We start from the raw sequence: 57671 nt of genomic DNA, 5'->3' as shown, positions 1-57671 counted from the left end.
GCTTCCCCGCCCGGACCAGGGAAGATTTCGTCGAGACGTTTCAGTACAGACTCGTCCAGTACGATTTCCAGGCTGCGCAGTGCGCTTTCGAACTGCTCCAGCGTGCGCGGTCCAATGATCGGTGCGGTGACCGCCGGATTGGCCAGTAGCCAAGCCAGGGCAATATTGTCTTGTGGCTCACCCAGTTCTTGGCTCAGCCCGGCAAATGCCTCAAGCTGGCTCTTGTATTGCTCTACGCGCTCCGTATTGCCACCACTGCGGCTGCCTTCAATCTTCTTAAGGGCGTTGCGTCCTAGCAGGCCGCCGTCCAGCGGGCTCCAAGGGATGATCCCAAGGCCAAGACTTTGCGAAGCTGGCAGTACCTCAAGCTCCGGCAGGCGGCAGGTAAGGCTGTATTTATGCTGCTCGGAGACAAGCCCCAGGAATCCGCGGGCCTTAGCTTCCTGTTGGGCCACAGCGATGTCCCAGCCAGCAAAGTTGCTGGAGCCGACATAATCGATTTTACCCTGGCTCACAGCCAGCTCAAAGGCACCCCACAGCTCGTCCCAGGACACGCTGCGATCCACATGGTGCATCTGGTACAGCTCGATGTGATCGGTCTGAAGACGCTTCAGGGAGCCTTCCAGATGACGGCGGATTTTGTATGCGGAGAGGCCAGCTTCATCATTAGGACCGTCCAGCTTGTCGCTCATGGAGCCATAGGCTTTGGTCGCCAGGACAACCTTCTCACGGCGTCCCCCACCTTGCTTGAACCAGCGGCCGATAATGGTCTCTGTCAGGCCGGAGTTTTCGCCCCATCCATAAATGTTAGCGGTATCAAAAAAGTTGACTCCTGCATCCAGCGCGGCGTCCATGATCCGGAATGCTTCTTTTTCATCGGTAGACGGGCCAAAATTCATTGTTCCCAGACAGAGGCGGCTAACCTTCAGGCCTGATTTACCAAGTTTAGCGTATTGCACGGTGTAATCACTCCCTCAATGATTTTGTAATAGGACGAAACCGGTTGCTTTTTCTTTTACTTATTAAGTGTAACCAACTTCTGGGTCAAGAGCAAATGTATGAGGGAACATTTATACATGAGCTATGTTATACCCATTGAGCTGTGAAACTAACAATAATGAAGCTCATTTACAAATTGTTACAGATCGAGTACAGTCATGATATTCATAGAAATTAATACTTCAAAGGGGGAGTTGAAATGTCGAGTACATCGGGAGGATTATTTTTATTAAATGGACTAAGTGTATTCGGTGTGTTGCTATGGCTGGTTACGCTTGGAATGGGTCTGTATGCCTTTGTACTCTTTGTGAAGCTTGCCCGCAGAGGTATAACAGCACTTGATCTGTACATTTATGACAAGACGATTGGCAACAACCGATCAAGGAATGGCGACGGACTATGAAGCTGAAACGGCTCAACAGGTAAAGTGAAATCTAGGAGTAAATCTTTCTATATAAGTACAATGGAAAGAAGTATGGAGAGAACAGCGGCCGAAAGTCCAAACATTCCACCGTAGTGACGACCGAGTCTTACGTTAGGATCTTAAGTTCATCTTTATATATTTGAAAAGAGTAACCCTATAGGATATACCTATAAGATCAATAGAATTTATATCTTTGTTGTTTACTGTCCGTTATGATACAACAATAGAAAGAAGAACTATGTCTGTGTGACTGCAGACCACTTGAGGAGTGACTGGAATGAGCGAGGTTAAGAAGATTGCGGTAATCGCAGGGGATGGAATCGGACCTGAGGTTGTGGCTGAAGCGGAAAAAGTATTGAAGGTAACAGAAGAAGTGTTCGGCTACAAGTTTGAAACGGAGCATGCGCTATTCGGCGGCATCGCCATTGACGAGAGAGGCACACCGCTTCCAGAAGATACACTGCAAATCTGTCGCAGTGCAGATGCTGTATTGCTCGGTGCTGTAGGCGGACCGAAGTGGGATAATAACCCGAAAGAGCTGCGCCCGGAAACAGGGCTGCTGGGTATTCGCAAAGCCCTTGGATTGTTCTCCAATTTGCGTCCGGCTAACGTTTTTGATTGTCTGAAGGATGCGTCCACATTGAAACCGGAAGTGCTGGAAGGCACAGACCTCATGGTTGTGCGCGAGCTGACAGGCGGCATTTACTTCGGGGACAAGCTTCGCCGTCAAGGTGAGCATGGCGAAGAAGCAGTGGATACCTGCGTATACAATGTTACAGAAGTTGAGCGCATCGTACGCCAGGCGTTCGAAATTGCCGGCAAACGCCGCAAGAAGCTGGCCAGTGTAGATAAAGCCAACGTTCTTGAGACTTCGCGCCTGTGGCGTGAGGTTGTAAACAGAGTGGCTCCTGAATACCCGGACATCGAGCTGGAGCATGTACTGGTAGATAACTGCGCGATGCAGCTTCTGCGTCGTCCGTCGAGCTTCGACGTTATCGTTACTGAGAACATGTTCGGAGATATCCTGAGTGATGAAGCAGCTATGCTGACAGGTTCAATCGGAATGTTGGCTTCCGCTTCCATGGGCGAAGGCAGCTACGGCCTCTACGAGCCGGTACACGGCTCCGCGCCTGATATCGCAGGCCAAGGTCTTGCCAATCCAATTGCGACCATTCTGTCTCTGGGCTTGATGTTCCGCCTGACCTTCGGTTATGAAGATGCAGCGGATGCGATTGAAGCGGCAGTAGCGGAAGTGCTGGATGCGGGTCACCGTACAAGCGATATCGCTGTAGATAAGAGCCAAGCGATCAGCACCACGCAGATGGGCGACCTGATTGCAGCGGCTATCCGCAAAGCCTAAAGAATCGTTACAACCCGTCGCTGATCTCATTTTGAATCGGGAAGCATGTACTGAAACGTCACAAAAAGTTGCTTATTTATAATTATTATAAAAAAATAATGAATGTAATATTGACTTTGATTTTGTGCGATGATACCATTTGGTATGTAGCAGTAAGACAGTAACTGTCCATCAAAATTCAAGAAAGACACCGGCTTCCTGATTTTCTTCGGAAATCATGCAGACTTGTTGTTTTTCTTACATAATCAAGGGAGGAATAAGCAATGGCAGAACGTTTGGTAGGTAAACCGGCTCCGGATTTCACTTTGGAGACTGTATCGGGTGATGGTAAGGATTTCGGAAAGGTTAGCTTGTCCGATTATCGTGGTAAATGGCTTGTATTCTTCTTTTATCCACTAGATTTCACATTTGTATGCCCAACTGAGATCACAGCTCTTAGCGATGCTGCAGCTCAATTTGCGGCGCTTGACACTGAAATTTTGGGTGCCAGCACTGACTCGATCCACAGCCACAAAGCATGGATCAACACACCTAAGGATTCCAATGGCCTTGGCCAATTGAACTTCCCGCTTGCAGCTGACCTTACGAAGAAGGTTGCCAAAGATTACGGCATCCTGATCGAAGAAGAAGGTATCGCTCTGCGTGGTCTGTTCATCATCGATCCTGAAGGCGAACTGAAATATCAAGTTGTTAACCACAATGATGTAGGCCGCAGCGTGGAAGAAACGCTTCGTGTGCTTCAAGCACTGCAATCCGGCGGATTGTGCGCAATGAACTGGAAACCAGGCGACAAGAACTTGTAATCCGTTCATTCAGCATTGTGATCTTTGATAGCTGACAAGGACCTCCTTGCGGGATTTTTCCCGACAAGGGGGTTTTTTGCTCCAAATCGTTTGTATTTTTATAAAAGAAGCGTAATACAATACAATAATACGTAATTCACAAATATCGGATCATCCAAGGAGGGTGAACAATCATGAGCTTTTGCTGTGGAGCGAGTATGGTAGGAACAACGGGAACCCTAAAACATTATCGCACGCAAGTCCATAATGTTCCCCTGCTTTTTTGCCCGGTGTGCCACCGGGTTGAGGTACATTACAAGGTTGAGAATGAATATGAAATTCTTGCGGAATATGCGCATGGCGATGGTGTAACGGATGTGGATTTCCAGGATTACGTCATGGAGGACGAAGAAGCGGTCTTCGAGAATGTCGTGAATGTCGAGAGTGAGGACCCTCTGGCGATTGTCCGCAGTCAAATTGACATGGCGCTTGACCTGCTTGCTTTTGCCAAGCAGATTCAGGATGCCAAATGGGAACGTGAATTGAAGAAGCGACTGGCAGTTATGAGCCAGCGCCGTCACCGTCTTCAGCAAAAAGCATAGAACGACAAGTTGCTATTTCATGAAAAAGAGCCTCTGCTGCTGTAGAGGTTCTTTTTTATGTCAAAATCGCTCTGTATGTCGTTATTAATGTAAAATCAGGAACGTGTGTACCCTTTCATTATGCTGCTTCGGGACTAAATTTAACTTTATTGAGAAAAATACTATGTCTTATGTATCATTTTATGATTATTTTTACTATTCGACAGTTTCTCTGATTGCGTTGTCTTCTCTACTTGGATATGATTGGAATATAGTTGAAACGGTTGGATAATAAAGAACGATTACCGAATGTTCTGGCGTCTTCGTCATATACTCAAATACATAGTCATTTGATGTCGTTGAGCGCTTCGTCATTTGCAGTAGAAGGGGGAACTTCGTATCGTGATAAGCCAATTTCAAGAAAGCTTGCATTTAACGGCAAGAACGTTTCAATCAGGAATGTTGGACACGACTTTTGAGGATGTTCTGGAGCACATTGACAGTGGGATCATGCTTTTTGACGAAGAGGGAGTTCTTAGCTTTGTGAACAAGCAAATGTACGGGATGCTGGACCTGCCGCGTAGTTCGTTGGTTGGATGCACGATGTCTCATCTGCTGGCCCATGTTCAGCTAAGCCGCTTCAAGAAGAAGCTAATACTACGTACTTACCGTGAGACGGTCTACAAGGGGAAATCAAGTTATGAATATATTGATGAATTCGGCCGTTATTGGAGAGTTACTCTATCCTCGGGGGAACAACTGAAAGGCTCTTATCTATTTACGGTAAAAGAAATCTCCGATTACAAGCTGATCGAGCAAACCGCCTACCAAAATGACAATCTTGCTATGTTGGGCAAGCTGTCAGCGTCCATCGCCCATGAGATCCGCAATCCTCTGACCGCAATCCGCGGCTTTATCCAATTGCTCCGTCCACACCTGCACCAACTCGGCAAAGAAGAGTATGCCAGAATTATACTGGCCGAAATTGACCGGGCGAACGATATTATACATGAATTTCTGACCTCCTCCAAACCTTCTGTACCTCAAGTCGGAATGATTTCAGTGTCTGCATTGCTTAAAGAAGTTGTGCTTTTGACTGAGAGTGAGGCTCTAATGAAGGGCTGCCAGATCAATCTCCACCAACTTCAAAACGACCTGATCATATCTGTGGATGTGAAGCAAGTGAAGCAGGTGGTTCTGAATATGATAAAAAATGCAATGGAAGCGATTACAGACCGGATGGACAGTGATATGGGTAAAATCGAGATCGGCGCACGGAGGGAAGGAGCAGAGGTCCGCATTTTTATTTCCGACAACGGTAAGGGGATGGACATCCTCACCTTGGACAGGTTGTTTAGCCCGTTCTTCACCACCAAGGAGAATGGGACGGGACTTGGACTGTCGGTTAGTGACCGGATTATTAAAAATCATGGGGGATGCATTTCCGTCAACAGCCGATTGAATGAGGGCACGCAGTTTGTAATTTCGCTGCCTCTGATTCAATAGTAGACCTGTATAGGGTATGTTGCTTCAATTATTAGTTCCATAGCAGGAAAAGACAGGTTGATATTTTGTCAGGTTGAGAGCCCAGATCCCTCACCTTACAGGAGATCAGCCTGTTCTGTGTTACAATAAAATCTTAGACTTCTGGGAACGACAGATGGAGGGACTATAATGAATATTGAATGGAGCAGTGGAAGACTGACCGATTCCGCAAAGGCCAATGCCCTTGTGCTGATGATTTCGGAGTCAGAAGCTCAGCATGGCGGTGTATCCGCAGAATGGGACAGACGGTTGCACGGATTGAACAAGGCGGGATTGTTTGAAGGTAAGGTGAATCAGACTTACGCGTTGCCGCTGGAAGATCATCCGGCTTGTTCTTTGGCCATTTTGACTGGAGTTGGGGCTGGTCCTCTTGATAAATCAGACTTACGGCTGTGGGCGGCTCAGCTTGTCCGTACAGCGATCAGATTGAAGATGCAGCGAGTGATCCTGCAATTGCCGCAGGACTTCGCTCTGCGCGCAGCAGGGTTGTCGGACATGGAGGCTGCACAAGCGCTGAGCGAAGGCTTTATACTAGGGGCTTACCGCCGGAAGCATTATAAGCTGGATCAGTCCCAGTTCGGTATAGATCATCTGTTGATCCATCAGGAGGGTGAGGCAGAAGAGGAGAGAGCGGCTGGTTGGAGAGAAGGGCTTGAACGAGGGCAAGCCTTTGGTGAGGGCACGAATCTGGCACGTGACTTGACGAATACGCCGGGCAATCTGTTGATTCCGTCTGATCTGGCCGTTGCGGCTATTGCTGTAGCAGAACGATACGGTTTTCCGGCAGAGGTACTGGATGAGCAGGAGATCGCAAGAAAGGGTATGGGTGGTTTAATCGCTGTGGGCAAGGGCAGCGTTAATCCACCTCGAATGATCGTAATCCGCTATCAGGGCACGGGGGAGTGGGAGAATGTCATCGGGCTGGTCGGCAAAGGCATCACCTTCGACACAGGAGGGATATCCCTGAAAAGGGCGCCCGGCATGGAGGACATGATCAGTGATATGGGCGGCGCCGCTGCGGTACTGGGCGTTATGGAGGCGCTGGGGCGTCTGCGTCCGCCCATCAATGTAGTGATGGCGATTCCTTCGGCGGAGAATATGCCGGCAGGAAATGCATTCAAGCCGGGTGATATCGTCACCTCCTACAGCGGACGAACCATCGAGGTGCTCAATACAGATGCGGAAGGACGAATTGTACTGGCAGACGCGCTCACCTACATTAGGGAATGGGGAGCGGAGCGCATTGTGGATGTGGCAACCCTGACAGGGGCGGTACTGTCTACGCTGGGCGATATTGCTACTGGTGCTGTAACGAACAATGAAGCCCTGCTAGAAGAGATTATGGCGGCAGGTGACAGTGCCGGTGAAAAGATATGGCAGCTTCCGGCATATCCCGAATTTCGGGATATGCTCAAGAGCGAGGTAGCGGATATCCGCGGCAGTGCGGGAAGATATGGCGGCGCAACGACCGCCGGACTGTTTATCGGCACCTTCGCCGAAGGTCTACCCTGGGTGCATCTTGATATTGCCGGAACGGCGTTCCTGGCAAGAGAACGAGGGGTCAATCCTAAGGGGGCATCAGGCGTTATGGTCCGCACGCTTCTGGAATGGCTGCTTAGCCAGGCATTGCTGCCAAAGGCCGGCGCGACAGATTAGAACAGTAAGCAAGAGTACAACAAGCTCACTTCAGATAGAAAAGGCAGTGCCTCCCGATTTGTCGGGAAAGCACTGCCTTTGTTCTGTTCTTAACGGATCTATCCAAAATCAATTGCCGGATCTTCGTGAACGAATTTGCTCGGCAACGGATTGAATGCCGTCCATCAATTTGTCTCTGGTCTTTTTATTCCGCAACAGATATACAGCTCCTAATGCCGCGGTAGTAAATAACGTTCTTTTGGCACCCATCGTGTGCACCTCCTCGGTCTAGTCTGCAGTCTGTGTATAACAAAAACATACCCGTGACCGAAGATAATTAAACCAAGATATTAATGGAAACCAGCCCTCCGTACGGCTCAGTGTTTGCCTTTGGCGCTTTCTCCCCCACAGGAGAACGGGGAGTCAAGCGAAGCTGCAGCACAGGTCTTGCCTTTGTCACAGCCGGCACAAGCGCCTTGTTTTCCCTTCTGCACATGACGGTAGATCATCCAGCCTGAGTAGCCGAATACAAGCCCAATGATGATAACGTTGATCATGTTTTTTGCCCCGCCTTCTACCGCTGTTCGCGGTTCGATTAATCTGACAAATCTCTCAGCTTACGACCACCCAAACAGCCTTCCGCTCTGAAAAACAAGAAACGATACGGTGTAGGCCAGTACCAGGCAATAGCCCATGGAAAAGAACGTCCACTTCCAGGAATTTGTCTCCTTCTTGATCACACCGACAGTAGCCAGACATGGAATATAGAGCAGAATAAAGATCATGAAGCTGATGGTGCTCAGTGGTGTGAACACTTGTGAAATCTGGTTTTCCAGCCCGGTAGTATCCGGGGCATGATAGATGATGTTCATGGTGGAGACTACAACTTCTTTAGCCAAAAAACCGGGAACCAGTGTGGATCCTGCCTGCCATGTGCCAAAACCGAGCGGCGCCAGCAGTGGAGCGATCAGACCGCCGAATTTGGCAAGATAACTGTCATCCATCGCGACATCGAATCCACCAGGTCCAGCATAGGAGACCAGCCAGATGATAACAGAACCCGCCAGAATGATGGTTCCGGCCTTGCGCAAAAAGCCTTTACCCTTCTCCCATGTGCTGCGCGACAGGGTCTTGATCTGCGGCATCCGATAAGGAGGCAGCTCAATCATGAAGACAGAGGACTCATTTTTAAAGAGGAGCCTGGAGAATATTTTACATAGTATCAACGCAAAGACAATGCCTAGAACATACATCGACAGCACAGCAAAGGCTTGCCGTTCCGGGAAAAAGACTGCTGCAAACAGCGCATACACCGGGAGTCGTGCAGAACAGGACATCAGTGGCATAAGCAGCGTGGTCAGCATCCGGTCCTTTGGCTGTTCAATGCTTCGTGCGGCCATGATGGCCGGTACGTTACAGCCAAATCCGATGATAAAAGGAATAAAGGCTTTACCGTTTAGCCCCATCCGTTCCATGGTACTGTCCATCAGCAGACATACCCGAGCCATGTAGCCGGAATCCTCAAGAAACGAAATGATCAGGAACAGGATAAAGATCTGTGGAACAAATACAATCACACCACCAACTCCGGCAATGATGCCATCAACGATCAGCGCATGTGTAAAATTGGACGCCCCGAGGAATCCTAGCAAGGAATTGGCACCTTCGCTGATAGGCCCCGAGATCAGTCCGTCCACGAGATCAGACAACGGGCCACCGACCCAATCGAAGGTAGTCTTGAACAAGGCATACATGATAAAGATAAATAACGGTAGTCCCCAGAAGCGATGCGTTAGCAGGGCATCCAGTCTTTCGGTGAGGTTATGCGGCTTCTGGTCTGCTCTGTCCAGCACTTCCAGGCATAACGAGCGAATATAGTCCATCCGGACCGAACGGAGCCACTGGGGCAGCGTCAAGGCTAGATTCTTTCGTTGCAGCTCGCTTTGACAGGCATCGCCAAGCTTCACTAACTTGCTGATATCCATACGGGTTTTCAGGAAATCTAAGACAACGGGATTCTGTTCCATCAGTTGTAGAGCTATCCAGCGGTGGTTCGGCAAATCCTTCATAGGTTGCAGTTCCAGCTCTATCGAAGAAATGGCTGCTTCGGCAATTTCACCGTAATGAAGCTTGAAGCGGACAGGCGGGATGTCGGCGGATTGCCCAAGAAGACTCAGAATTTCTTTGCATCCCTTGCCGGTTCTCGCTACCAGCGGAAGCACAGGAATACCAAGCCTGTCCTGCAAGACCTCGGAGTTGACATGAATGCCGCGTGCTGTAGCCACATCAATCATGTTCAGACCCAGCACGGCAGGTTTGCCGTATTCAAGCAGTTGGAGCGTAAGCAACAGGTTACGCTCCAACTGGGAGGCATCGACAATATTAATCAGTGCCTCCGGCGATTCTTCAATCAGATATTGGGCAGCCACGCCTTCATCACGGGAGAGAGGGTGGAGTGAATAAATTCCGGGCAGGTCGATGAGCTTGCCTGCGCCGTTCTTGAGACTGCCGACTTTTTTCTCGACGGTTACACCCGCCCAGTTCCCTACATATTCGTAGGAAGCAGTCAACGTATTGAAAAGAGAGGTCTTGCCGGTATTGGGATTGCCGACCAGTGCGATAGCGCTCATGAGAGGTTAACCTCTATTCTGGAAGCTTCCTTCCGGCGGATGGCAAACAGTTGACCGTTGCATTCCAGGGTGATGGGTCCCAGAAAGGGACCTTTTCCTTTAAGCCGGATACGGACACCCTCCAGAACGCCAAGATCGGCCAGACGCCGACGGAGGATGGGATTGATGCCTTCTATTTTATGAATGGAACCGGTAGAGCCGGTTGGCAGTTGAAGCAGAGAACAGAGGTGCAGAGTCATAAGAACCCTCCATAAGATACTGATAATCAATCTCAGTTGTCTTTTTCTGTAATGTAGCATGATTCATGGGCAAACTCTGTGATTTTCGTCATTGTTGCCTGTAGGAAAATATCTTTACATTTTATTCTTCATTAAAGTATTATTGAACGATAATCCATGATTGCATAGTTGAAGGGAGAACGAATCGTGAAGACTAATCAGAGCAAAATCGTCGATTGCACCATCCGCGACGGAGGTCTAGTGAATAACTGGGATTTCAGTGTGGAATTTGTTCAACAATTGTACGCCGGCTTGAATGAAGCAGGTGTTGATTATATGGAGATCGGGTACAAGAATTCGCCCAAATTGCTGAAGGGTGCCGAAGGCGCTGGCCCTTGGCGTTTCCTAGACGATGACTTCCTGCGCAAAGTAATCCCGCAAAAAGGGCACACGAAGCTCTCTGCGCTCGTTGATATCGGCCGTGTGGATGAGAATGACATTTTGCCCCGCAGCGAGAGCATGATCGACCTGATCCGCGTGGCTTGTTACAGCAAAGATGTAGACAAGGCGCTGCAATTGGTACAGACCTTCCATGATCTTGGTTATGAGACCACTATCAACATTATGGCGCTGTCCAATGTGATGGAGAACGAATTGTTGGAAGCCTTCGAACTGATTAACGAGAGCGTTGTTGATGTAGTGTACATCGTAGATTCCTACGGCAGCCTGGATCACAATGATATGAAGTACCTGGTGGACAAGTTCAAGACACATCTTCCGAACAAACGTCTGGGCGTTCATACACACAACAACCTGCAGCTGGCATTCTCCAATACGCTTGTAGCTGCTGAGAACGGCGTGGAACTGCTGGATGCTTCTTGCTACGGTATGGGACGTGCAGCGGGGAATTGCCCGACAGAACTGCTCGTGACTCACTTGAAAAATACAAATTACAAACTTCGCCCGGTGCTGGACGTTGTGGAACGCCTGATGATTCCACTGCGTGAAAAAGAGGAGTGGGGCTATATCATTCCTTACATGATCACCGGTACGCTTGACGAGCATCCCCGCTCAGCCATGGCTCTCCGTTCATCGGAAGACAAGGACAAATCGGTAGATTTCTATGACAAGCTCACGACACCGGAAGTTACCTTTGGGGAAAAATAAACGGCAGCTTTCGCTATAAGCACTGACCCCGCTTTGGGGAAGGTGCTTTTTTTTGCGAAATGATAAATCCATCTTCGTTAACATGCAAAAATATAGGTAGAAGAATGGGGATACCTGTCGATAACACTTTTTTATTGTCGAAAGAACGCTGTAACTTTATAGACCCAACCAACCGATATTTATAAATAGGGTAAAAAAATCCATTCCATTAGATATGAATATAGATATCATTTTTTGGACGCGAGGGACTTATGAGACAAGAAGAGAAAAAAACAATTCGTGCGGCTATACTGGGGGCGCTGCTGTTCCTTCTGATTCAGATTTTTCATTCATCGTTAAATCTGGATGAGGACTGGTCCTTGCTGGCAGCGTTATACCTTATTGCAGGCTGCTGCAGTGTTGCTTTCGGGTTTGCAATTTTTGCACAGGGCTGGCTATTTTTCTCGAACAGATTGTCCAAAGCGAGACTCTACGCCTCTGCGCTATTTTTAGGAGTGTGCATCTTTGATTTCCTGCATACGCTCAGCTTTGTCGGCATTCCCTGGATATCTTCCTACATAAGCTCTGATGAATCATTGTGGCTGCTGACCTCATCGCGTCTGGCCAGTGCCCTTGGCATCCTGTTTATTTTTAGCAGAAAAGCTCCTGCCGTCTCTTATTCTCATAAAAGCAGAGTGTTTCGGGTGTCTCTTGTGCTTATTGTGCTGTCCCTGAGTGTATTTTTTTTCGGAAGAACTATATTCCCTCAACTGCTGACGGATGCCGGTGAGAGCACGTTGAAACAAATTGTAGATATTGCCGTGCTTGTTCTCTATTTGATCGGCGTGGTCGCTATACTCTTTCCAGACAAGCAGGAGAAATCCGCATCCTTGTTGATCATCATCCGGGCGCTGATTTTCTTCGCTCTTGGGCAAACGTTCTATATGTATCCTCTTCATCTCGGCGATGTGGATTATCTGTTCGGGATGATCTGTGGAGTCGTGGCCTATTATTTCCTGCTTACCGGGGTTTATCGGCTGACGATTGAAGAGCCCTTCCATGAGAAACAGCAGATTGAAGCCCGGATCAATTATCTGGCCTTTCATGATGACCTGACGGGACTGCCGAACAGGCGCCGTCTGATGCAGCGCGTAGAAGAAATGATCAAGAACACGAACAAGGACGAGGCCAGGAGTCTCTCCGCAGTCGCCATCTTGAATATTAATCATTTTAAAAATATCAATGACTCTTTGGGTCATTTTGCCGGGGATCTGCTTCTCCAGATGGTTTCCCAGCGTATCAGTTCCGAGGTCAAGTCCCATGAAGAGCTCTTTAGCATGGGAGCAGATGAGTTTGCTTTTCTGATGAAGGAGAAGTCCAGCCTGGAGGACAGTCTGGTTCGGGCCAGGGAGCTGCTGGGGCTGTTTGAGACGCCGGTTAATCTTGAATCGAGTGAATATCATATTTCCCTGAGTCTGGGCCTAAGCATTTACCCGGGGGATGGAGAGACGGCTGAACAATTGATCCAGAATGCGGATACGGCCGTGCATAATGCTAAGGAGCAGGGCGTAGATATAAGGCGCTACATACCGGCTATGCAAATGAAGGCCAAGGAGCGGTTGAAGCTGGAGAATGATCTGCGGAGAGCCTTGGAGCGGGACGAATTTTATCTGGTTTACCAACCACAGGTAGAGCTTGAAACGGAAGAAATTGTGGGCATGGAGGCGCTGCTGCGCTGGAATCACCCTAAGCGCGGGCTGGTCTCCCCGGCCGATTTCATACCGATTGCGGAAGAGAGTGGGCTCATTGTACCGATAGGGGAATGGGTGCTGCGGACAGCTTGCCTGCAAAATAAAAAATGGCAGGAGGCTGGCTACCGGCCCATCTGCGTATCCATTAACTTGTCGATGCGCCAGTTCCTGCAGCCCAACCTGGCCGGCAAGATCGGCAGCATTTTATCAGAAATCGGGCTGGACCCAAGTTATGTGGATCTTGAGATTACGGAGAGCATGACTCTGGACAAGGAGACAGCATTCGAACAGCTAAAACGGCTCAAGGAGCTTGGTGTGTTCATCAGTATTGACGATTTCGGCACAGGCTACAGCTCTTTGCATTACCTCAAGAATATGCCGATTGACCGGCTGAAGATCGACCGCTCCTTCGTGGCCGAAGTGATGGAGGATAGCAACAATGCGGCTATCGTCTCGACCATTACGTCCATGGCCCACCACCTGAAGCTCAAAGTCACCGCCGAAGGCGTCGAGAATCAGGAGCAGCTGCAATTCCTGCGCCAGCAGCGCTGCCATGAGGGGCAGGGCTTTCTGTTCAGCAAGCCGATCCGGGCGGCGGAGTTCGAGGTCTCTTTTCTCCAGTCCTCGATGCTGGGTATGCCGCACTGATTCCATAAATTTCAACTTAGGCATATCCAAGTATTGCATTTCAGGCTAAAGAATGATAAGATATCTCTTGTATTAAATTTTCTGTTGCGGGTGTAGTTCAATGGTAGAACTTCAGCCTTCCAAGCTGATAGCGTGGGTTCGATTCCCATCACCCGCTCCAATATTAAATTACCCAAACCCTTGCGCTGCAAGGGTTTTTTTGTTGCGCATATGGCGATATTGTCAGCTTACCTTTAGTGTTTTTGCTTAATATTCTCAATTCCACATATTATAAATAGAACGCATTAAATATTACAATGTAATTTCTCTGAAATAGACTCAGGCGAATATTTAAAATAAAGGTGGAGATTCAATGAGCATTGAAGAACAACTGGAGCTTCTGAGATATCAGATCAAACTAATGAGAACGGTGGTTGCCTCTGATGAATATCCTTATTTCATGTTCTTGCTCGATCATGATTTCACGGAGAAGCAAACCCGATCATTAAATGATGTATTGTACATTTTAAACCGGCGGCTTTCAGAGCAAACTGCGGAAAGAGATGAGCAACTGGATATCTTTCATCGGGAGAAGATAGAGGATATAAAAAGACGCAATGAACTATTTTCAGTTCCTGACGATTACTTGCTAAAGGGTTCTGCGCCAACATTTGAGGAATTTGCATCACTTGTGAAATTAATAGCGCCGATCGATGTTAACCCACTGTACCTTATAAAGTCACTCCAGAAGCAAGAGATGTATGTTACTCTTTGTGAACATTTGTTAAATACGAAATAAGGACAAGGGCTTGCAGCTTCAGAGGGCAGGCTCTTTTTGTACACATATATTTGAATGGAGAGTCAGCGATTATGTCATTTTTCTGTGACACAGTGCTGTCTGATAAGTCTTTATTTTCAAAGGAGTATTGCTTATTTTCTTTCCCATTGGAAAAACTTTAAATTAGGGCATACTTCATTGTGGTTTCACAACAAGGTTTCTCTAGACCCACTCGCTATTTGTCTGTTAAGTTTTACTTAATCCTGGAAAAAAGGTTGTGAAGCTCTTGAATGGTTCGAAGACGGCTTTCCTATCTGTGCTTAGCAACACATTCATTGTTTCGTTAAAACTTGTTATCGGAATAGTTACAGGGTCTGTAGCCATTATTTCGGAAGCGATCCATTCCGCGCTGGATTTGGTTGCTTCGTTGATTGCTTTTATTTCGGTGCGGATTTCGGCGCGTTCTGCGGATAAAGGCCACCCTTATGGCCACGGTAAAGTAGAGAATATCTCAGGCACAGTTGAAACGTTACTTATTTTTGTAGCTGGGATCTGGATTATTTATGAGTGTGTGCATAAAATAATGAACCCGACGGAAATCGCACTTCCCTTCTTGGGAATCCTTGTTATGGTTGTCGGGGGTGGCGTCAACTTTGTGGTTTCTCTGAAGGTTAAGAAGAAAGCCGAAGAGCTTCATTCTGTGGCGATGAAATCAAATGCGCTGCATCTGCTTACCGATGTTTTCACATCTTTGGGCGTTGCATTCAGTTTATTATTGGTTACCCTCACGGGATGGACGATACTGGATCCGGTAATCGGGATTGTTTTGGCCCTGTACATTATGAGAGAAGCCTTCAAGCTGCTCAAGGAATCATTTCCTCCTTTGATTGATGCGCGATTAGCTGAGGAAGAGGAGAATGAAATTATGCGTCTCATTGAATCCTTCCAAGAGAGATATATTGAGTTTCATGATTTTCGCACCCGCAGATCGGGTCCGGAAGAGTATGTGGATTTCCACCTGGTAATCCCTTCCACGATGGATGTTAAAACTGCGCATCAGCTATGCGACGAAATTGAACAAACCATTAAAGCAACATTCGTACGTGCCCAGGTGATGATTCACATTGAACCAGAGCATGAAAGGTTGGCCGGCCAACCACTTTAATTTAGAGACAGCTTCCAGTTTAAACGCTGAGACAATACCGTCTTAAGCTCTACCGCCTGTTCATAATGACTGGTCCATCTGACGAATAACGTGCTCTATAAGACGAACGTAAGAACTGAACATAAGAACTGAACATAAGAACCAAACGTAAGAACTGAACGTAAGAGCCAAACGTAAGGCTCAGTCGTCACTACTTCGGAATGTTTGGATTTCCGGCTGCTGTTGTCTCCAGATTTCTTTCTATTTGTACACCTATTTGCAGTTGAAGTTTGGAGACAGCCCATCTTCCGCTGCGGGCTTTCCTTCGGAAAGTTTTTTGGCGTTCGCTACCGCTCCTACAGTTCCCAATTTCCCCTTTTGTTCCTTCTCGCTTTTTGTTACTTTTTTTGTTCGGCTTATATAGTAGTTAAGAAAATAGAGCTTATATAAGAAGTATCGAATTAATTAATGGCATTTTTGTACCTTAAATCGTCTGCAGCCAAGAATTAGTGGAGATTAAGTGCAATATTGTACCTTAAATCTTCCAGAATCCCCGTCTAGCGTACATTTTTGAAAAAATAAGATACAATAATGCCCTTACTTACCTCATTTGCCTATATTGGAGAAAAATAAGGTACAAAAATGCCGTTAGTTGGAGAGTTTGCTGCTCTTTTTAACTTAAGATGACTGGTGAAGGGAAATATATCGCCTCTAGCACTTGAAATTTGTCGACAGTCTATGTTCCGGTGCTGGCTCCTATGGAAAGCTTTCAGGTTAGAGCTTTGCGACTACAGCTCCAAACGTCCCCTTGCTCCGAATGGATTGAACGGGGAAATAGTAGTGTTTAGTATTTACACATTGTTCCAAAAACGCTAAAATAGAGTCTTGAATGATGTGCCCCTGCCAATTAAAGGAATGAATCTAGGAGATATACGATGAAAAACAAATATTTAACCTTACTGATAGCCCTACTTACCCTAATTTTGGTCTTCGGACAACCTGGTTACATTGATGCGCAGAATGGTAACGTAATTGATAGTGAAACCAGAGATAGACTGACAGAACAATATGGGCTCGAACAGCCAGAAATTTCACATAGTAGTGGAATTGATATTGGCATAAGTGATCCTGTCCCATTCTTCATTACCATATCTAAAATTGCTGTGAATCCATATGCTTATATGGTCCAAAAGCTGATACATCATTGGGTTTACTGAGGGGATAAGCTCCCGAAGTACATATGATTCTGAAGTACATATGATCATTCACTTCGTTATCGCAAAAAAAAGCCCGGCCTCTTTTAATGGGAGGTCGGGCTTTAACGTTATTGTCCTTATACTGTTTTCAAAAACTCAACAATGGTCAGCAGACCTTTATCGAAGTTCTCCAGGTTGAAATGCTCATCTGGTGCATGCAGGTTCTCGTCGTCAAGGCCAAAGCCCATCAATACCACCGGCGCTTCCAGTACGCGGGCGAAGCTCTCCATGATTGGAATGGAGCCGCCGTCTTTGGTGAATAGCGCCCGGGTTCCGTACACTTTACCGTAGGCATCAGCTGCGGTTTGCAGAATCGGATGTGAAGGATCACTATTGAAGGCGCGTGCCTTCTCCATTTGCTTCACATGAACCTTCGCACCAGCTTGAATGTTAGCCTTCAGGTGAGCCTCGATGACATCAAGTGCGTGCTGAGGATCTTGGTCACCTACGAGACGGCAAGTGATTTTGGCATGTGCCTCTTTAGGGATGACCGTCTTGCTGCCTTCGCCTTGGAAGCCGCCGTATACACCGTTCAGTTCAAGCGTAGGACGAGCACCAATCCGCTCTACGAAGCTATATCCTTCTTCGCCGTACAGCGAATCCAGTCCAAGTCCTTCTCTGATCTTGTTCTCGTCTACGCCCTGCTTGGCGAACTCTTCGCGAAGTAGCGGGGACAATTCCGGAACACCTTCGTAGAAGCCTTCAACCGCAACGCGGCCCTTATCGTCATGGAGGCTAGTCAGCAGCGATACGAGGGCATGCAGAGCATTCGGAACGCCACCACCGTACGAGCCGGAGTGCAGATCGGTCAGGGCAGTCGTTACAGTGACCTCCAGCGAGCAGAGACCGCGTAGTCCTGTGCAGATAGCCGGGCGGCCGCGCTCAAGCAGAGAGGTATCCGAGACAAGCACGGCATCTGCTGCGAGCTTTTCTTTGTTAGCTTCGAGGAATGGTGGGAGATGTGCACTGCCGATCTCTTCTTCGCCCTCGATGCAGAGTTTGATGTTGACCGGAAGGGTGCCTTCTTCCTTCAGGATGGCCTCGATTGCCTTGATGTGCAGGAAGACTTGACCTTTATCATCTGTTGCTCCACGGGCAAACAGCTTGCCATCGCGGATCTCCGGTTCAAAAGGCGGGGTCGTCCACAAGTTCAGCGGATCTACCGGCTGTACATCATAATGGCCGTAGACCAGGACGGTCGGTTTGCCCGGCGCATGAAGGTAATCGGCATATATGACAGGGTGTCCGGCAGTGGGATGAAGCTCAATGTTCTCCAGCCCGGCCCGTTTCAATGTATCGAGCAGCCAGTGTGCCGCCGCCAGAACATCATCCTTGTGCGCAGACAAGGCAGAGATGCTGGGAATGGTAAGCCACTGCTTTAACTCATCGAGATGTGCCTCCCGGTGAGTTTGAAAATAAGATTCGTATGACATAGTGATATGTACCTCCTTAAAATGTATGCCCGCACGACGGGCTTAAGGTCTAGCCAGAGGGTCAGTCAACCAAAAGTCTAGTCTTTACTACCGTTCTTAGAATGCGTGCTACAGGAAACATTATACTGGAGAACGCCAAAGTGAGCAAAAAGGATTGCAAAATGGAGCCCGCCAGCCCTTTTTTCCTTAATGCAGCGCCCCTTGACGGTTCTCTCCCAATTATTGATTACTAAGCAGTAACCATGATAGACTGGGTTAACCTAATTGGCGAAGCGCTGTACAAGCTGCATGGAGGTAAGAGGAACGATTATATGAACAGAGGATGGGAATATTTTGCATAAAGAGGTTAAAACACCTGCATTTATCTATACTTACGCTAGCTCAGTGGATGAAGAGTCCTTATGTGCGATGGAGCTGCGCTGCTTGTTTGGGCAGAACGTGGGTCCATCTATTTTTGCCAGCGATATTGAAGTGGACGTCAGCCGCAGCCCTTTTGTTAAGGAACGGATTGATGTTATGTATGCGGGCGACAGCTTGCCTGAGATCTATGAACAAACGGAACAGGTGCAGGTAGGGGAGAAGACGTTTAAAGTTATTTTCGTCAAGACCAACGATCTGACAGCTGAGAATAAAATCGAATATGATGAGCGCAGAGGAATTGAGCGGGAAATCGGTTTGCGCATTGAAGGCGAAGCGGATGTGAACTCTCCGCAGTTGGTATACGGCATTGTCACTTTGGGCGGACGCTGGTACTTCGGGCCGTACCATAAGAATAACGCGGATTGGTTCCGTCATATGAAAAAACCCCGCAGCTACTCCATTGCGCTCAGCACACGCGTGGCCCGGGCAGCGATTAACATGGGGATTCCAGACCCGCAGGGCATTAAGGCGATTGATCCTTGCTGCGGAATTGGTACGGTTATGGTTGAGGCTTTATCTATGGGTATCGATATTGTCGGCCGGGATATCAATCCGATGATTGCCACTGGAGCCAGAACGAACATTGCTCATTTTGGATATAACAGTGAAGTTACTCTGGGGGATATCGCTGATATTCAGGACCACTATGACGTTGCATTCATAGACATGCCTTATAATCTGTATTCCAGCATTACACCGGAAGAACAATTCTCCATTCTAACGAATGCCCGGCGGATTGCAGACCGTGCCGTGATTGTGGCGATTGAGGCCATGGATGAGATGATTACCGATGCGGGATTCACGATCAAGGACCGTTGTATTGCTAAAAAGGCGGGCTTTTCCCGTCACATCATGCTCTGCCAATAGACTGTACCCTGCGGAAGAATCCAAGGAGAAGAGGGATTATTCATGGAACAGAAATGGTTATCCTGGGCTAAAGAGATCCAGGCGATTGCTCAAACAGGTCTGGCTTATGCTAAAGATGTGTATGACATTGAGCGTTATCAGGCCCTCCGTGAGCTGAGTGTGGATATTCTGGCCCAATATTCTTTTGAGAGCAAGGAGAAGATCAGACTGGCTTTCGCAGGAGATGAAGGCTATTGCACGCCCAAAGTGGATATTCGGGGTGTAGTGTTCCGCGAGGACAAGATTTTGCTCGTTCGTGAGAAGCTGGATGGCAAATGGGCGCTACCCGGCGGCTGGGCTGATATTGGGCTTTCCCCGAGTGAGGTCGTCGTCAAGGAAATTGCTGAAGAAGCGGGCTTTCAGACTGAAGCCGTCCGCTTACTGGCCGTACTGGATAAAAAGTTTCATCAGCATCCTCCGGAACCTTACCATATCTACAAGCTGTTCATCCTCTGCCGAATTACCGGCGGTGAGGCTGCCGTAGGAGTGGAGACCAGTGGGGTCGCTTTCTTCGGGGTAGACGAGTTGCCAGAGCTTTCGGAAGAACGGAATACGAAGACTCAACTGCAGACTATGTTTGAATATTTGCAAAATCCCGACAAGGCAGTCATTTTGGACTAGGAGTCATGCATATAATGTATGACTTCCCGGTGTATAGACGTTTCGAATACCGGAGAGAATGGTTAATATCCATTATGTAAGCACTTACAATTTAAAAAACCGCTGAGCCTTTATATCTAAAAAAAGACTAAAATTTTTACTTTTTGGGCCAGGCGGTCTACATTTTTTCCTCTGCTGTGACGATAGATATTTTAGGAGGGGATCGCATGGAACAAGAAGAATTGAGACTTCCGTTGCAACAGGAGGGTGTGAAACGTCCTGCGGAAGGCAATATTGCTACCGGGCTGTTATGGGGCCTTCTGATCAGCATCCCGCTATGGATTTCGGTCTTTGGCTGGATTATGGGCATTTGGCGTTAGAACCAGCACAAAGTACACACTTATTCTATAACTTTAGCCGCATATAACAAAGGCTGCGCTCTTCGGTCCGAAGAGGCAGCCTTTTTGGTATTTTTAGAGGGTGTGGGATGGTGAGTAGACAACTTCAAAATTCTCACACAGGACCATTATCCCGGTGTCAAACGCTACATTCCAGAAGTTGGCCTCCCGAGAGAAGAAATCCTCATGGACAGCACGCCAATAGTCCAATGTCCGGTCGCCTTCCCCCTCGGTATAGGCAAATTCGGCACTAACCTCGTTAAACGGTAGAACGTCCACCTTCGTGGTTAGAATCACCGCCTTCGGCTGACCTAGCCCGTTCAGGAGAATGGCTTGGTCTCCAACGCGAGGAGGTGTTCCCCCTTCAAGCTCATACATTGCATAGTTAGAGGATGTTCCTGTCTTGATTCCCCGCAGCACGAGGTCCAGAAGCTCGTCGGCCATCTCCGGGCTATCGCCGAAGGCCCAGGCCACATAGTGATCACCAGCTTCGGGATGTACGCGGAGATATTCTTTCCAAAACTGCTCGATCTGTTCTGTGTTATTCATAGTATTCACTCCAGTGTTTTTTAGAGGGAGCCTTCCGTGTGCCAAAAGATGAGGGGAAGACGACTCTTCTCGCAGTCGTCTTTTTATCGCATCTTATCGCATCGAAACGTATCGCATCGAATTGAATCGTACCATATCGTCCTCTTATCATATCTTATTGTATCTATCGTATATCGCATCCAATAACGCTCTGCTTCAACGCTTGGGTTCAGCGTCTTTACTTCACGTTAAATACACAGTGTGCTCCGCGGCTTGTGTCAGATTGCAATCAGAGCTGCTGTGTTACTCAACAGCACCTTCAGCGGCTTCCATCCAGGCGGAGTAGAGCTCATCCAGCTTCTCCTGCGCAGCATCCCGTTCCTGCTGGAGTTCTGTGAGCGCAGTCGCATCGTTGCCGATTAGCGGGTCCATCATTCGGGCATCGATGTCTCCGAGTACCTGTTCCGCAGCAGCGATGTCCTGTTCCCAGGCGGCTTGAGAACGAGCAGGGCGAGAAGTGACATTATTGGATGAGGAACGGGTAGTATCCTTGGATGCTGCTCCAGTACCATTTCGCTGTGACGAGCCAGCAGCATTCTTGCCTGTTGCCGTAAGGTCTTGCTGGGACGCACTAGCAGAGGCCGCTAGTTCAGCCTGCTTCTCTTTATAGTATTCATAGTTCCCCTGGAAGACATGGAACCGGCCGTTTTCAATGCACCACAGCTTGCGGAAGCAGCGGTTGATGAAGTAACGGTCATGGGAGACGGCCAATACGGTTCCCGGGAATTCCTCAAGCGCTTCTTCCAGCGCTTCACGGGAATCGATATCAAGATGGTTAGTGGGCTCATCGAGAATCAGCAGATTCGGACGGCGGTGCATCAGTACCGCGAACCGCAGCCTGGTCCATTCGCCGCCAGACAGGTTCGCAATGTCTTTGAACACATCGCTTCCGTAGAAAAGGAAGCGGGCAAGCTGCCCGCGGGCTTCGCCTTCCTCGAGTCCTGCTTCTTCCCGGAAATACCGGAGTACGGATTGTCCCCCGTCACCAGGAACGGCTTCCTGGGCGAGATAACCGACTGCGGCCCGGGAACCCAGAGTGCAGCTGCCGCTGTCCGGAGTTTCTTCCCCGAGAACCATTCGCAGCAGCGTACTTTTCCCTGCGCCATTGCCGCCAATGAGGGCTGTTGTTTCGCCGTATCGCAGGACTTCACTGGCTTCCTTGAACAGCAGGCGTTCGCCGTAAGACTTGGCAACCCGGTCCAAGATCAGCGCCTGATTCCCGGAGCGGTCATTCTGCTCCAGCTGCAAATCCATGGTTCTGCGCTCCAGAATCGGGCGCTTCACCTTGACCATCCGATCGAGAGCCTTCTGCATGGAAGCAGCCCGGCGGTGGAAGCCTGGGTTAGGTGGATTGGAACGGTTGCCCCATTCTATCAGGCGTTTGATGCTTTCCTGCATTTGCTTAATTTTCTTCTGTTGCTCCTGATAATCCGCAAACTGCTGGAGCAGGCGTGTTTCTTTTTCTTTTTGATAGTCACTGTAATTCGTGTGATAGGTGATGGCTTCACCATCTTCAATCTCGATCACCTTCTTCACCAGCGCATCCAGGAAGTAACGGTCATGGGAAATCGCAATAATGGTGCCGTCATAGTCCTGCAAGAATTGCTCCAGCCATTCGATGGCCGCCATGTCCAAATGGTTGGTTGGCTCATCGAGCAGCAGCACATCAGGACGACGCAGGAGCAGCTCAGCCAGGCCGACCTTGGTTTTCTCCCCTCCAGAGAGGGAGGTGAAGAGACGGTCGTACTGCTCAGGTTGAATGCCTAGCCCGGCAGACACGCGCTGAATGTTGGATTCGATCTCATAGCCGCCAGCATTTTCGAACTTGTCCTGAAGGCTACCGTATTCCCGAAGTAGCCGGTTCCAATGTGCTTCATCGGTTTCTGCGTTCAAGAGAGACATCTCTTGCTCCAGTTCCCGCAAGCGATGCTGCCATTGCAGCGTCTCCGCAAAGCTGCGCTGCAGAATGTCATATACCGTGTCATTTTCCTGAAAATCTTGAATCTGCGAGAGCATGCCGACGATGCTGCCTTTACGGATTGAGATTTGCCCTTGATCCGGGCGTTCTCCGCCACTGAGAAGGTGGAAGAGCGTGGTTTTGCCACAGCCATTGCGGCCGATGAGGCCGATTTTCTCGCCTTGGCGAATTTCAAAGGTAACGCTATTTAGCACGAGCTCAGCGCCGTGGTATTTTTGGACATTTTGACATTGAATAATCATGGGTATTCTCCTTTTAGAACACCCTTCATCCGCCGTTACACCAATACAAAAAGACCGCAGGGAAATATCCCCGCGGTCTTGTCATCTCCGATAATTATATCCGTTCGGGTGATGGCAGGAAGGGCATTTCGCAATTGTGTAGTGTTATTGAGTTCTTGAAAATGGACAGACTTCTCCCGTTGTTGGCATTTTCATTAACGATGCCAGCCATTGCCAAAGGCAGCCGGCTAATAACACTGTTGGTCCAATTGCGATCCATCCTACCACACCTCCTTTTTTTGCAAATTTACATTAATAGTAATCAATTCGTCTGAAATAAGCAAGCCTAAAATTGCATATTCCTGGTTATTACCTCGAATGATTGCCGAAAATCCTAATAATATGAGTATATGACGGAAGGCGGTCGTCAAATTACAGGACAGAAATGGGGAAGGGCCAATGGCACTTTTTGACGGAATATTGGGCAATGCTTCACAGGTGGATCTGGCGGCAGTGCGCAAGGAATATGGTCAGATTCTGATCCTTGATGAAAAGATTGAGCGAGCCTACAAGCTGGTACGGGATATGTTTATTTTTACAGATAAACGGCTAATTCTGGTGGATAAGCAAGGGATGACCGGGAAGAAAACGGAGTATCATTCTGTCCCTTACAAAAGCATCTCCCATTACTCCGTCGAGACGGCGGGACATCTGGATCTGGATGCCGAGCTATGCCTCTACATTTCCAGCAGCACAATTCCTATTAAGAAGACGTTCAACAAAAACGTTAATATTTATGAGGTGCAGTCGGTCCTGTCGCAGTATATTTTGAAGTAGTTTTATGAGTGCTTGACGTACCGATAGGAACGTAAGATAATCGTTGGAACAAACCTGCTACTCAGGCAGGGAATAATCGGCGATGTACAATTTAACAAAACGTCTGCATCAGCGGCAAAACGGCTCTTGTCCCTTTCGGGATGAGATAGCCGTTTTTCTTAGAATACGGGCAGATCAGTTACGGGTACGCTGATAAATAACGAGGAGGAGATCACCATGACTTTTGAGAGAAAACCTTTGGCAGATTGTGTACCGGAGCTTGTGGCAACAGCCCGTGGTGACCGGCCGGCTACGCTGGTGATTACTGGCGGCAAGCTGGTGAATGTGATCTCCGGCGAAATTTTGGATGGGATGTCTGTAGGGATTCAGGGTGGACGTATCGCTTATGTGGGCAAGGATGTCTCGCATTTGATTGGCGAAGACACACAGGTCATTGATGCGAATGGAAAATATATTGCTCCTGGACTGCTTGATGGTCACTGCCATATTGAGAGCACGCAGCTAACTGCGACGGAATTTGCCCGCGCGGTGCTGCCGCTCGGGACTACCGGTGGTTTCTTTGATGCCCATGAGATTGCCAATGTTTTCGGGCTCAAAGGCATCAAGCTGATGCTGGATGAATTGCGCGGGACGCCGCTGGCAGGGTATATGCAGGTAGCATCTTGCGTGCCGGCAGCGGGACCGGAGTTCGAGACCACCGGTGCGGCAATTGGACCGGAGGAAGTAGCAGAAGCTTTTACCTGGGGTGAGGATGTAATTGCACTGGGCGAGGTCATGAATTTCCCGGGCGTTGTCTATGGTGACGAGAAAATGCTGGGCGAAATCCAGGCTACGCTGCGGGCTGGCCGGCAGGTGGACGGGCACTTTACTTGGCCGTCCAGTGACTGGAGACTTCCGGTCTATGCGGCAGCAGGTGTCACGGGAGACCACGAGTGCGTGACAGCAGAGGATGTTATTGAGCGCGTCCGGCTCGGTATGTATGCCAAGCTGCGCCGCGGTTCCGCCTGGCATGATGTGGCGAAGACGATCACAGCTCACACGGAGCATGGGATTGATCCTCGCCGGATCATGCTCGTGACCGATGACCGCAGCTCGGAATCCCTGCGTGATGAGGGGCATATGGATTTTGTGGTGCGTCATGCTATCGCTCAGGGTGTGAAGCCGGTGACGGCTTTCCAAATGGCGACGATCAACACGGCGGAGCGCTTTGGTGTGGCCCGGGATATCGGCTCCATAACGCCGGGTTCCTGTGCCGATATCATTTTGCTTGATGGCAATCTGGCAGATGTTAATGTTGTGCTAACTATCGCAGCAGGTGTCGTAGTGGCTGAGAATGGCGTAATGACAGCTCAGCTGCCTGCCTTCACCTATCCGGCGGAAGTAAGGGCTTCGGTCCACTTGGCGCAGCGCCCGACTGCTGATGATTTTATCATCACAGCTCCACTAGCATCGGGTACATTGTCCACACGGGTTATCAAGGTTCGGGAAAACCATGTAGAGACCATCGAGCGCATTCTTACCCTGCCCGTCGAGGATGGTAAGCTGCAAGTGGGTCAAGGCGACGGACTGTGTAAAATTGCTGTTCTGGAACGCCACAAAGGGACAGGCAATAAATCGGTCGGAGTTGTGGAAGGAATCGGATTCCATGAACCAGCGGCCATCGCCATGACCGTGGCCCATGACAGCCACAATGTTCTGGTTATCGGGAATGATGACGAGCTCATGGCACGTGCCGCGAATGCAGTCGCTGATGCACAAGGGGGAGTAGCGGTGATCACAGCTTCAGGAGAAACCTTGTTCCCGCTGGCAATCGCTGGACTGATGTCCGCCGAGCCGTTCGAGATCGCTGCCGCCCAGTCAGCGGCCATCAGTACTGCGCTCTATAACGCGGGCTGCACATTGAATTATGCTTTTATGACCTTGTCGCTGCTTGCGCTGGCAGTGATTCCGACCCTCCGCATTTCCGATAAGGGCCTGGTGCGGATTTCTCCGGAAGACGGTATACAACTGGTGCCATTGTTTGTACAAGATTAAATAGAAACAGTTGCTCCGTTAATAGAGTCATGATTCAAATATAACCGAAAAAGAGCTGCCATGTAGGGTGTTTTGTCCTACTGTGGCAGCTCTTTCTAATTTTAGTAATAAATTAGGCTGTGCCTGCTCATAAAAAGGATATATATTAAACAAATATAACAAAATTGAATCATTTTCTTTGTAAAAATAGTATAAAATCATTAACTATATAGATTGAACAAAAGATAGTAACGATATTTATTGAAAGAGAAGGGGTGCATCAGAGATGATCAGATTAGGAACGCAGGACATTGTGGATATTGCCATGAAGCAAATTGCCGGTATTTTCAAAATGGAGCCGCTCGAGCTGAGATTTGTCAATGATTTTCAAGGGGAGAAATATCTTCTGACCAATGACAAGCTGCACCTTAGCAACAAGCAATATTGGGCGAAGGTGATGGAATGTGTCTTCGAAGACCAAGTCAGACCTGTTCTGATGTGCGAAGTGCTATATTTTCTCCGTAATGAATTCTTGGAAAGTGAGATCCAGCTGAACTTTTCCTACGATTTCGCTGAAGGGGTGGAAGGGGAGGCCGAAGCCTCCGCAGAGATCTGCTTCAACGATTCACCTGAGCTTACACGGAGTGAAATTGCCGAGTTGATTGACGTGGCTCTGTCTATGCAGGATAAACAGTGGTTTGATGAATTAACTGACAAATACAAGCAACTGAGCGTCTAAGTAAGACGTCCAGTCCATAGAGCCGTTACCGGCAGTACAAGCCGTCCTTTCGGGATCAGAGATGATCTGCGGTAGGGCGGCTTGTGTGCGTTATCCAGCCCTGGGCGTTCTGCTCCACCTGATGGGTCAGAAAGGACAGCCATTCCTCCTCGGTATTTAAGCAAGGAAAAGTTGTGAAGTTCTCCTCTTGCCCGCCGCCTGCTACAAATAACTCACGTCCTTCTATAGCAAGCTCATGCAGGGTTTCCAGACAATCGGTCACGAGGCCTGGTGAGAAAATAGCCGGTCTTCGTATTCCCCGTCCCGCCAATTCGCCAAGTACATCTGCTGTTGCTGGTCCAACCCACTCTTCCCGTCCGAACCGGGATTGAAAAGTAAGCTGCCATTCTGCTGCTTCCCAACCCATGGCTTCAGCTAGCAGCCTTGCCGTCTCCTTGCACTGTTCCGGGTATGGATCGCCGGTGTCGGCATACCGCTTCGGGATACCGTGAAAGGTCAGGACATAATAATCGGGTTTGTCCGTCATCCCCTCCAATTGACGCTTGAGATGATCCTTCATGGCTGCGATGTAACCAGGTTCATCGTAATAAGCCTCCATGAACCGGAGGGCGGGTACAAATCGCTTCGATGCCGGACCACGCGCGCTGCGTCGTCCAAGTATAGCAAAGGCGGCTGCATCATACACGGAGGCGGTGGTCGTCGAAGAATACTGCGGGAATAGAGGAACGATAATGATCCGTGTCGCTCCCGATTTTTCCAGTTTGTGTACAGCCTGCTCCATACTTGGTTCACTGTAGGCGAGGCCTAGCTCGACCTGATAACGATTGCCCAGCAGTTGTTGCAGTCTAGACTGCTGCGTTAGGGAATGGGTGAGCAGCGGCGAGCCGTCGACTCCCCAAATCTGCCGGTATAGCTCCGCTGAGCGGCGGGGTCGGGTTCGCAGAATAATTCCGCGCAGCAGAGGCTGCCAGAGCAGTGGGGAATAGTCGATAATCCGGCGGTCGGACAGAAAACGCCGCAGGTAAGGACGAACTGCTGTGGCACTAGGTTCGGATGGTGTTCCAATTTGAGCAAGAATGACCCCGATGGGTGGTTGCTTGTTCACAGGGTCGATCAACTCCCTTCGTCGTGGCATCCAGTTAAAATAGCATACCTGACACGGATTGCACAATTAGTGTAATCACTGCAATTTACAGCAAGAAGAAAATGTAAGATATGAGAGGGAAAGAACTATAAATAGTAAATAACTAGAAAATAGTGATGTTTATTATAGGGGCTGTGATTTTATATACAGAGAACAAGGAGAGGAGTCTGATAACATCAAGCCAGAAATTGCCGCTGAGAGGCTTTTATCCAAACATGTGAATTAATTCACCTTTGTACTAATAGACATTTTTTGTGGGCGGCGGATAATGCGATTCGAATACTGGAGAGGGGGGATGGACTCTTATGGAGAAGCACGAGGTTCTTCATAAGAAAGCAATGAAAGCGCTGTGATCAAATTTATTTATAAAAGAGCTACATACTACTGGGGATTTGGTAAAGGAGAATACAGATTGAAAAAACAAAAATTTATATCATTGACTGTCAGTGCGGCACTACTGTTGTCGCCATTCGCTTACACACTTCATGTTCCGACTCTGAACCTGAAAGTGGACGCGGTGTCTGCAGCTTCGGAGGAAGCGCCAGCGGCGCCCGCCAAGCCTGCGGCAACGCCTAAAGCGGAGCCAACGGCCAAACCAACCGCCAAGCCAACGCCAAAACCAACGGTTAAGCCTACACCTAAACCAACGGAGAAACCGGCAGCAACACCGCAGCCTACTGTAAAGCCAGAAGCTACTGTTAAACCTGTGGCAACTGCCAAACCGGTCGTGACAACCCCGGCCAAACCTGAGGCAACGACCAAACCTGCGGCAACTCTTGTTCCGGCAGCAACCGCCAAACCAGTTGCTACCCCTGCTCCGACAGCAACTGCTAAACCAGTGGCAACACCGCAGCCTGTGACTGTTCAAGAGAACGTTTATGAAGACGGGATCTACGTGGCATATGGTAACGCCTACTCCAAAGGTACAGAAGGGGTCAAAGTTGCCATCAAGGACGGCAAGATTACCGATATTGAGCTGATGAGAACCAGTCCGAGCTTGATTGACCGTGATGCTCGCTACAATTACAGCGGCGTATGGCAGGCTTATAAGCTAATGCATGAAAGACTGCTCGGCAAAACAAGAGACCAAGCCGCGGCTGTGGATGCCGTATCTGGTGCAACGCGGACCAGTGATGGCTGGAAATTGTCCGTGGACAGAGCCTTTGAACGTGCACTTAAGGTGAAGCCGGACGATGCAATATATTTTACCGGCGAACATATGGGGATTGATCCCGAAAGAAAATACGCCGTATTCTCCACTTATGATGAGAACAAACTGGCAGCAGTGAAGGTATATCCGCTGAACAGTGCTGGCGATATTGTGGAAGAGAAAGCTTTTACACCGGAACAAACAGCCACTGTAGCAGCGATTACGCCTGCACTGCTGGGTAGCGGAACAGCCGCCAAGCCTGTTGCCGGATTGGAAGGTGATTTCAAGGCTGCAGTCAATGCTTTCTGGGATGCTGAGCAAAATGCTAAGATTAATAATTCTTCCGCTTATATCGACGGATTCTATTCTTCTTACGGAACAGCGAGAACTGTCGGTGTAGAAAGAGCGGATGTCATCATTCGTAATGGCAAGCTGGTAGATGTGAAGCTATACAGACTTGGTTCCAACCTGATAGACAGAGGCAATACCGCTTATGCTGACGTCGTTAAAGCAAACGCTCCAATGACAGCAAAGTTCCTGGCAAACGGGTCTTATATCAGTAATTACGATGAGAAGGTTGACGGGGTCTCCGGAGCTACTGAGAGCAGCCATGGCTGGAATCAGGCTATTGAAAGAGCCTTTGAGAAAGCGCTAAAAGATAAGGGCGAAGAGAAATATTTTGACGGCAAATTTGCTGGTGTAGATAACGGGTCCAAGCTTCTCCTATTGGTTGATCTTGCAGGAGATAAGGTAACCGGCGTGAAACTGAGTCTGTTCGGTGCTGACAAAAAGCTGATTGCCGATTACAAATTAACTGCTGAGCAGAAATCTGTTGTAGATCGTCTGACAGCGGACCTGGTAGCTAAAGGTGTTCAACTGGCAGACATCGCAGGCCAGGAAGCGTTGTCGGGAGCTGCAAGAGCTGCACTGACCGATGCGCTGTATAATGCGTCCAAAGAACAAGGCGCATATAAAGATGGTAAGTTCACCGCTTACGGCGATGCGTATGATAAAGGCTCCAATAGAGCTGATGTTACGCTGCGTAACGGCAAAATCGTAGATATCGCTCTTTACCGTGTAGGGATGAATCTTGTAGATAGAGGAGCTGCCGCTTACCCTGAGGTAGTCAAAGCTATTCCTCAATTAACTGAGAAGTTCCTGGCAGCAGGCACCAGAGAAGGTGTGCAAGATGTGGATGCTATCTCTGGCGCAACCAGCAGCAGTACAGCACTGAAGGCTGCGGTGGACAGAGCTTATGGTAAAGCGGAGGTTGTAGAGAAGGAAAAGGCTGCTTATTTCGATGGGATCTTTATCGGCGTAAGCAACGACAAACTTGTGAATGTGATGGTAACTACCAAATACGGCATTCCTGTAAAAATGATGGTTTACTATCTCGATAATAACGGCAATACCCGAAAAGAAGCTCAATTGACCGAAGCCGAAAGAGCAGTAAAGGCTGAGATTGAGGGCGGGTCGACCCCGGGACTGCATAAGTACGGATACCGTGCGGCAGTGTTCGGTAAGAATGACGCTGAGAAGGAAATATCCGCCAAGGCGATAGAAGCAATCAAATCAGCACTTGAAGCAGCGGGTAAATAAGGCTTAGTTAATTGTTATTTTGCAGCAAGGGGTTGTCTCAGGTCAGTAAAGCGGCCTGGGCAGCCCTTTTTGGTTTATATATTGCAGATTCACTTACAGTTGCACACACCAATGGGACCCTGAATTTGGCTGTATCCTGAGGTCTTTAACTTTTGGACAAATTTGCAGGCAGACGGTAATATAATAGTTTTAAAGGGTTTCAGGAGGTGAGTGTCTAACAGTATTATATACAGCAGGCCCCAGGCTTGTTATTAATGGGAGGCTTCAACATGACACTTATTAAACAACTGGCTCCACAGGATGAATTTGTCGGCTATTATATCTTGCGGGAGTTGGCAGTCAAACAAACAAACGGTACTCCTCCAAAGGATTATTTTGATATTATTCTCGGCGATTCCAGCGGGCAGCTGACCGCGAAGTACTGGGATGTTAGCGTGGCGGACAAAGAAACTTTTTTCCCAATGTCGCTGGTGAAGATTCGGGGGATTGCCCATACTTACCGTGAGAAGCTACAGGTTAAGATTACGAAGATCCGACTGGTTAATGAAGCCGACGGCATAGCGCTGACAGATTTTATCCGCTCTGCGCCGATCCGGCCCGTAGATCTGATTCATACAATCAAGAATGCGATGAACAGTATCGCCGATCCAGATATCGCTGCCATTGTATCCTTTTGTGTTGGCAAGGTGGAAGAGAAACTTATGCATTATCCGGCGGCCAAAACGCATCACCATGCCTATTTCGCCGGGCTTGCTTATCATATGGTCCGTATGCTGGAGATCGGTGACTTTCTCTGCAAGCAGCGTCCGTTCCTGAACCCGGATTTGCTCAAAGCCGGCATCATTCTTCATGATATCGCCAAGCCGGAGGAAATGATCTCGCAGCTTGGAATCGTATCGGATTATAGCGTGCAGGGTAAGCTGATCGGCCACATCTCCATGGCTTCCAACTGGATTACAGAGGCGGCGATCCGCACGGGTCTGGACTTGGAATCAGAAAAGGTGATGGCGCTGCAGCATCTGGTCTTGTCGCACCATAATCTGGGGGAATGGGGAAGTCCTGTTCAGCCGCAAACGGCCGAGGCGGTGGCCCTGCATCACATTGATGCGATGGATGCCAAGCTGCAAATGGTAGAGGATGCGCTGGATGCGACGCCTGAGACGGAGGAATGGACACCATTTATCCGTGGACTGGAGAACAAAGCGGTTTATCGGCTGAAAATTTAATAAGAAAGAACCCTCGACGAATGTTTGGGGGTTCTTTTTTTTAGATGATATATGGAACTATAGAAAAACTTTATATAAAAGAATTGATCGAAGCTGCCGATCTGCCAACACTGTCCTTCTTACGCGCACTTTTCTTCGGCTTCTTAGGAGCGGAGAAGGGCGTGTACCCGCCGGGATACATCGTTCCGCTTGCATAACCTTGCGCGCCGGCCAGAAGCAACGGATCATGCTGCTCCTCCCGTTCCATCAGCTTGAGCAGGATCGAAGCTGCCGCGCGGGCATCATCAAGAGCGTCATGGTGCTTGAGCGGAATGTCAAAATGATCTGAGATCACATTCAGTTTATGGGAGGGCAGATCACCCAGCATTTTTTTGCCCAGTACATAGGTACAAAGGTATTGAAACACCGGATAATCGAGATAAGCGCCGTCAAGACAATACCGCAGAACGCTCATGTCAAAAGAAGCGTTGTGCGCTACGATAATCTGTCCTTGCAGCAGTGGTTCTAGCGTAGGCCATAGCTCGGAAAAAGTAGGCTGCCCGGCTACCATAGACGGGGTAATGCCGTGAATGGCGATGTTCCAGCCATCGAACCGCTGCTGCGGATCAATGAGCCAGGAGTGCTCTGCTGTAATGAGGCCGCCGCGAACCTCTACAAGTCCTAGTGCGCAGGCACTGGATCGGCTGGCATTGGCCGTTTCAAAATCGATTGCTGTAAAATCCATGGGTAAAGCCCCTTTTCTATTATGTAGACTCTCCTGCACGAAGTGCCTGCATGTCATAGATTCAATTTTGCCAGAAAAGGCGGGCCGTTTCAAATGTTATCCTTCAATAACCTGATAGTTTGTTTCCAATACTTGACAAAATGTAACTACTTAATTACAATGTAAATGTAATCAGATAGTTACATTAAGTAAAGGGTGAATTACATTGATTGAAAATCGTATTAAAATTTTGCGAGCTGTACAGAATTGGACGCAAGCTGATTTGGCTGAACTTCTTGGGGTGTCGCGGCAGGCAATTATATCCATCGAGAAATATAAATATACACCCTCCCTGGAGCTAGCTTTCAAAATTGCAAAAGCATTTAATGTATCTGTTGATGAAGTATTTACATTAAAGGAGGATGTTAAATAATGTTTAGTCAAACAGTGATGCTAGTTTTGGTGATCGCATTGGGTATAGGACTTTTTGGTAATGTATTTTACCAGCTTGGTAAAAGTATAAAATATAAAAATGATGAACGCTGGCAATTGATTCAGATTAAAGCGAACAAAGTGATATATTGGTACCAAGGTTTAATTACAACAGTACTTGCTATTATATTGGTTGTAGATCTATTCAATCCTTTTCAAGTTAGTTTAAGTGTTTCGAACGTAGTGATAGGTGCATTTATGTTGCTGTTTCTACAATATACAGTTGAATTAATTTCCTTGATGTACCTTGATAAATCGTTGTAACAGCATGAACCGATCCATCACCATGTCATCTACCTAATGCAAGGATTAGTTATGGAAGTGCAAATACAAAATGAGCTGTTTATATAATAAAAAAGGGTATTCCATAAAGCCTTGAATGGCTTAGGAGTACCCTTTTGTGTATGTGACACAGTGGTTAATGACGCTCAGAAAAAATGCTCCCTGGCAGGATAGTTTCTGATTACTGGGTCTAAAGGTGTGCCTTAAGAGACGGCATTCTGTTGGAATTGCAGCTGATCGAAATCCAGGCGGAAGCCCTTAACGAGATGATCGCCGTTGTCAATATCTGTCTCATAGGCTCGCTGGAAGCCCAGCTTTTCATACAGCTGAATCGCCGACGCCATCATATCGGAGGTGTGCAGATTTAGGGTGCTTGCTCCAAGTTCAAGGCTGCGTCGTATCGATTCCTGAATGAGCAGGGTAGCAATTCCCCGTCCCCGGGCATTGGGGGAAACCGCGAGCAGGCGAATAATGGGGGATTCGATCCCCAGCTCAGGCTTGCCGTAAGCTGCCTCTGAGGAGAGGAACAACTGCACACTGCCTACAATCTGCCCATCTATTTCGGCAATGATCCGTGCTTTAGGTCGGTCGCCGTAGGCGGATTCCCGGATGGAGTTACTATATTCTTTCCAGGATAGTTCCGGCATAACAGTTGCATATTGGCTGTAAGCCTCCAGCATCAATTCGGCGATAGCCTCACGATCTTGCGCTGTGGCTTCACGAATACTCACTTCATGTATATGACCCATACGGTGCCTCCTTTGTTTGGCTATATTCTTTTTGTAAAAATGATTATAATACTAAATCCCGATAGATATAAGTGGCATTTAACAATTTTGATTAATAAATTGAAAATTTCAATTTGAAATGAAAGACAAAACGAAAATCCGTTGACAAAAAAATGAGGGATGACTAAGATAGATACAAAATCTCTATAGGTCGTTGCGGTCTTAATTCATTGTTAATCCATTGGAATAATTGAAATTATCGCAAAACGTGAATGGGGGAGCTCAAGTGAACATCGAAAATATTGAAGCCTTTGTCTATATCAATCATTATGGCAGTTTTAACAAGGCAGCGGATGTCCTTTTTATCTCTCAGCCTACGGTTACGGCTCGAATTCAGTCTCTGGAACGGGAGCTTGATAGCAGATTGTTCGACCGGCTGGGCAAAGTGATTCATCTTACGGATAAAGGCAGACAGTTCCTTCCGTACGCACAGCAAATTCTGCAAACCTATCAGAAGGGTAAGCATCAGCTTCAATCGAAAGGCAGAATTCCCAACGAGCTGCGCATTGGTAGTACCGTATCGGTGGCTAATTATTTATTGCCACGTCTACTGCCTCATCTCAAAGAGTGCTATCCACATATGAACTTTAAACTGACCACAGCCTCCACCGAGCATCTGATTGAGAAGCTGAAGTCGAAAGATATTGATCTTGCTTTTATCCGTAAAGTTGTGAATCCGGCTTTTCAAGCTTATCCGTTCTGCGATGATCCGATCTCTCTCTATGTTCATGAAGGTCATCGTTTGGCTGGTGCAGGGCGGGCTTCGATACAGGATATCCGCAATGAGCCGCTGGTATTTTTCGAGTGCGGGTCCCTGGATTGGCTACGGCTGCACCGAGTCTTTGAGAGTCTGGAACAGCCGCCGAACATTTTGTATCAAGTAGATAATCTGGAGACGGCGAAGAAGCTGGTGATCAAGAAAGCGGGAATTTGCTTCTTGCCAGCCCTCAGTACAGAGGAGGAAGTGGCTGCTGGAAAGCTGATTCCCGTGCAAATTGCTGAGACGGCAGGTATATCCCTGCGTACCAGCCTCATCACCCTGAATGGTGAGAACGCCGAATTCATTGCCACATTGCTAGAAGAGGGTGCGGTAAGCCCAAAGAATCAACTAATTGTATAAATGAATAGAAAAACTCTATTAGCGCATGACGGTCATGCAGTGATAAAGTTAATTGCACATAATCACTACTAAATCGATGGGGATTATAAAAATAAAAGAAGGCGGGGAGGACAGAGGATGAGCGAGGTATTTCGGCAGGCAGATCTTAAGGATGCAGAGCAATTGGTAGATATTATATATCGCGCCTATCATCTGATCCGTGAGCTCGGGCTGCACTGGCCGGCAGCAACCGCCGACCTGGCCCTGGTCCAGGAGAATGTAACGCTCAATGAGTGTTACGTATTGGAGAAGGACGGAGCCATCCTGGCGACAGTCACACTCTCCAAAGGAGATGAGATTAGTCAGCGTACTGGTATCCCTTTCGTCAAATGGTTCGCCGTCGATCCGAATTACAGCGGGCAGGGCTACGGAGGCAAGCTGCTGGATTGGGTGGAAGAGCATATCATTCATGACCGCCTGGGCTCCTCTGCCGTGACCCTGGCAACAGCCAAGAAGCATCCCTGGCTGGTCCAGATGTATGAGCGTCGCGGATACGAACGGTTCATGGAATTGGAAGGACGAGACGGGGACGGCTTGATGTACCTTTTGAAAAAAACGCTCCAATACAAACAACAGACTATTTAATAAAAGGGGATATAAAGATGAAGAAGACATTCGCACTGACATCGATACTAGTATTGGCACTGGCGGCCACGGGTTGCGGCTCTAACAACAGCACAAACAGCAAGGAAGGAAATTCAGCTGCTGCACCGGAAGGCGGAAAGACAGAGGCGGCCGCTAACACACCGGTAACCAAAATTATAGTGGGGACAGGCACTAAATTTCCAAAGGTCTGCTTCATTGACGAGAATGGTAAGCTAACAGGTTTTGATGTCGAGCTGTTAAAAGCTATCGACGAGCATTTGCCGCAATACGAGTTCGAGTTCCAGACTATGGACTTTAGCAACCTGCTGCTGAGTCTGGAAACGAAGAAAATTGATTTGGTAGCACACGTTATGGAGAAGAACCCGGAACGTGAAGAGAAATATCTGTTCAACAAAGAAGCTTATGGGCACTGGAGAAACCGGATCGTAGTAGATAAGTCTAACGACTCTATCAAAACACTGGATGATCTCAAAGGCAAGAAGGTCCTGGTCGGAGCGACCAGTGCACAGGCGCAGATCGTGGAGAACTATAACAAGGATCATGACAATGCCATCAATATTGTTTACCAAAATGGTGCTGCTAACGATACCGTCAATCAGGTGACCACTGGACGGGTGGATGCAACGCTTGCCGCGGATTTTGTACTGCCGGTGATTGACCCGCAGAGCAAGCTAAAGGCCGTGGGCGATGGATTGTCTTCTGCCGACATTCTGTATGTTCTCCGCAAGGATGATGCAGATGAGCAGAAGCTGTCCGATGCAATTGATGGAGCTATCAAGGACCTGAGAGCAGATGGGACACTGAAAAAACTGAGCACGGAATGGCTTGGTGCGGACGTGACTTCTGACACAGTAAACTAATCAGCATCCCTACACAGGGGAAGGGAGGGTGTCTTCATGGGTGCACCGTTTAATGTAAGTTTTGTTTTATCGTTTTTGCCGAAGCTGCTGTCCACTTTAGGCATCACGCTTCTGATAGTGGTCTGTGCATTGGTCTCCGGAATCATTGTCGGGTTTTTCGTGGCCCTTCCCCGATTGTACAAGGTACCTGTACTGAAGAACTTGTCAGAGATCTATATTTCCTTTTTCCGGGGAACACCGGTGCTGATCCAACTATTCCTGTTCTATTACGGGCTGCCTGAAATTCTGAAGCTTGTCCATATTGATGTCACTCGGGCGCCGGTACTGTTCTTTGTCATTCTGACCTACGGCCTGCATACAGGGGCATTCATGTCAGAAATGATTCGAGCTTCCGTAATGGCCGTGGACAAAGGGCAGGTAGAGGCCGCATATGCCACGGGGATGACCGGTTTTCAGGCATTTACAAGAATTATATTGCCACAGGCGTTAGCTATTGCCGTACCTGTCTTCTCCAATCTCGTTCTGGCATTGCTGAAGGATACTTCGTTGGCCTTTACGCTGGGGGTTATGGAAATGACGGGTAAGGCGCAGACGCTGGGCGCATTGACACAGCATTTTATCGAGGCTTATCTCGCGCTTGCCCTGATTTATCTGGTTATTAGCTTTACGATCGAGAAGCTGCTCCTCGTGGCAGAACGTCGCCTGATGCGGCATGAGGTGCGGGATAACCCGGAGAAGAGAACGTTTGGTATTCAAAAGAACAAATCCTTCCGGCGTATCATTGCCGAGCTGGAATCTGGTAAAGGAGGCGTCGGCCTGTGAAGCTGGACCCGTCATTTATATGGACCGCCTTCGTGCAGCTGCTGGGCGCTGTACCAACAACACTATATATCACGGTTGTATCCGTTCTGGTTGGTTTCATCATCGGTACGGCAGTGGCTCTGATTCGCATTTATAAGGTGCCTGTCCTCTATCCGATTGCAGTGGCGTATGTCACCTTTATCCGTGGGACCCCGATGCTTACGCACTTATTGTTGATCTATTTTGGGCTCCCGGTATTGATTGACGGGCTGTCGGCCTACTTCGGCTGGAGCTTCCGGTCGGTTAATATGCCGATGATCGGGTTTGCCTATATTTCGTTCTCCATCACTGCGGGTGCTTATATGTCCGAGGTAGTCCGTTCCGGTCTGCTGGCAGTAGATAGAGGACAGATTGAAGCGGCTCATTCCGTGGGTATGACTACGCCTCAGGCACTGCGGAGAATTGTATTCCCACAGGCGCTGGCAGCGAGCCTGCCCAACCTGTCCAATTCTGTTATCGGGATGCTGCACGGATCAACGCTGGCTTTTACCGTATCGGTTGTGGACATCAATGCCAAGGCAGAGATTGTGGCTTCAACGAACTGGAAGTTTTTTGAGGCCTATGTCGCAGCGGCACTTATTTTCTGGGGACTTACGGTGCTCATTGAGCGTCTGACTGCCGTGATCGAAAAACGGATCAATCTGTACAATCGAGGTGGAGTAGCATGATCAAGCTGTCGAATATATCGAAGGCTTTTGGCCGAAATCAGGTATTGAATAACATTAATTTGACGGTGACTAAAGGTGAGGTTGTCGTTATTCTTGGACCCAGCGGTTCGGGGAAGACGACACTGCTGCGTTGCGTGAATTACCTGGAGAAGCCCGGTGATGGCGAGATTGCTATTGGTGACTTCAGTGTGAACTGCAAACATGCGCGGAAGAAGGATATTCACCAGCTTCGGCAAAAAACGGCTATGGTCTTTCAGCAATACAATCTCTTCAGGCACAAGACAGCTTTGGAGAATGTGATGGAAGGATTGCTGGTAGTGAAAAAGCTTCCCAAGGAGGACGCCAAGCAGCGGAGCATTGCCCTGTTAGAAAAAGTAGGTCTCGGGAATAAGCTGGACGCTTATCCCAGCCAGCTCTCCGGCGGACAGCAGCAGCGTGTCGGTATTGCCCGCGCATTAGCGCTAGAGCCTGAAGTCATCCTGTTCGACGAGCCGACCTCTGCGCTGGACCCGGAACTGGTGGGAGAAGTATTGGCCGTTATCCGCAAAATCGCCAAGGAAGGCATCACAATGATTGTCGTGACGCATGAAATGGGCTTTGCCCGGGATGTGGCGAACCATGTGGTCTTTATGGACGGCGGTGTCATTGTTGAAGAAGGTACACCTGGTGAGGTCTTTAACCACCCGCGTGAAGAACGAACGAAGCAGTTCCTGAAGCGAATTACACCGGAACTCAATTATTCCATTTAGGAGGTATTTCCCATGACGATAACGATAAGCGTATTAGACCAAAGCCCGATCTATCCAGGAGAGACATCAGAGGAGGCCCTTCATCATACGATTGCTCTGGCGCAGTTATCCGAGCGGCTGGGATTTCGCCGTTTCTGGGTATCAGAGCATCATGATTCTGAGCAGGTAGCCGGTTCGTCACCGGAGGTGCTAATCTCGCATCTCTTGGCCAAGACCGAGAGCATCCGCATCGGTTCAGGCGGCATTATGCTGCAGCATTATAGCCCCTACAAGGTGGCGGAGAACTTCAATGTGTTGGCCACTCTGGCTCCGGGCCGGGTCGATCTAGGCGTCGGACGCGCACCTGGAGGACTTCCACGCAGCACACAGGCGCTGCAGCAGGGAACGCCCAGCACAGCGTCACTGACGGAGAAGATTGTAGAGCTGGAGAAATATGTACACAACACGCTTGAGGAAGATCACCCACTGTTCGGTTTGAAGGCAGGTCCGATCCCAGCGTCTCCACCTGAGATTTATGTGCTCGGTGCAAGTGTCGCAAGTGCGGAGATTGCCGCAGAGCTGGGACTACCTTACGTGTTCTCCCTGTTCATTAACGGGAATGAGGAGGTCGCGCTAGAGGCGATTCGGACGTACCGCAACGGTTTTAACACCGCGGATGGAAAACAACCGCAAGCGATTATTGGGCTGTCGGTGGTTGTGGCCGACACTGCCGAAGAAGCGGAAGAACTGACCAGTGCACTGAAGCTCTACAAAATTCATCTGGCCAGCGGAAAGTCGCTGACCGTAGCCAGTCAGGATCAGGCGGATGAGTTTATCCGTCAGAGCCAGGAAGAATACACAATTGAAGAGAAGGACGCGGTAATCTTGAAAGGAACTCAGGAAACTGTACGCGAACAGCTCCTGCACCTTCATCAAGCATCCGGTGTTGATGAATTCATTGTAACTACAAATGTGCAGCCATTCGAGAAGCGGCTACGTTCATTTGAACTGCTGAGCGAAGCCCTGGCCGGAGTGACAGCTGAGGCTTAGCTGTGCAGGCTGCATAATCTTAATATAGTTTTTTGAAAGGAGGCAGGGTCATTGACAAGTCCAGTAGCAGTATCCAAGGCTGAGGCCATAAGTGAACAGTTGATTGAGATCCGTCGGCATTTGCATCGGCATCCTGAGCTGTCCCATGAAGAAGTGGAAACCACGAAATACATCACCTCCCTGCTGGAAGAGGCAGGAATCAGAATTATAGATTACGGGCTGAAAACCGGAGTCATCGCTGAAGTCGGCGGTCTGCAAGGAGGTCCGGTAGTTGCTCTGCGCGCCGATATCGATGCATTGCCGATTCAGGAGGAGACCGGGCTACCGTATGCCTCGGTATACCCGGGGAAGATGCATGCCTGCGGACATGATTTTCATACGGCTTCATTGCTTGGAGCCGCGTTTCTGCTGAAGGAGCAAGAGCAGGAGCTGAAAGGAACGGTTCGCTTCCTGTTCCAGCCAGCCGAAGAGAAGGCAAAAGGTGCTCTGCAGATTATAGACAGCGGTGCGCTGGAAGGCGTTAGCGCCGTCTTCGGAATTCACAACAAGCCTGAGCTGCCGGTGGGAACGATCGGCATCAAAGGCGGTCCATTAATGGCCGCCGCCGATGGATTCAGAATAACAGTGACTGGAGCCGGAGCGCATGCGGCTGTGCCTGAATCAGGTATTGATCCCATTGTAGCGGCGGCGCAAATCGTTACGGCACTGCAGACGGTTGTAAGCCGTAATGTAAGCCCGCTGAACAGCGCTGTGATCAGTGTAACCAAGCTGCATAGCGGGAACGCCTGGAACATTATCCCGGAAACGGCGGTGCTCGGCGGTACGATTCGTACGTTTACTGAAGAGGTGCGATCCAAGGTTCTGAAGCGGTTCGTTGAAGTTACGGAAGGCATAGCAGCAGCGCTGGAAACGAAGGCGACTGTGGAGTGGATCGGGGGCCCGCCGCCGACGATCAACGATGATTCCCTGGCTCAGCTGGCCAATGAGACGGCAGCTGCCCTGGGACTGAATGCGGTGACGCCGGAGCTTTCACCTGCGGGTGAGGATTTTGCCTTTTATCAACGAGTCGTCCCTGGACTGTTCGCCTTCGTAGGCACCTCCGGGACCCGGGAATGGCATCATCCTGACTTCAATCTCGATGAACGGGCACTGCCGCTTACTGCAGGATTCTTCACAGATGTCGCGAGGCGCTATCTGGAGAGCCTGTCCACGGAAGCGCAAGGCTGAGCATGAGTGGCCCGATCTACGATGTGATCATCGTTGGCGCCGGCTCCATGGGAATGAGCGCCGGTTATCATTTGGCCCGCAGAGGTGTTAAAACGCTTTTGATTGACGCGTTCGATCCGCCGCATACCGAGGGCAGCCATCATGGCGAGCCGCGATTGATCCGGCATGCTTATAGCGGAGACCCTGCTTATATTGATCTTGCGCTCCGGGCGCAGACGCTATGGGAAGAGGCAGAAGCAGAGAGCGGAACGGAGCTGCTGGTAAGGTCCGGCGTGTTGAATCTCGCGGACACTTCTGTCTATTCCTTCAGCGACCGGCTTCATGAAGCGGAGCAGCGAAGGGTGAGAGTTGAACGGCTTGCTGCGGAGGAAATTACCCGCCGCTGGCCGGGACTTACGATACCGGATCATTTCGAGGCCATGTATGAACCGGATGCAGGATATTTATATAGCGAACGCTGTATTACTGCGTATCGCCAGCTTGCATTGGCCCATGGTGCGAAGCTGCTGGTGAATACACCTGTGCTGGATGTGACTGCCACGGAAGGTGGCGTCACCGTCCATACGAAGGATGGCGACTTTCACGGAGCCAGCGTGATTCTTAGCGCTGGAGCCTGGTTTCAGTCGTTGTCGCCCTTTATCCATCTGCCGATCCGGGCGGTTCGCAAGGTGGTTGGCTGGTTCGAAAGTACACCGGCTTTTGATGCCGGAACCTTCCCGGGCTTCACGTTGGGTACGACTGAAGGCGGCTTTTATGGTTTTCCGAGTATCGGCGGTGCCGGACTCAAGATTGGCCGGCATGATACCGGGCTGACATGGAAGCCGGGAGAGCCATTATTGCCCTTCGGCAGTGAGGACAGCGATGAAGGTGATCTGCGCCGCGTGCTGGAGAAGTATATGCCGGGTGCAGCCGGAAGGCTGCTTAAAGGGGCGGTATGCAAGTATGAGCATTCGCCGGATGAGGATTTTATTATCGACAGGCATCCGCTGCACAGCCATGTGCTGCTAGCCGGAGGCTTTTCGGGACATGGTTTCAAATTTTCCAGTGTGGTCGGCGAAATTTTGGCAGACCTCGCTATCGATGGGCGTTCGCGCCATGAGATCAAACCGTTTTCGTTATCGCGTTTTGATACGCGAAAGAAACCGGAAGACAATGTTATTTTGGAGGGGACATAATGAGCATTGTGAATATAGAGGGTTACCTGAACACTCATCAGCAATTGGTTCAAGCAATAGAAGGTCTGACCGAGGAACAGTTGAAATGGAAGGCTGAGCCGAAGAGTTGGAGCGTGACAGAAGTTCTGGCCCATCTGGCGGATCATAGTATCGTTATCTCTTTCCGTATTCGTGACATTCTGGCCGATACGAAGGTGCAACTCCCGGCATTCGGGCAGGATGCATGGGTAAGTGGCCAGCATGCCAATGCGGGCAGTGCCGGAGATAGTTTGGAGCTTTTCCGTAGCCTTTTGCAGTATAACAGTCTTCTATTTGGACGGCTTAGTGCAGAAGAGTGGGAGAAAAGTGGCATTAATTTCAAAGGCGACAAGGTGCGGATCGTTGATATCGTAACCAGCTTTACTAACCATGTTCAGACGCATTTGGGTCAGATTGAGCGGATTAAAAAGGGAGCCGCCGCAGCGGCGGTATCTTAAACCAGTAACGGTTAGCGCTCTGCACACTACATTTTTAGGAGGAGAGAGAATATGGCGAAGTCAAAACAATTGAAACTGGGAGCCTTGCTGCACGGAGTAGGGGGAAGCACTTCTACGTGGCGTCATCCTGATGCCAAACCGGATGCCAGCGTGAATTTTGAGCTTTACAAGTCGTGGGTACAGAAGGCCGAGGAAGGTAAGCTGGATCTGATTTTTATCGCAGATGGTCTGTATATCAATGAGAAATCTATTCCGCATTTCCTGAACCGTTTCGAGCCGTTGACCATTCTCAGCGCATTGGCTGCCGTCAGCACCAACATTGGGCTGGTAGGCACCTTGTCCACCTCCTACAGCGAGCCGTTCACTGTTGCCCGTCAGTTTGGATCGCTGGATGTGATCAGCGGTGGCCGCGCAGGTTGGAACGTGGTAACCTCTCCACTGGAAGGCTCCGCCCTGAACTATGGTAAAAAAGAGCATCCAGACCACAGCAAACGGTATCGGATTGCTACGGAATATCTGGAAGTCACTCGCGGACTATGGGATTCCTGGGAGGATGATGCTTTTGTCCGCGATAAGGAATCCGGCGTCTTCTTTGATCCGGAGAAGGTGCACACCTTGAACCACGAGGGAGAGTTCTTCTCCGTAAAAGGGCCGCTTAATATTGCCCGCTCCAAGCAGGGGCAGCCGGTCATTTTCCAGGCAGGCTCGTCTGAGGTTGGCCGGAACTATGCCTCGCAGGAAGCGGACGCGGTGTTCACAGGCCATGATACAATAGAATCCGCACAGGAATTCTATCGTGATGTCAAAGCCCGCGTGGCAGCATCCGGACGCAATCCGGACGAAGTGTTGATCTTCCCAGGGATCGGGCCAATCATTGGTGATACGGAGGAGGAAGCGGAGCGCAAATATCAGGAGGTTGCTGGCCTGGTAACGATTGAGAATGCGCTCAACTATTTGGGACGATTCTTCGAGCATCATGATTTCTCCCAATATCCGCTGGATGAGCCGTTCCCTGAACTGGGTGATCTGGGCAGAAACAGCTTCCAGAGCGGGACTGACAAGATCAAGAAGGATGCCAAGGAGCAAGGCCTGACCTTGCGTCAAGTGGCTCTGCAATCGGCTACGCCGCGTACGAGCTTCATCGGTACGCCGGAACAGGTAGCGAATCAGATTCAGACCTGGTTCGAGTCGGAAGCGGCAGATGGCTTTATGATCGCGGAATCTGTACCGGGCGGGCTGGAGCAATTTGTGGAACGGGTCGTGCCGATCCTGCAAGAGCGTGGACTGTTCCGTACAGAATACGAGAGTGACACACTGCGTGGCAACCTCGGACTGCCGGTACCGGAGAACCGGTATGTGAAGGCTTCGGAAACCGCAGGCAGCATCTAATAAAAAAAGTCATGGCGCTCTGCTTTTGCAGAGGCGACCATGGCTTTTTTTGATTTTGTTCGGGCGAGGTGGCATATTTGCCGCTTTGCCCTTGCGTATTTACAGAGACGATTAAGGCAACCCGATGGGGCGGATCGGCGTTTTATTTTGACACAATATATGTTGGGGTGTCTGTCTTGAAGATGATATGATTAAATGTATAAAAATATAATTTAAAACCATTATTAGGTATTATTTAATTGCCAAGTATTTAATGGATTAATAAGAGAACGTTTCATCAGGCCTACATAATAGCGAGCGCTTCTTTGCTCTAAAAGGGATGGTATAAAGCATGGTAGTAAATCCATTTAAAAAAGATGAAGGTAAAGTATTAGTATACAAATCATATCAAAGACTGCTCGATCAATGGGGAATACCTGTTCAAGAAAAGGATGTCCCTACTAGTTACGGTCAAACTCATATCATTACTGCCGGTCAGTCTATTCATCCTCCGTTGCTGCTCTTTCATGGCGTAGGGGATAATTCTGCGTTGATGTGGATTTATAACATTTCTGAACTCTCGAAGCATTTTTACGTTATTGCTGTCGATACAATTGGAGGACCAGGCAAAAGTAAACCTAACACTAACTATAATAAAAACTTTGATCAGGCGATATGGATTGACCAAATACTACAGCATTTAAAGTTTGATTCCATTAACATCGCTGGTGTTTCCAATGGGGCTTATCTAGCCAGTTACTATACAATCACCAATCCTTCTAAGGTCAATAAGATGGTCGGGCTAGCGGGTGGAATCAAGGTGAGCATGCTAAAGATGATGATGCTTTTTCTACCAGAGGCTTTACTGCCGTCGTCTGACAGAACAACAAGAAAACTGCTCAGAAAGCTATGCGCACCTAATACTTCAATTGTATTTGAAGAGAACGAGGAGTTAATGTCTCACTGGACATACTTACTTAAATATTTTAACAACAGGTCTATGATGTTTCATAAATACAGAAAATTTACAACGAATGAACTTTCAATCTTGAAAGAGAAAGCGATTTATTTAATTGGGGAGTTTGATCGGTTATCCAATTATCCAGGAGCAATTGAGGAGCTTGAAAGAAACAAGATCACATATAAGATCATTCCAAATGCAGGACATGGTATAAATCATGAGCAGGCAGATCGTGTTAACGAAGAACTTATTAATTATTTTGGTGGGAGAAATCCTTAATCTGCAAAATAATGAGTCTATCTAAGCCGAACAAAAGAAATTAACAAAAAGTGAAGATGGGCGAACGGGGAAGTTTGGAACCGCAGACGCAAAACGCTCGCCTGAATGCTTTCCACAGGAAAACTAGGCACTGGAACATAACCTGTCGACAGATTTCAAGCGCTAGAAGCGTAGAAGCGGGATATCCCCCTTCACCAGTTGTCTTAACAATGAAAAAAGGGGGTACCGCCCCCAACTAACCGTTTTAACAGTGAAAAGAGGGCCACCTCTCTAACTAACCATTTATTCAGTGAAAAAGAGGAACCACCTCGCAACTAACGGCAATTTTGTACCTTATTTTTCTTTAATATAGTCAAATGAGGGAAATAAGGGCATTATTGTATCTTATTTTTCGAAAAATCACGCTGGACGGGGTATCCTGGAAGATTTAAGGTACAATATTGCACTTAATCTTCAATACCCCTTAGCTACGGTGGATTTAAGGTACGAAAATGCCGCTAATTACACTTTGTTCCTTCTTATATAAGCTTTCTTTTCTCTTGGTTATGTTTTTTTAATGCGTTCTATACAGCTATTAGTTTTGTTATCTTGCTCTCTTATTCCAGTGCATCAGCAGGAATGGTGGTTTTAAGGTATAGTAGTGCTGCAAGCCATTCAAAGCGAACGCAAGGACTTACTGGAGGAATGCCGGTGGGAACGGTTGTGACCAAAATTTTCGAATATAGGGATGAACAAATAGAGGCACTGGGGCAAGCCGATATCACACTTGGAGCAGCAATGCAGCGGCTTGGCCGGGTGGAACGGATCATTATTCCGGATTTGTTCGCTGCGCTGGTTCATGCCATCGTAGGGCAATTAATCTCAGTGAAGGCGGCAGCTACAGTCTGGGGAAGAATGCAGGAACAGCTTGGTGAGATTACTCCGCAGAATTTGCTTCTATATACGGCAGATGATATTCAGCACTGTGGCATGACGATGAAAAAAGCCCGCTGTATCGAGGCAATTGCCCGTACTGTGGCGAAGAGGGAGCTCGATTTGGAAAGTCTGCGTGAACTCTCGGATCAGGAAGTCATCGCCAGACTAACGGCATTGCCTGGAATTGGCCGATGGACAGCAGAGATGCTGCTGATCAATTCCATGGAACGCCCGGATATCGTAAGCTGGGGGGATATCGCTATAAGGCGCGGCATGATGAAGCTGTACGGACTGGATTCACTCACCCGGGAGCAATTTGAGCAGTACCGTCAGAGCTATTCTCCTTGGGGTTCTGTAGCGTCGATCTACTTGTGGGAGCTTTCTTTTGAATAGATGCGCATTGAAAATGCAAGAAATGTTATGAAGGAAGGAAAGAGATTATTCAACATGGATAAAACCATAAGGGAGCAGCTGTTATTATTAACCGATGCGGATTATCAAAAATTCTCTGCCGGGCTTATCCCGAATGTATCCAACATCTTGGGTGTTCGGTTACCCGAGCTTCGTAAGTTGGCAAAAGGGATTGCACGGGGAGAATGGCGGGCCTATCTAGAGCAGGCTGATAGCGAATACTTCGAGGAAATCATGCTGCTGGGCATGGTCATTGGTTACGCGTCAAGCATCAAGAATGCAGATATCGAAGAAATATTGAAGTATATCGCCGCTTTTGTACCCAAGATTGATAACTGGTCAGTGTGCGACAGCTTCTGCATCGGACTGAAGTTCACCAGCAGACATCGTGACCGGGTATGGGACTTTCTCCAGACTTATCTGGCATCCGATCAGGAATATGAGATCCGGTTTGCAGTGGTTATGTTATTGAATTTTTATGTCGAAGCGGATGATATGGATCGGGTATTAGCGAAACTGGATGTAATCAAGCATGAAGGATATTATGTCAAAATGGCTGTGGCCTGGGCGTTATCTGTTTGTTATGTCAAACATCCAGAGCGGGTAATGAAGTATCTGAAGCATAACCTCCTTGATGATTTTACATTCAATAAAACACTGCAAAAAATTACGGAATCTTACCGTGTCAGCTCAGAGGACAAGCAGATAATCCGGAGTATGAAACGCAGATGAAGCGCTGCTGCATATCGTCTTGGATCTAGGCGGGATGAATGGGCAAGTTAAGCATAAGCCGAAAGTGAGATTTGGCTCCAACAGTGAGGCTCCAACAGTAATATAGGGAGTATATAAAAACGGAACGAACCCCCACCAGTCCGAAGTTGGATCGGTGGGGGTTCGTTTGTAATATCGGATGGAGCTGCCTGTATTAAGTTGACTGTGGCCTTATTTCCCGTTGTTCTTTTGACTGCGTAGACGTTCCAGTTCGAGGTCTACGGCTTGGCTCAGCTTGGGATCTACTGCAGGGCGGGCAATGTGGCCGGATTGTTCTGCCAGCACTTCCCACTCGTTAATTTTCTCCTCCATACGCTCGAATCCACGGGAAGCCGTGTTAGTAGCATTCAAGCCATATTTGCCATAGTCATTGGCACTGCCGCTATTGCTGCGGGGAGCGGATTGGATGGTCTCCGATGCTTTGCGGGCACGTTCTGCGAGTTCGGCTCTTTTGGCCTTCAGGCGAGTGCGTTCTTCTTTGGCTCTGGTGATGTTGGTTTCGAGTGTAGCCAGCGTTTGCCGGGTCTCCTCTAGACCGGATACACATTCTTGAATACTTTCGGTGTACCGCAGTTTGGCTACCACAGCCAGGCGCGCTGCTTCTTCATTGCCTTGGGCCATAGCATTAAGGGCCTCGGATTCACTTTGTTCTACTAGTTTCGTGTACTCTTGCTTACGACGCTCCAGCACGGTCGCGGCGACTTGCAGATCACGTTCATTACGTTCTGCGGTTTCAATTTCTTCCTCAAGATCGCGCAGGTATTGTCCAGTCAACAGGATGGGATTCTCCAGTTTGTTCAGGCCTTCGTTCAGGGCGGCTTTAGTCAGGGTTGCAATTCTATTCAGGATACTCATAAGTAATCTCTCCTCATAATTAGGTTGGGTTCACAGGAACAGGGCAACAGTGGATTAATAGAAATCGTGTTTATCAGAAAAGTTGCCATACGGCTCTTGGGGAACCAGAATACTCAAGATGATGTACAGCAGAGCGACTGTGCCAAAGCTGAAGAATGCACCCACTACCGTAATCACCCGGAGGATTGTCGCATCGATGCCAAGCCATTGGGCTATTCCTCCACACAGACCACTAAGTTTCTTATCATTTCTGGAACGGTATAATTTTGTCATGCTATATCTTCCTCTCCTGGGTGAGTTTTATTTGAATTTGTTTAACCGGCTTGCTTATGTACTTATTGTAGGATCTTTTGAAGGTTCGCAAAACAGCCTGAGGACGGTTTTATGCACTCGACCTAAGGCGGGGAAGGCTCCCGCAGAAAGACGGGGATGCTGTGGGAAAACGTGATGAAGAGGGGTAAATAATCATGATAGAGCATGAAAAAAGGCGAGATATCATGAAAAAGCAGCCCCCGGATGGGAACTGCTTAGTTTGTAGTGAAGTGAGAATGTTCTCCCCTTCAGGATTTTCAACCCCGTCGGGTCAGTGCCCAGAATAGAAGGGCTGCGGCGCTGACAGTGGCGCCCAGCAGGCACACCGCATTCCAGCCACCGTGGGCATATGCATAGGTCGAAGCGAGGGAGCCGGAAGCACTTCCTATAGAATAAAAGATCATGTATGCGGCGGTGAGACGGCTCCGGGCTTCGGGTCTTACGTTGAAAATCAGGCTCTGGTTGGTAACATGCACGGCCTGAACAGCCAAGTCCAGAAGTATAATACCACCTAGCAGTGCGAGCAGTGAGTAGTGCAGCAGTGAAATTAGCGCCCACGAGGCTAGCAGTAGAATAAGCGCTAGCCCGGTGGTACGCTGGCCGAATCCCCGGTCGGCCAGTACCCCGGCCCGAGCTGCTGCGAGGGCACCGGCGACCCCGGCCAGGCCAAAGGCACCGATGGCCGTGTGCGATAGGGAGAAGGGCGGCGCGCTGAGCGGCAGCACCAGAGAGGTCCACAAGATGCTGAACGCCATAAAGATCAGCAGAGCAAGCACCGCGCGGACCCGCAGGATCCGCTCCTGCACGAATAGCGCGAGAACCGAGCGCAGCAGCTGCGGATACGATAATGACGCGCGTTTCTGTTCTGAAGGCAAGATCCGCAGCAGGATCAACGCAATAATGGCCATCATTCCGGCGGAGAACAGGTAGACAGAACGCCAGCCCGCAAGGTCGGTCAGCACACCTGCGACCGTACGTGCAAGCAGAATGCCGATGACAATCCCGCTGGTGACAAGGCCGACGATGCGGCCACGTTCAGCGGGAGCGGCCAGAGTCGCCGCGAAGGCGACAAGCACTTGTGTCACAACGGCAAGCAGGCCAACAAAGGCCAGGCCGATGAAGAGTACATTAATCCCAGGCGCGAATCCTACGATGATAAGAGCCAATACAGATAAAGTCATCTGGCTTACAATGAGCTTGCGTCTGTTCAGCAGATCCCCCAATGGAACTAACAGCAGCAGCCCAAGAGCATAGCAAATTTGGGTAATGGTGATAACCACTCCAATAGAAGCATGGGAGATGGAGAATTCACTCGCCAGGGTGTCCAGCAGCGGCTGGGCATAATAGATGTTAGAGACAGCTAGCCCACAGGCGATGGCGAATAACAAGGCTACAGAGCGGGACATCCCCGATGCCGGAAGGTGTGAAGGTAAGGGGGTAGTATGATCGGCAGCCATGGGGATTTGTGAATCAGAGATGTGATTGTTCACAGAGTATCTCTCCTTTTTTAATTTATACTGATTAGTATAATATACTGAATAGTATGAAAAGAATCCAGTAAAATTTAAATTGTCTTAAAAGGGAGTGTCAAAATAATTAGTAGCAGTTTTATTGGGGTTGCTCTGTTTCTTACTGTGTAAATCACTTCAATTTGACAACCCTTATCTAAAACTTTAAAATTATAACATACTGAACGATATGAAAAGAGTTGATGAATATGGTTCGACAGCGGGAATTTGATGAAGGGAAGGCGCTGGATGCGGCGATGACGGTGTTTTGGGAGAAGGGGTTCGAAGCGTCTTCTTTAAATGATTTGACTTTTGAAATGGGTATTCAGCGCCCCAGTCTATACGCGGCGTTTGGGGACAAGAAGCAGTTATTCGAAACTGCGCTGCGGAAATATACCCAGCTTCATGCATCCGATATCCGGTCCAAGCTGCAAAAGGGGAAAACGGTCAAGGAATCTTTTCGTTTCTTGCTCGAAGGGATCGTGGAAGAGGAATACGCAATAGGGCCCAGCAAGGGATGTTTTTGTATTAATACGATGGTGGAGCTTGCTCCCCATGACGAGAAATTCGAGATTCTGACGCGGGAACATCAGATGTACCTGGCTACGATTTTTCAGGAAAAAATAGAACAGGGCGTACACTCAGGCGAACTGGCGGGTGATACCAATATAAAAGCCCTGGCACAAGGGCTGGTTATCACGCTGATCGGGCTTACGGTGATGATGAAGGCGCGCCCGGAGCGCTCTTTTGCTGATAATGCCATTCAGATGGCACTGACGATGATCAAGTGAAATTGTTCAGCAGTACTCGCAGAATAAGATCTCTAAGTCGTTCTCAAGTTTATACGGTATCGCTTTTTTTGTGATTATATTATGTAGTTCGATCTCTTTCTTATATAAAGAAGCGGAAAAGAAGGTGAGAAAAGAAGTGATAGAAGTTGATTCATGAAAACAACATGGACAAAACTAGATATACCATTAAGGGGGACCCGAATGGCGGCTGGGAGTTTGTTATGCTTCTGGATGCCCATAAGACAGCGGAAAGTGCAGAGCTGCTGATGAAGACGATAGATCGCAAATTTAGCGAGATTATTAACAGTTTGTCCCTGCCCATCCACCAAACTTTTAAAACATTAGAGGACTTCTTGTTGTCTGTGTTCAAGTCGGAAGCTTTTAGAAGCCAATGCCAGCAAGTGGAGGGTGAAACGGCATGTCTGCTGTGCGTCCGCAAGGAGAACTATTTGTGGTGGTTCTCTGTAAGAGACAACTCTGTATATTTGCTCTATCCGGACCTGGCATGCCGGGCAGGGGCGGGATGGTGCTTCTGTGGTTGCATGGGGGTATGGGAATGATCAGGTGGCGGCTATGCCTAGTGATTAACCGATTACAGACAGGATTTCATCAGTGGTTGATTGAGCACAACTTGTATTCCTAATGTGATAATATAACAGGGAGATTAGAGAACATAATTATTATATTTCCTCTACAAGGACATCGGAGAGCTTGCGGCGATACAAGTATTATTATCCATGCGCTAATCCTTTTCTATGGATTATGGACAGGTACTACCTTCCATTCCATTGTAAAGGATTTTTCTTTACCTATGGGTCACTTTCACCGAATTTGAAGAAGATTGCAAGTAAATTGCAGGATATTTGTCGAATTTCGTAGAAATATAACCATATCATTTTCAAAGAAAGATGTTTCCCTTTAATGATGTTATTGTTTAGATAATGAACTAACTTGTCGGGCATCTTGTAGATTGGGGTCGGTTTCATAATGAGGGGTATTCTCCGAGTTAGTTCTCGTACTATCTTATTTTATATAGCTGCTGCCGTTGTTGTTGGTTTGGTTGTAAGCTATGCCGTCATCTCTGCTCCGGATTCCCCTAAGCTTAAAAGTGAAAAAGGCATTCTGAATTTAACGCAGGTTCATGTAAGTGAGAATCCGGTAAAGTTAGCAGGGGAGTGGACGTTCTATTGGAAAGAGCTATTGTCGCCTGAGGAAATACAGAATCGCTTAGCAAGGGACGGAAATCATGACCGCTGGATCAGCATCCCGAGCTCCTGGCTAGGGTATCAGTTAGATGGTCAGCAGCTGGACGGTACAGGCTTTGCAACCTTTCGGTTGGTCATAAAGCTTAGCGAGCAGGATAGGAATGAGCGGCTTGCTCTGCGGCTGCCTACCATCTTTCATGCATATAAATTATGGGTTAATGGCGAGTTACTGGCGGAAGTTGGTGTGGTTGGTCAGGATAAGAGCAGCGTGACACCGCATCTGGCAACGAAGATGGTGTTCTTCCAGCCCGAGAATGACAGGGTAGAGCTTGTAATGCAAGTCGCCAACTTCCATCATGCCCGAGGCGGCATCACCAAGTATATAGAGCTGGGCGGCAGTGATGTGTTAACGGTCAAGACCAATCTGAGAATTGCTGCCGAGATGTTCGTAACTGCAAGCCTGCTAGTGATTGGCGTGTATCACCTGCTGTTGTTCGCCCTGCGACTCAAAGACAGGGCGACATTGTATTTTGGTCTGTTCACCCTGTTGTTTGGTATCCGATCCTTGCTGGTTGGCGAGCTATTGATCACACAATTGTGGCCAGCTATTCCGTGGGAACTGCAGTTCAAGATGGAGTACCTGATTCTTTGCAGCAGTACTTATATCATCACGATGTACTTTGATTGCATTTTTCCCAATTATGTGTCGCGTTGGTTTCATCTTAGCACGCGAATCCCCACCGGCGCATTCTGTATAATTATTGTGGTGGCCCCTGCACTTATATATACAAAATTATTACTGCTGATCGGTGTCATGATTGTTCTGCATATGGTTTATCTGATGGTTGGACTGGCCCGGGTGGCTATGCGGCGTATGGAGGGAGCGCTGATCTTCCTGCTGGTATCGGTGGTTGCTTTGGCTACTGTCATCAACGATTTTTTATATTATAACGAATGGTCACTAATCGGAAATACATCTCCTGTTGGTCTGTTGATTTTTACGATTGCACAGATGATGCTGCTTTCTTCAAGATTTACGAGGGCGGCATCAAACGAAGAGAGGATTGCACGTGAGCTGCTGGATGCTAACAACAAGCTGACCGAAATGAATATGAATTTGGAACGGACCGTGCAGGAACGCACAACTGCCTTATCCGAAGCTCATGATGGTCTTCGCACTTCATACGAACGGTTACTTCGCTCCGAGCAAGGGAGAAAAAAGCTTCTCGCCTATATTACACACGATCTGCGTATGCCGTTGTCCAGCATGCTTGGGTATGTAGAAGCTGTGCAGGACAGGATCAAGCCGGAACGTAATGAACAGTACCTGAAATATATCCGGGATAACACGATAAGGGTTAACCGTATGATCGAGGAGTTGTCCTTCTTGTCACATTTGGAGACAGGACAAGTCTCGTACCGAATGGAGCCGGTTCATGTGATTCACTTCTTGCGCCAATTCTATGAACAATATGAGCTGGTTGTGCTTGACGCAGGGTTGGATTTCATGCTGGATATCGGAGATGTGGAAGATCAAGGACAAAGCTTGCCTGTTGTAAAGATGGATGCGCAAAGACTGGATCAGGCGTTGTTCAATCTAGTGTCGAACGCAATGAAGTTCACCCCTAGAGGTGGGGTGGTGCGTATTGCGCTAGCTGTGGACAAGGTGAAAGATACCCGCTATGCGATAATTAGCGTAGAAGACTCTGGCACGGGCATTCCTCCAGATCAGCTGGAGCAAATCTTTGATCGTAATTACAAGTATGATCGGCCGGGAGTGGAGAATGGTATAGAGGGTAGCGGGCTCGGGCTGGCGATTTGCCGGGAAATTGTACAAGCGCATGGAGGGACGGTTCAAGCAGAGAGTGACGGCAAGACGGGGGCGGTATTCTACGTATCACTTCCTTGTATTGAAGATGAAAGAAGGTGACGGTGTGGTGGACACTTACAAAATAATGATCGTCGATGATGATCCCCATATATGCGAGATTGTTCAGGTGTATTGCGAGAGAGAGGGTTACATATCCTCCTACAGTCATAACGGGGCAGAAGCCATGAAGCTGCTTGAATCGTTCGAGCCGGATTTGATTGTACTGGATGTATTGCTGGCTAATGAAAACGGCATTGATTGGTGTATGAACGCACGTAGCTACACGAATGCGCCGATCGTGTTTCTAAGCAGTCGTGAGGAAGACGAGGTGAAAATCAGTGCATTATCCTACGGCGGCGACGATTATGTGACCAAGCCGTTCAGTCCGGGAGTACTCATGGCCAAGATCAAGGCTCACCTTCGCAGAGTGTCGGCGGGCAGAAGGGAACAACTGCTGGAGTTACCGGGTTTGACGCTGGATTTCTACGCACAGTCCGTCAACATAGAGAGTAAAACTGTCTTTTTATCGAAAAAAGAGTTCAGTCTGCTGTCCTATATGGCACAAAACGTTAATAATGTCGTCAGTGTCGATACGTTGTTTCAGATCATCTGGGGAATGGAGAGTCTGGAGGATACGAGAACGGTCGCTGTACACATCAGTAATTTGCGTAAAAAAATCGAGGCTGACCCTGTCCATCCGGAGAGAATCATTACGGTGCGGGGGGCCGGATATATGCTGGTTGCCAGAATGGCGCTGCAAGCGAGAACATAGTGTTAAGGTGGGTAGTGTGGCCACAGCTACCACTAAACTTAAGATCGGATTCATTAAAAAAAGCGTCGTAGGGATATCTCCCTTACGACGCTTTTTTTATACACTATTACGATAGGACATTCCTTAATTCTTATAGTGTTAAGAACAGGTCTAGCGCGAACTTAAAGTTTTCTTTGAGTTTCATTAATGGGCTAAACTATCATGATAAAATACAACCAGTAAAATTGCTATGATTAATCATACTTTAGGAGGAACAACACCCATGAAAAGGCGCATGATAAGGCGCATGATGAGTTTGTCGTTAGCCTTGCTACTAGCTTTGCCCCCTGTTGCCTACACGGCAAGCGAGGGTACAACGATCAGCACAATAGCTGGCACAGGGACCGCCGGATATTCGGGAGATGGAGAGGCAGCGACGTCATCTCAGTTGAACGATCCACGTGGATTGACTATAGACAGCAACGGGGATGTGTATATAGCGGATAGAAGTAACGCAGTCGTTCGGAAGGTGGACAAGTCGACGGGGTACATCAGTACGGTCGCGGGTACGGGGACTATTGGCTATTCGGGAGACGGAGGAATGGCGACCTCGGCACAGTTGAATTTACCGATGGGAGTAGCTATTGACAGCAGTGGAGATCTGTATATAACGGATACTGGAAACCACACGATTCGAAAAGTAGAACAATCGACGGGTATCATCAGCACGGTAGTGGGTACGGGGGATGTTGGCTATTCGGGAGACGGAGAAGCGGCGACATTGGCCCAGTTGAACTACCCGGAGAAACTAGCTTTTGACAGCAACGGAAATATGTATATCGCGGATCATTATAACCAGCGGATCCGGAAAGTAGATAAGTTGACGGGTATCATCAGTACGGTGGCGGGCACGGGGATTGCTGACTACTCAGGAGACGGAGAAGCAGCGACCTCGGCCCCCTTGAGCTTCCCGTCAGGAGTAGCTTTTGACAGCGACGATAATCTATATATAGCGGAGAATGGAAGCAACACGATTCGGAAAGTAGATAAGTTGACGGGTATCATGGGCACGGTGGCGGGTACAGGGGGTACTGGCTTTACGGAAGATGGACAACCAGCGACACTAACCACCATGAGCAACGTGACTGACGTAGCTGTGGACAGCAGCGGTAATATATATATAGCCGATACTACGAACCACCGGACTCGGAAAGTAGACAGGCTGACCGGTATCATGGGCACGGTGGCGGGCACGGGGGAGGCTGGCTATTCAGGAGACGGAGGAGCCGCGACGTCGGCCCAATTGTATTACCCGAATGGGGTAGCTGTAGACAGAAATGACAATGTATATATCGCGGATTCCAGTAATAACCGGATTCGCAAGGTGGGACTAGCAAGCAATGCCAGCTTGAGCAAATTGACGCTGTCGAGCGGAACACTGAGTCCGGCATTTGTGCCGGGCGAGAAAAGCTACACGGCGAGCGTAGCAAACAGCGTGAGCAGCATCACGGTAACACCAACGGTGAGCGACAGCAGCTCATTAGTATTCGTAAATGGTATGCCTGTGACGAGTGGTTCAGCATCGGGAGCAATTGACTTGAACGTGGGGAGCGATAACACGATTACAGTCAAGGTGATAGCGCAGGATGGTACATCGAAACAAATGTATAACGTGAAGGTTGAGAGACAGCCTGCTGCACCGATTGAACTGACAGCGACAGCTGGCAACGGACAGGTGACGTTGAACTGGAGCAGTGTGCCGGAAGCAGCTGAATATCATATTTACCAGGGAACGACAACGGGGCATTATGGCCCGATTCCAATTGCGACCGTCAGCGGAGCAACCAACAGCTACAAGGCAGTGGAACTGACGAACGGAACAACTTACTATTTTGCAGTACAAGCAAGCAACGCTACAGGCGCCATCGGTTACTCTAACGAAGTAAGTGCACTACCACAAAAAGGAACTACAACGGTAGCAGCAACTGATCTGACCATCGGGACAGATGCACCGGTGACAGGCGCGACCCAAGCTGACGGAACGAATACATTTAACCATGCAACAGCGGCTGTAACATGGTCGAGCGGCGGGGCTGATGCGCCAGCAAGCGGAACCTATTTGTCAGGTACAGCTTATAAAACGAAATATGTACTTACAGCCGATACAGGTTATGTGTTTGACGCAACGGCTAATGCATACGAGAAAAACGGAGCGCAAGATTTAACTAGCCGAATTACCAATCTAGGTGCAGGCACATTTACAGCAACGGTATCAAGTACGGTTAAAATAAACGATACGCTAACCATTGTCACAACCTGGCCAACGACAGCGGTAAATACAATAGCTGCAACCGATCTGACCATCGGAACAGCTGTACCGGTGACAGGCGCGACCCAAGCTGACGGAACGAATACATTTAACCATGCAACAGCGGCTGTAACATGGTCGAGCGGCGGGGCTGATGCGCCAG

General features: G+C 48.6%; 55 protein-coding genes and 1 tRNA gene (1 of these 56 only partly in view). 41 read left to right on the top strand and 15 right to left on the bottom strand.

What is annotated here, in order from left to right; translation table 11 throughout:
* Nucleotides 1-959, bottom strand: the 5' portion of a protein-coding gene (locus ACFVU8_RS15955; protein ID WP_175371204.1) for an aldo/keto reductase. It extends 22 nt beyond the left edge of the window; only the first 959 of its 981 coding nucleotides appear in the window; its start codon is at nucleotides 957-959; its stop codon lies off the left edge, out of view.
* Between the two features lie 239 nt (nucleotides 960-1198).
* On the opposite strand from ACFVU8_RS15955, the gene ACFVU8_RS15950 reads away from it, so the two are divergent.
* From ACFVU8_RS15950 to ACFVU8_RS15925, 6 genes are all read left to right on the top strand, one after another.
* Entirely contained in the window at nucleotides 1199-1402 is a 204-nt protein-coding gene (locus ACFVU8_RS15950) for a hypothetical protein (RefSeq protein ID WP_387428375.1), read from the top strand.
* A 298-nt stretch (nucleotides 1403-1700) separates the two neighbouring features.
* The gene (gene leuB, locus ACFVU8_RS15945; RefSeq protein ID WP_175371202.1) at nucleotides 1701-2783 is read left to right on the top strand and encodes a 3-isopropylmalate dehydrogenase; all 1083 of its coding nucleotides are present in this window, start codon (nucleotides 1701-1703) and stop codon (nucleotides 2781-2783) included.
* 263 nt (nucleotides 2784-3046) lie between these two features.
* A complete protein-coding gene (locus ACFVU8_RS15940) occupies nucleotides 3047-3586 on the top strand; it encodes a peroxiredoxin (RefSeq protein WP_066373272.1) in 540 nt (179 codons plus the stop codon).
* A 173-nt stretch (nucleotides 3587-3759) separates the two neighbouring features.
* On the top strand, nucleotides 3760-4167 hold the full coding sequence (locus tag ACFVU8_RS15935; protein WP_066373273.1) for a hypothetical protein: 408 nt from the start codon (nucleotides 3760-3762) through the stop codon (nucleotides 4165-4167).
* A 381-nt stretch (nucleotides 4168-4548) separates the two neighbouring features.
* On the top strand, nucleotides 4549-5652 hold the full coding sequence (locus ACFVU8_RS15930) for an ATP-binding protein (protein WP_379465352.1): 1104 nt from the start codon (nucleotides 4549-4551) through the stop codon (nucleotides 5650-5652).
* A 168-nt stretch (nucleotides 5653-5820) separates the two neighbouring features.
* Nucleotides 5821-7347, top strand: a complete 1527-nt coding sequence (locus ACFVU8_RS15925) for a leucyl aminopeptidase (RefSeq protein ID WP_387428374.1) — start codon at nucleotides 5821-5823, stop codon at nucleotides 7345-7347.
* A gap of 108 nt (nucleotides 7348-7455) precedes the next feature.
* Here the strand turns inward: ACFVU8_RS15925 and ACFVU8_RS15920 are convergent, their stop codons facing one another.
* From ACFVU8_RS15920 to ACFVU8_RS15905, 4 genes are all read right to left on the bottom strand, one after another.
* A complete protein-coding gene (locus ACFVU8_RS15920) occupies nucleotides 7456-7596 on the bottom strand; it encodes a hypothetical protein (RefSeq protein ID WP_387428372.1) in 141 nt (46 codons plus the stop codon).
* A 107-nt stretch (nucleotides 7597-7703) separates the two neighbouring features.
* Nucleotides 7704-7883 (bottom strand): FeoB-associated Cys-rich membrane protein, encoded by a 180-nt coding sequence (locus tag ACFVU8_RS15915; RefSeq protein WP_379465343.1) that lies wholly within the window; start codon nucleotides 7881-7883, stop codon nucleotides 7704-7706.
* A 60-nt stretch (nucleotides 7884-7943) separates the two neighbouring features.
* Nucleotides 7944-9956, bottom strand: a complete 2013-nt coding sequence (gene feoB, locus ACFVU8_RS15910; RefSeq protein WP_387428370.1) for a ferrous iron transport protein B — start codon at nucleotides 9954-9956, stop codon at nucleotides 7944-7946.
* Entirely contained in the window at nucleotides 9953-10195 is a 243-nt protein-coding gene (locus ACFVU8_RS15905; RefSeq protein ID WP_379465340.1) for a FeoA family protein, read from the bottom strand. Before ACFVU8_RS15905 ends, feoB begins: the two co-directional genes overlap by 4 nt.
* A gap of 186 nt (nucleotides 10196-10381) precedes the next feature.
* On the opposite strand from ACFVU8_RS15905, the gene ACFVU8_RS15900 reads away from it, so the two are divergent.
* The 6 genes from ACFVU8_RS15900 to ACFVU8_RS15875 all read left to right on the top strand — a co-directional run bounded on the left by ACFVU8_RS15900 (nucleotide 10382) and on the right by ACFVU8_RS15875 (nucleotide 16837).
* Nucleotides 10382-11341 (top strand): aldolase catalytic domain-containing protein, encoded by a 960-nt coding sequence (locus ACFVU8_RS15900; RefSeq protein ID WP_175371195.1) that lies wholly within the window; start codon nucleotides 10382-10384, stop codon nucleotides 11339-11341.
* 251 nt (nucleotides 11342-11592) lie between these two features.
* Nucleotides 11593-13719, top strand: coding sequence for a putative bifunctional diguanylate cyclase/phosphodiesterase (locus tag ACFVU8_RS15895; RefSeq protein ID WP_387428368.1), 2127 nt, complete (start codon nucleotides 11593-11595; stop codon nucleotides 13717-13719).
* 86 nt (nucleotides 13720-13805) lie between these two features.
* Nucleotides 13806-13879: transfer RNA gene (locus ACFVU8_RS15890), tRNA-Gly, on the top strand.
* Nucleotides 13880-14071: 192 nt separating this feature from the next.
* The gene (locus ACFVU8_RS15885) at nucleotides 14072-14497 is read left to right on the top strand and encodes a DUF1878 family protein (protein ID WP_387428367.1); all 426 of its coding nucleotides are present in this window, start codon (nucleotides 14072-14074) and stop codon (nucleotides 14495-14497) included.
* Nucleotides 14498-14762: 265 nt separating this feature from the next.
* Nucleotides 14763-15641, top strand: a complete 879-nt coding sequence (locus ACFVU8_RS15880; RefSeq protein ID WP_387428776.1) for a cation diffusion facilitator family transporter — start codon at nucleotides 14763-14765, stop codon at nucleotides 15639-15641.
* A gap of 914 nt (nucleotides 15642-16555) precedes the next feature.
* Nucleotides 16556-16837, top strand: coding sequence for a hypothetical protein (locus ACFVU8_RS15875; RefSeq protein ID WP_379465334.1), 282 nt, complete (start codon nucleotides 16556-16558; stop codon nucleotides 16835-16837).
* Between the two features lie 116 nt (nucleotides 16838-16953).
* Here ACFVU8_RS15875 and ACFVU8_RS15870 read toward each other — a convergent pair whose 3' ends face one another.
* The gene (locus tag ACFVU8_RS15870; protein ID WP_379465333.1) at nucleotides 16954-18309 is read right to left on the bottom strand and encodes a dipeptidase; all 1356 of its coding nucleotides are present in this window, start codon (nucleotides 18307-18309) and stop codon (nucleotides 16954-16956) included.
* A 333-nt stretch (nucleotides 18310-18642) separates the two neighbouring features.
* Here ACFVU8_RS15870 and ACFVU8_RS15865 point away from each other — a divergent pair, with 333 nt between their 5' ends.
* The 3 genes from ACFVU8_RS15865 (at nucleotide 18643) to ACFVU8_RS15855 (ending at nucleotide 20615) form a co-directional block, all read left to right on the top strand.
* On the top strand, nucleotides 18643-19596 hold the full coding sequence (locus tag ACFVU8_RS15865) for a TRM11 family SAM-dependent methyltransferase (protein WP_387428366.1): 954 nt from the start codon (nucleotides 18643-18645) through the stop codon (nucleotides 19594-19596).
* 42 nt (nucleotides 19597-19638) lie between these two features.
* The gene (locus tag ACFVU8_RS15860) at nucleotides 19639-20256 is read left to right on the top strand and encodes an NUDIX hydrolase (protein ID WP_379465330.1); all 618 of its coding nucleotides are present in this window, start codon (nucleotides 19639-19641) and stop codon (nucleotides 20254-20256) included.
* Between the two features lie 206 nt (nucleotides 20257-20462).
* Complete coding sequence (locus ACFVU8_RS15855) at nucleotides 20463-20615, top strand: hypothetical protein (RefSeq protein WP_175371189.1); 153 nt, start codon at nucleotides 20463-20465, stop codon at nucleotides 20613-20615.
* 93 nt (nucleotides 20616-20708) lie between these two features.
* Here ACFVU8_RS15855 and ACFVU8_RS15850 read toward each other — a convergent pair whose 3' ends face one another.
* From ACFVU8_RS15850 to ACFVU8_RS15840, 3 genes are all read right to left on the bottom strand, one after another.
* Nucleotides 20709-21182: an ASCH domain-containing protein gene (locus ACFVU8_RS15850; RefSeq protein WP_387428364.1), complete on the bottom strand. Its 474-nt coding sequence runs from the start codon at nucleotides 21180-21182 to the stop codon at nucleotides 20709-20711.
* Between the two features lie 282 nt (nucleotides 21183-21464).
* Nucleotides 21465-23441 carry a ribosomal protection-like ABC-F family protein gene (gene abc-f, locus ACFVU8_RS15845; RefSeq protein WP_387428362.1) on the bottom strand — a complete coding sequence of 659 codons (1977 nt, stop codon included), beginning with the start codon at nucleotides 23439-23441 and terminating at the stop codon, nucleotides 21465-21467.
* Between the two features lie 94 nt (nucleotides 23442-23535).
* On the bottom strand, nucleotides 23536-23700 hold the full coding sequence (locus tag ACFVU8_RS15840; RefSeq protein ID WP_379465324.1) for a hypothetical protein: 165 nt from the start codon (nucleotides 23698-23700) through the stop codon (nucleotides 23536-23538).
* A 179-nt stretch (nucleotides 23701-23879) separates the two neighbouring features.
* Here ACFVU8_RS15840 and ACFVU8_RS15835 point away from each other — a divergent pair, with 179 nt between their 5' ends.
* The 3 genes from ACFVU8_RS15835 to ACFVU8_RS15825 all read left to right on the top strand — a co-directional run bounded on the left by ACFVU8_RS15835 (nucleotide 23880) and on the right by ACFVU8_RS15825 (nucleotide 27009).
* Nucleotides 23880-24257, top strand: coding sequence for a PH domain-containing protein (locus tag ACFVU8_RS15835; RefSeq protein WP_066373304.1), 378 nt, complete (start codon nucleotides 23880-23882; stop codon nucleotides 24255-24257).
* Between the two features lie 216 nt (nucleotides 24258-24473).
* Nucleotides 24474-26291 (top strand): adenine deaminase, encoded by a 1818-nt coding sequence (locus ACFVU8_RS15830; RefSeq protein ID WP_387428360.1) that lies wholly within the window; start codon nucleotides 24474-24476, stop codon nucleotides 26289-26291.
* Nucleotides 26292-26556: 265 nt separating this feature from the next.
* Complete coding sequence (locus tag ACFVU8_RS15825; protein ID WP_175371184.1) at nucleotides 26557-27009, top strand: IDEAL domain-containing protein; 453 nt, start codon at nucleotides 26557-26559, stop codon at nucleotides 27007-27009.
* Nucleotides 27010-27064: 55 nt separating this feature from the next.
* Here ACFVU8_RS15825 and hemH read toward each other — a convergent pair whose 3' ends face one another.
* Nucleotides 27065-28114, bottom strand: a complete 1050-nt coding sequence (gene hemH / locus ACFVU8_RS15820) for a ferrochelatase (RefSeq protein ID WP_387428358.1) — start codon at nucleotides 28112-28114, stop codon at nucleotides 27065-27067.
* Nucleotides 28115-28565: 451 nt separating this feature from the next.
* Here hemH and ACFVU8_RS15815 point away from each other — a divergent pair, with 451 nt between their 5' ends.
* Both ACFVU8_RS15815 and ACFVU8_RS15810 read left to right on the top strand, forming a co-directional pair.
* Nucleotides 28566-30902: an FMN-binding protein gene (locus ACFVU8_RS15815; RefSeq protein WP_387428356.1), complete on the top strand. Its 2337-nt coding sequence runs from the start codon at nucleotides 28566-28568 to the stop codon at nucleotides 30900-30902.
* Nucleotides 30903-31171: 269 nt separating this feature from the next.
* On the top strand, nucleotides 31172-32128 hold the full coding sequence (locus tag ACFVU8_RS15810; protein WP_387428355.1) for a 3'-5' exoribonuclease YhaM family protein: 957 nt from the start codon (nucleotides 31172-31174) through the stop codon (nucleotides 32126-32128).
* 70 nt (nucleotides 32129-32198) lie between these two features.
* Here the strand turns inward: ACFVU8_RS15810 and ACFVU8_RS15805 are convergent, their stop codons facing one another.
* Entirely contained in the window at nucleotides 32199-32852 is a 654-nt protein-coding gene (locus ACFVU8_RS15805) for a 3'-5' exonuclease (RefSeq protein WP_387428353.1), read from the bottom strand.
* A 205-nt stretch (nucleotides 32853-33057) separates the two neighbouring features.
* On the opposite strand from ACFVU8_RS15805, the gene ACFVU8_RS15800 reads away from it, so the two are divergent.
* A complete protein-coding gene (locus tag ACFVU8_RS15800; RefSeq protein WP_379465312.1) occupies nucleotides 33058-33264 on the top strand; it encodes a helix-turn-helix transcriptional regulator in 207 nt (68 codons plus the stop codon).
* Entirely contained in the window at nucleotides 33264-33587 is a 324-nt protein-coding gene (locus tag ACFVU8_RS15795) for a hypothetical protein (RefSeq protein ID WP_387428351.1), read from the top strand. Before ACFVU8_RS15800 ends, ACFVU8_RS15795 begins: the two co-directional genes overlap by 1 nt.
* A gap of 221 nt (nucleotides 33588-33808) precedes the next feature.
* On the opposite strand, the gene ACFVU8_RS15790 is transcribed toward ACFVU8_RS15795, so the two are convergent.
* Nucleotides 33809-34354 carry a GNAT family N-acetyltransferase gene (locus ACFVU8_RS15790; RefSeq protein WP_379465308.1) on the bottom strand — a complete coding sequence of 182 codons (546 nt, stop codon included), beginning with the start codon at nucleotides 34352-34354 and terminating at the stop codon, nucleotides 33809-33811.
* Nucleotides 34355-34619: 265 nt separating this feature from the next.
* On the opposite strand from ACFVU8_RS15790, the gene ACFVU8_RS15785 reads away from it, so the two are divergent.
* From ACFVU8_RS15785 to ACFVU8_RS15720, 14 genes are all read left to right on the top strand, one after another.
* Entirely contained in the window at nucleotides 34620-35513 is an 894-nt protein-coding gene (locus tag ACFVU8_RS15785; protein ID WP_379465307.1) for a LysR substrate-binding domain-containing protein, read from the top strand.
* Between the two features lie 117 nt (nucleotides 35514-35630).
* Nucleotides 35631-36137 (top strand): GNAT family N-acetyltransferase, encoded by a 507-nt coding sequence (locus ACFVU8_RS15780; protein ID WP_379465305.1) that lies wholly within the window; start codon nucleotides 35631-35633, stop codon nucleotides 36135-36137.
* A 17-nt stretch (nucleotides 36138-36154) separates the two neighbouring features.
* Nucleotides 36155-37018: a transporter substrate-binding domain-containing protein gene (locus ACFVU8_RS15775; RefSeq protein ID WP_175371176.1), complete on the top strand. Its 864-nt coding sequence runs from the start codon at nucleotides 36155-36157 to the stop codon at nucleotides 37016-37018.
* 36 nt (nucleotides 37019-37054) lie between these two features.
* Nucleotides 37055-37840 (top strand): amino acid ABC transporter permease, encoded by a 786-nt coding sequence (locus tag ACFVU8_RS15770; protein ID WP_387428350.1) that lies wholly within the window; start codon nucleotides 37055-37057, stop codon nucleotides 37838-37840.
* Complete coding sequence (locus tag ACFVU8_RS15765) at nucleotides 37837-38547, top strand: amino acid ABC transporter permease (RefSeq protein ID WP_066373334.1); 711 nt, start codon at nucleotides 37837-37839, stop codon at nucleotides 38545-38547. Before ACFVU8_RS15770 ends, ACFVU8_RS15765 begins: the two co-directional genes overlap by 4 nt.
* Entirely contained in the window at nucleotides 38544-39296 is a 753-nt protein-coding gene (locus ACFVU8_RS15760) for an amino acid ABC transporter ATP-binding protein (RefSeq protein ID WP_379465301.1), read from the top strand. Before ACFVU8_RS15765 ends, ACFVU8_RS15760 begins: the two co-directional genes overlap by 4 nt.
* A 12-nt stretch (nucleotides 39297-39308) precedes the next feature.
* Nucleotides 39309-40325, top strand: a complete 1017-nt coding sequence (locus ACFVU8_RS15755; protein WP_387428348.1) for an LLM class flavin-dependent oxidoreductase — start codon at nucleotides 39309-39311, stop codon at nucleotides 40323-40325.
* A 51-nt stretch (nucleotides 40326-40376) separates the two neighbouring features.
* Nucleotides 40377-41552, top strand: a complete 1176-nt coding sequence (locus ACFVU8_RS15750) for an amidohydrolase (RefSeq protein ID WP_387428346.1) — start codon at nucleotides 40377-40379, stop codon at nucleotides 41550-41552.
* A 2-nt stretch (nucleotides 41553-41554) separates the two neighbouring features.
* Nucleotides 41555-42727, top strand: a complete 1173-nt coding sequence (gene solA, locus ACFVU8_RS15745; protein ID WP_387428344.1) for an N-methyl-L-tryptophan oxidase — start codon at nucleotides 41555-41557, stop codon at nucleotides 42725-42727.
* Nucleotides 42727-43203, top strand: coding sequence for a DinB family protein (locus tag ACFVU8_RS15740; RefSeq protein ID WP_379465296.1), 477 nt, complete (start codon nucleotides 42727-42729; stop codon nucleotides 43201-43203). Before solA ends, ACFVU8_RS15740 begins: the two co-directional genes overlap by 1 nt.
* A gap of 51 nt (nucleotides 43204-43254) precedes the next feature.
* Nucleotides 43255-44592 (top strand): LLM class flavin-dependent oxidoreductase, encoded by a 1338-nt coding sequence (locus ACFVU8_RS15735; RefSeq protein ID WP_387428343.1) that lies wholly within the window; start codon nucleotides 43255-43257, stop codon nucleotides 44590-44592.
* Nucleotides 44593-44923: 331 nt separating this feature from the next.
* Nucleotides 44924-45811, top strand: coding sequence for an alpha/beta fold hydrolase (locus tag ACFVU8_RS15730; RefSeq protein ID WP_387428341.1), 888 nt, complete (start codon nucleotides 44924-44926; stop codon nucleotides 45809-45811).
* 690 nt (nucleotides 45812-46501) lie between these two features.
* On the top strand, nucleotides 46502-47119 hold the full coding sequence (locus ACFVU8_RS15725; protein ID WP_387428340.1) for a DNA-3-methyladenine glycosylase family protein: 618 nt from the start codon (nucleotides 46502-46504) through the stop codon (nucleotides 47117-47119).
* A gap of 54 nt (nucleotides 47120-47173) precedes the next feature.
* Nucleotides 47174-47869 carry a DNA alkylation repair protein gene (locus ACFVU8_RS15720; protein WP_387428338.1) on the top strand — a complete coding sequence of 232 codons (696 nt, stop codon included), beginning with the start codon at nucleotides 47174-47176 and terminating at the stop codon, nucleotides 47867-47869.
* Between the two features lie 210 nt (nucleotides 47870-48079).
* Here ACFVU8_RS15720 and ACFVU8_RS15715 read toward each other — a convergent pair whose 3' ends face one another.
* The 3 genes from ACFVU8_RS15715 to ACFVU8_RS15705 all read right to left on the bottom strand — a co-directional run bounded on the left by ACFVU8_RS15715 (nucleotide 48080) and on the right by ACFVU8_RS15705 (nucleotide 50532).
* On the bottom strand, nucleotides 48080-48763 hold the full coding sequence (locus ACFVU8_RS15715) for a PspA/IM30 family protein (RefSeq protein ID WP_387428336.1): 684 nt from the start codon (nucleotides 48761-48763) through the stop codon (nucleotides 48080-48082).
* A gap of 54 nt (nucleotides 48764-48817) precedes the next feature.
* Entirely contained in the window at nucleotides 48818-49036 is a 219-nt protein-coding gene (locus tag ACFVU8_RS15710; RefSeq protein WP_379465285.1) for a PspC domain-containing protein, read from the bottom strand.
* A gap of 296 nt (nucleotides 49037-49332) precedes the next feature.
* Entirely contained in the window at nucleotides 49333-50532 is a 1200-nt protein-coding gene (locus tag ACFVU8_RS15705; RefSeq protein WP_379465538.1) for an MFS transporter, read from the bottom strand.
* A 260-nt stretch (nucleotides 50533-50792) separates the two neighbouring features.
* On the opposite strand from ACFVU8_RS15705, the gene ACFVU8_RS15700 reads away from it, so the two are divergent.
* The 5 genes from ACFVU8_RS15700 to ACFVU8_RS15680 form a co-directional block, all read left to right on the top strand.
* Nucleotides 50793-51374 (top strand): TetR/AcrR family transcriptional regulator, encoded by a 582-nt coding sequence (locus ACFVU8_RS15700; protein ID WP_387428334.1) that lies wholly within the window; start codon nucleotides 50793-50795, stop codon nucleotides 51372-51374.
* A gap of 164 nt (nucleotides 51375-51538) precedes the next feature.
* Nucleotides 51539-51934: a PP2C family serine/threonine-protein phosphatase gene (locus ACFVU8_RS15695; protein WP_387428332.1), complete on the top strand. Its 396-nt coding sequence runs from the start codon at nucleotides 51539-51541 to the stop codon at nucleotides 51932-51934.
* A 427-nt stretch (nucleotides 51935-52361) separates the two neighbouring features.
* A complete protein-coding gene (locus ACFVU8_RS15690) occupies nucleotides 52362-54509 on the top strand; it encodes a sensor histidine kinase (RefSeq protein ID WP_387428330.1) in 2148 nt (715 codons plus the stop codon).
* A gap of 7 nt (nucleotides 54510-54516) precedes the next feature.
* Nucleotides 54517-55221, top strand: a complete 705-nt coding sequence (locus tag ACFVU8_RS15685) for a response regulator transcription factor (RefSeq protein WP_387428328.1) — start codon at nucleotides 54517-54519, stop codon at nucleotides 55219-55221.
* A 262-nt stretch (nucleotides 55222-55483) separates the two neighbouring features.
* A partial coding sequence (locus ACFVU8_RS15680) for an NHL domain-containing protein (RefSeq protein WP_387428326.1) occupies nucleotides 55484-57671 on the top strand: 2188 nt, incomplete at its 3' end.

The sequence above is a fragment of the Paenibacillus sp. NPDC058177 genome (assembly GCF_042883835.1).
Classification (GTDB): domain Bacteria; phylum Bacillota; class Bacilli; order Paenibacillales; family Paenibacillaceae; genus Paenibacillus_AQ; species Paenibacillus_AQ agri.
Note: the sequence above shows the minus strand (reverse complement) of the source record. Positions and strands in the feature narration are given on the sequence as shown.

Excerpts from the sequence above, each read along its gene's own strand:
- ACFVU8_RS15810 (WP_387428355.1), top strand. The coding sequence starts at position 31,172 with ATGACACTTATTAAACAACTGGCTCCACAGGATGAATTTGTCGGCTAT.
- ACFVU8_RS15790 (WP_379465308.1), bottom strand. The coding sequence starts at position 34,354 with ATGGGTCATATACATGAAGTGAGTATTCGTGAAGCCACAGCGCAAGAT.
- ACFVU8_RS15830 (WP_387428360.1), top strand. The coding sequence starts at position 24,474 with ATGACTTTTGAGAGAAAACCTTTGGCAGATTGTGTACCGGAGCTTGTG.
- ACFVU8_RS15705 (WP_379465538.1), bottom strand. The coding sequence starts at position 50,532 with ATGGCTGCCGATCATACTACCCCCTTACCTTCACACCTTCCGGCATCG.
- ACFVU8_RS15835 (WP_066373304.1), top strand. The coding sequence starts at position 23,880 with ATGGCACTTTTTGACGGAATATTGGGCAATGCTTCACAGGTGGATCTG.
- ACFVU8_RS15740 (WP_379465296.1), top strand. The coding sequence starts at position 42,727 with ATGAGCATTGTGAATATAGAGGGTTACCTGAACACTCATCAGCAATTG.
- ACFVU8_RS15920 (WP_387428372.1), bottom strand. The coding sequence starts at position 7,596 with ATGGGTGCCAAAAGAACGTTATTTACTACCGCGGCATTAGGAGCTGTA.
- ACFVU8_RS15720 (WP_387428338.1), top strand. The coding sequence starts at position 47,174 with ATGGATAAAACCATAAGGGAGCAGCTGTTATTATTAACCGATGCGGAT.
- ACFVU8_RS15850 (WP_387428364.1), bottom strand. The coding sequence starts at position 21,182 with ATGAATAACACAGAACAGATCGAGCAGTTTTGGAAAGAATATCTCCGC.
- ACFVU8_RS15710 (WP_379465285.1), bottom strand. The coding sequence starts at position 49,036 with ATGACAAAATTATACCGTTCCAGAAATGATAAGAAACTTAGTGGTCTG.
- ACFVU8_RS15805 (WP_387428353.1), bottom strand. The coding sequence starts at position 32,852 with ATGGATTTTACAGCAATCGATTTTGAAACGGCCAATGCCAGCCGATCC.
- ACFVU8_RS15840 (WP_379465324.1), bottom strand. The coding sequence starts at position 23,700 with ATGGATCGCAATTGGACCAACAGTGTTATTAGCCGGCTGCCTTTGGCA.
- ACFVU8_RS15700 (WP_387428334.1), top strand. The coding sequence starts at position 50,793 with ATGGTTCGACAGCGGGAATTTGATGAAGGGAAGGCGCTGGATGCGGCG.
- ACFVU8_RS15925 (WP_387428374.1), top strand. The coding sequence starts at position 5,821 with ATGAATATTGAATGGAGCAGTGGAAGACTGACCGATTCCGCAAAGGCC.
- ACFVU8_RS15950 (WP_387428375.1), top strand. The coding sequence starts at position 1,199 with ATGTCGAGTACATCGGGAGGATTATTTTTATTAAATGGACTAAGTGTA.
- leuB (WP_175371202.1), top strand. The coding sequence starts at position 1,701 with ATGAGCGAGGTTAAGAAGATTGCGGTAATCGCAGGGGATGGAATCGGA.
- ACFVU8_RS15855 (WP_175371189.1), top strand. The coding sequence starts at position 20,463 with ATGGAACAAGAAGAATTGAGACTTCCGTTGCAACAGGAGGGTGTGAAA.
- ACFVU8_RS15780 (WP_379465305.1), top strand. The coding sequence starts at position 35,631 with ATGAGCGAGGTATTTCGGCAGGCAGATCTTAAGGATGCAGAGCAATTG.
- ACFVU8_RS15690 (WP_387428330.1), top strand. The coding sequence starts at position 52,362 with ATGAGGGGTATTCTCCGAGTTAGTTCTCGTACTATCTTATTTTATATA.
- ACFVU8_RS15730 (WP_387428341.1), top strand. The coding sequence starts at position 44,924 with ATGGTAGTAAATCCATTTAAAAAAGATGAAGGTAAAGTATTAGTATAC.
- ACFVU8_RS15885 (WP_387428367.1), top strand. The coding sequence starts at position 14,072 with ATGAGCATTGAAGAACAACTGGAGCTTCTGAGATATCAGATCAAACTA.
- ACFVU8_RS15860 (WP_379465330.1), top strand. The coding sequence starts at position 19,639 with ATGGAACAGAAATGGTTATCCTGGGCTAAAGAGATCCAGGCGATTGCT.
- ACFVU8_RS15870 (WP_379465333.1), bottom strand. The coding sequence starts at position 18,309 with ATGTCATACGAATCTTATTTTCAAACTCACCGGGAGGCACATCTCGAT.
- ACFVU8_RS15715 (WP_387428336.1), bottom strand. The coding sequence starts at position 48,763 with ATGAGTATCCTGAATAGAATTGCAACCCTGACTAAAGCCGCCCTGAAC.
- ACFVU8_RS15935 (WP_066373273.1), top strand. The coding sequence starts at position 3,760 with ATGAGCTTTTGCTGTGGAGCGAGTATGGTAGGAACAACGGGAACCCTA.
- abc-f (WP_387428362.1), bottom strand. The coding sequence starts at position 23,441 with ATGATTATTCAATGTCAAAATGTCCAAAAATACCACGGCGCTGAGCTC.
- solA (WP_387428344.1), top strand. The coding sequence starts at position 41,555 with ATGAGTGGCCCGATCTACGATGTGATCATCGTTGGCGCCGGCTCCATG.
- ACFVU8_RS15695 (WP_387428332.1), top strand. The coding sequence starts at position 51,539 with ATGGACAAAACTAGATATACCATTAAGGGGGACCCGAATGGCGGCTGG.
- ACFVU8_RS15915 (WP_379465343.1), bottom strand. The coding sequence starts at position 7,883 with ATGATCAACGTTATCATCATTGGGCTTGTATTCGGCTACTCAGGCTGG.
- ACFVU8_RS15735 (WP_387428343.1), top strand. The coding sequence starts at position 43,255 with ATGGCGAAGTCAAAACAATTGAAACTGGGAGCCTTGCTGCACGGAGTA.
- ACFVU8_RS15755 (WP_387428348.1), top strand. The coding sequence starts at position 39,309 with ATGACGATAACGATAAGCGTATTAGACCAAAGCCCGATCTATCCAGGA.
- feoB (WP_387428370.1), bottom strand. The coding sequence starts at position 9,956 with ATGAGCGCTATCGCACTGGTCGGCAATCCCAATACCGGCAAGACCTCT.
- ACFVU8_RS15905 (WP_379465340.1), bottom strand. The coding sequence starts at position 10,195 with ATGACTCTGCACCTCTGTTCTCTGCTTCAACTGCCAACCGGCTCTACC.
- ACFVU8_RS15760 (WP_379465301.1), top strand. The coding sequence starts at position 38,544 with ATGATCAAGCTGTCGAATATATCGAAGGCTTTTGGCCGAAATCAGGTA.
- ACFVU8_RS15825 (WP_175371184.1), top strand. The coding sequence starts at position 26,557 with ATGATCAGATTAGGAACGCAGGACATTGTGGATATTGCCATGAAGCAA.
- ACFVU8_RS15940 (WP_066373272.1), top strand. The coding sequence starts at position 3,047 with ATGGCAGAACGTTTGGTAGGTAAACCGGCTCCGGATTTCACTTTGGAG.
- ACFVU8_RS15775 (WP_175371176.1), top strand. The coding sequence starts at position 36,155 with ATGAAGAAGACATTCGCACTGACATCGATACTAGTATTGGCACTGGCG.
- ACFVU8_RS15875 (WP_379465334.1), top strand. The coding sequence starts at position 16,556 with ATGAAAAACAAATATTTAACCTTACTGATAGCCCTACTTACCCTAATT.
- ACFVU8_RS15895 (WP_387428368.1), top strand. The coding sequence starts at position 11,593 with ATGAGACAAGAAGAGAAAAAAACAATTCGTGCGGCTATACTGGGGGCG.
- ACFVU8_RS15770 (WP_387428350.1), top strand. The coding sequence starts at position 37,055 with ATGGGTGCACCGTTTAATGTAAGTTTTGTTTTATCGTTTTTGCCGAAG.
- ACFVU8_RS15795 (WP_387428351.1), top strand. The coding sequence starts at position 33,264 with ATGTTTAGTCAAACAGTGATGCTAGTTTTGGTGATCGCATTGGGTATA.